This window comes from Kitasatospora sp. NPDC001225 (assembly GCF_053597855.1).
In genome coordinates, this window is record NZ_JBSFJC010000011.1 from 54,520 (window position 1) to 99,381 (window position 44,862).

22 protein-coding genes and 1 tRNA gene are annotated in these 44,862 nt (G+C 74.2%); 9 read left to right on the forward strand and 14 right to left on the reverse strand.

Annotation, left to right across the window (positions count from 1 at the left end; genetic code table 11):
• Nucleotides 1-151 precede the first annotated feature (151 nt).
• Entirely contained in the window at nucleotides 152-2,050 is a 1,899-nt protein-coding gene (locus ACWDCZ_RS06100; RefSeq protein WP_117491689.1) for an ABC transporter ATP-binding protein, read from the forward strand.
• 85 nt (nucleotides 2,051-2,135) lie between these two features.
• On the opposite strand, the gene lepA is transcribed toward ACWDCZ_RS06100, so the two are convergent.
• On the reverse strand, nucleotides 2,136-4,004 hold the full coding sequence (lepA, locus tag ACWDCZ_RS06105; protein ID WP_063780165.1) for a translation elongation factor 4: 1,869 nt from the start codon (nucleotides 4,002-4,004) through the stop codon (nucleotides 2,136-2,138).
• A gap of 319 nt (nucleotides 4,005-4,323) precedes the next feature.
• Here lepA and rpsT point away from each other — a divergent pair, with 319 nt between their 5' ends.
• A complete protein-coding gene (gene rpsT, locus ACWDCZ_RS06110; protein ID WP_030309778.1) occupies nucleotides 4,324-4,593 on the forward strand; it encodes a 30S ribosomal protein S20 in 270 nt (89 codons plus the stop codon).
• Nucleotides 4,594-4,856: 263 nt separating this feature from the next.
• Nucleotides 4,857-5,708 carry a hypothetical protein gene (locus ACWDCZ_RS06115; protein ID WP_181970581.1) on the forward strand — a complete coding sequence of 284 codons (852 nt, stop codon included), beginning with the start codon at nucleotides 4,857-4,859 and terminating at the stop codon, nucleotides 5,706-5,708.
• Nucleotides 5,709-5,733: 25 nt separating this feature from the next.
• Here the strand turns inward: ACWDCZ_RS06115 and holA are convergent, their stop codons facing one another.
• Nucleotides 5,734-6,732, reverse strand: coding sequence for a DNA polymerase III subunit delta (holA, locus tag ACWDCZ_RS06120; RefSeq protein WP_375877524.1), 999 nt, complete (start codon nucleotides 6,730-6,732; stop codon nucleotides 5,734-5,736).
• A 74-nt stretch (nucleotides 6,733-6,806) separates the two neighbouring features.
• Between holA and ACWDCZ_RS06125 the strand changes: the two genes are divergently transcribed.
• Entirely contained in the window at nucleotides 6,807-7,100 is a 294-nt protein-coding gene (locus ACWDCZ_RS06125) for a hypothetical protein (protein ID WP_049657893.1), read from the forward strand.
• A 42-nt stretch (nucleotides 7,101-7,142) separates the two neighbouring features.
• Here ACWDCZ_RS06125 and ACWDCZ_RS06130 read toward each other — a convergent pair whose 3' ends face one another.
• From ACWDCZ_RS06130 to ACWDCZ_RS06145, 4 genes are all read right to left on the reverse strand, one after another.
• Nucleotides 7,143-8,288, reverse strand: coding sequence for an acyl-CoA dehydrogenase family protein (locus tag ACWDCZ_RS06130; protein WP_449815328.1), 1,146 nt, complete (start codon nucleotides 8,286-8,288; stop codon nucleotides 7,143-7,145).
• A gap of 49 nt (nucleotides 8,289-8,337) precedes the next feature.
• Nucleotides 8,338-15,255: a hybrid non-ribosomal peptide synthetase/type I polyketide synthase gene (locus ACWDCZ_RS06135; RefSeq protein ID WP_449815329.1), complete on the reverse strand. Its 6,918-nt coding sequence runs from the start codon at nucleotides 15,253-15,255 to the stop codon at nucleotides 8,338-8,340.
• Nucleotides 15,256-15,330: 75 nt separating this feature from the next.
• Nucleotides 15,331-24,912 (reverse strand): type I polyketide synthase, encoded by a 9,582-nt coding sequence (locus ACWDCZ_RS06140; RefSeq protein ID WP_449815330.1) that lies wholly within the window; start codon nucleotides 24,910-24,912, stop codon nucleotides 15,331-15,333.
• 554 nt (nucleotides 24,913-25,466) lie between these two features.
• Complete coding sequence (locus tag ACWDCZ_RS06145) at nucleotides 25,467-26,456, reverse strand: alpha/beta fold hydrolase (RefSeq protein ID WP_449815331.1); 990 nt, start codon at nucleotides 26,454-26,456, stop codon at nucleotides 25,467-25,469.
• Nucleotides 26,457-26,635: 179 nt separating this feature from the next.
• Here ACWDCZ_RS06145 and ACWDCZ_RS06150 point away from each other — a divergent pair, with 179 nt between their 5' ends.
• Entirely contained in the window at nucleotides 26,636-27,205 is a 570-nt protein-coding gene (locus ACWDCZ_RS06150) for a helix-turn-helix domain-containing protein (RefSeq protein ID WP_449815341.1), read from the forward strand.
• 215 nt (nucleotides 27,206-27,420) lie between these two features.
• Here the strand turns inward: ACWDCZ_RS06150 and ACWDCZ_RS06155 are convergent, their stop codons facing one another.
• Nucleotides 27,421-28,746 (reverse strand): tetratricopeptide repeat protein, encoded by a 1,326-nt coding sequence (locus ACWDCZ_RS06155; RefSeq protein WP_449815332.1) that lies wholly within the window; start codon nucleotides 28,744-28,746, stop codon nucleotides 27,421-27,423.
• A 191-nt stretch (nucleotides 28,747-28,937) separates the two neighbouring features.
• Here ACWDCZ_RS06155 and ACWDCZ_RS06160 point away from each other — a divergent pair, with 191 nt between their 5' ends.
• The 4 genes from ACWDCZ_RS06160 to cyaB all read left to right on the forward strand — a co-directional run bounded on the left by ACWDCZ_RS06160 (nucleotide 28,938) and on the right by cyaB (nucleotide 33,321).
• On the forward strand, nucleotides 28,938-29,429 hold the full coding sequence (locus ACWDCZ_RS06160; RefSeq protein ID WP_449815333.1) for an ATP-binding protein: 492 nt from the start codon (nucleotides 28,938-28,940) through the stop codon (nucleotides 29,427-29,429).
• A 97-nt stretch (nucleotides 29,430-29,526) separates the two neighbouring features.
• Complete coding sequence (locus ACWDCZ_RS06165) at nucleotides 29,527-31,689, forward strand: B12-binding domain-containing radical SAM protein (protein WP_449815334.1); 2,163 nt, start codon at nucleotides 29,527-29,529, stop codon at nucleotides 31,687-31,689.
• Nucleotides 31,690-31,699: 10 nt separating this feature from the next.
• Entirely contained in the window at nucleotides 31,700-32,770 is a 1,071-nt protein-coding gene (locus ACWDCZ_RS06170) for an aldo/keto reductase (protein WP_449815335.1), read from the forward strand.
• Nucleotides 32,767-33,321, forward strand: a complete 555-nt coding sequence (cyaB, locus tag ACWDCZ_RS06175; protein WP_380777504.1) for a class IV adenylate cyclase — start codon at nucleotides 32,767-32,769, stop codon at nucleotides 33,319-33,321. Before ACWDCZ_RS06170 ends, cyaB begins: the two co-directional genes overlap by 4 nt.
• A 347-nt stretch (nucleotides 33,322-33,668) precedes the next feature.
• On the opposite strand, the gene ACWDCZ_RS06180 is transcribed toward cyaB, so the two are convergent.
• From ACWDCZ_RS06180 to ACWDCZ_RS06210, 7 genes are all read right to left on the reverse strand, one after another.
• On the reverse strand, nucleotides 33,669-36,347 hold the full coding sequence (locus tag ACWDCZ_RS06180; RefSeq protein WP_449815336.1) for a ComEC/Rec2 family competence protein: 2,679 nt from the start codon (nucleotides 36,345-36,347) through the stop codon (nucleotides 33,669-33,671).
• 84 nt (nucleotides 36,348-36,431) lie between these two features.
• Nucleotides 36,432-37,394, reverse strand: coding sequence for a helix-hairpin-helix domain-containing protein (locus ACWDCZ_RS06185; protein WP_449815337.1), 963 nt, complete (start codon nucleotides 37,392-37,394; stop codon nucleotides 36,432-36,434).
• Nucleotides 37,395-37,581: 187 nt separating this feature from the next.
• Nucleotides 37,582-38,427: a DegV family protein gene (locus ACWDCZ_RS06190; protein ID WP_449814359.1), complete on the reverse strand. Its 846-nt coding sequence runs from the start codon at nucleotides 38,425-38,427 to the stop codon at nucleotides 37,582-37,584.
• 83 nt (nucleotides 38,428-38,510) lie between these two features.
• Nucleotides 38,511-39,332, reverse strand: coding sequence for a hypothetical protein (locus ACWDCZ_RS06195; protein WP_074000714.1), 822 nt, complete (start codon nucleotides 39,330-39,332; stop codon nucleotides 38,511-38,513).
• Between the two features lie 393 nt (nucleotides 39,333-39,725).
• Entirely contained in the window at nucleotides 39,726-42,620 is a 2,895-nt protein-coding gene (gene leuS / locus ACWDCZ_RS06200; RefSeq protein ID WP_416876115.1) for a leucine--tRNA ligase, read from the reverse strand.
• Nucleotides 42,621-42,961: 341 nt separating this feature from the next.
• Entirely contained in the window at nucleotides 42,962-44,257 is a 1,296-nt protein-coding gene (locus ACWDCZ_RS06205) for a hypothetical protein (protein ID WP_449815338.1), read from the reverse strand.
• Nucleotides 44,258-44,355: 98 nt separating this feature from the next.
• Nucleotides 44,356-44,428, reverse strand: a tRNA-Ala gene (locus ACWDCZ_RS06210).
• Nucleotides 44,429-44,862: the final 434 nt, after the last annotated feature.

Below are 44,862 nucleotides of genomic sequence, written 5' to 3' on the forward strand. Positions count from 1 at the left end.
CCTGACCAAGGGGCCGGCCCCGAGAGGCGCCGCTCCCGAGGACGCCCCGGTGGACGGCGCCCCGGCGAACGGCGCCCCGAAGGACGCCGAACTGCCCAGCGACTCCCAGGCCGCCGCCGCCCGCCGCGGCCCGGCCGGCCCCGGCCGCTTCATGGGCGGCCAGGGCACCGAGAAGTCCATGGACTTCAAGGGCTCCGGCAAGCGCGTCCTCGGCCTGCTGCGCCCCGAACGCAACACCCTGATCGGCGTCCTGGTCCTCGGCGTGCTCGGCATCGGCTGCGCCGTCATCGGCCCCAAGATCCTCGGCGACGCCACCGACCTGATCTTCGCCGGTGTCGTCGGCGCCCGCTTCCAGACCGGCATGTCCAAGGACCAGGTCATCGACGGGCTGCGCGCCCACGGCGAGGGCGGCGTCGCCGACCTGCTCTCCGCCGTCCACTTCACCCCCGGCCAGGGCATGGACTTCGGCGCCATCGGCACCGTCCTGCTCTGGGTGCTCGGCATCTACCTCGCCTCCGCCGTCTTCGGCATCTTCCAGGGCCGGCTCGCCACCCGGGCCATCCAGGCCGCGAGCTACCGGCTGCGCCAGGACGTCGAGGCCAAGCTCGCCCGGCTGCCGCTCAGCTACTTCGACAAGCAGCCGCGCGGCGAGGTGCTCAGCCGGGTCACCAACGACATCGACAACATCGGCCAGTCCATGCAGCAGACCATGGGACAGGTCGTCAACTCGCTGCTCACCGTGGTCGGCGTGCTCGCGATGATGTTCTGGATCTCCCCGCTGCTCGCCGTGATCGCCCTGGTCTCGGTGCCCGTCTCGGTCGTCGTCGCCACCAGGGTCGGCAAGCGGGCCCAGCCGCAGTTCGTCCAGCAGTGGAAGTCCACCGGCCAACTGAACGCCCACATCGAGGAGATGTACACCGGCCACACCCTGGTCAAGGTGTTCGGGCGCCAGCACGAGTCCGCGGAGACCTTCCGCGAGCACAACGAGGCGCTCTACCACGCCAGCTTCAAGGCCCAGTTCATCTCCGGCATCATCCAGCCCGCGATGATGCTGATCGGCAACCTCCAGTACGTGCTGGTCGCCGTCGTCGGCGGTCTGCGGGTCGCCAGCGGCGCGCTGTCCATCGGTGACGTCCAGGCGTTCATCCAGTACTCGCGGCAGTTCAGCCAGCCGCTCACCCAGGTCGCCAGCATGGCCAACCTGGTGCAGTCCGGCGTCGCCTCCGCCGAGCGCGTCTTCGAGCTGCTGGACGCCCCCGAGCAGAGCGCCGAACCGGCCATGCCGGAACGGCCCGACGTGGTGCGCGGCCGGGTCGCCTTCCAGGACGTGTCCTTCCGCTACGACCCCGAGAAGCCGCTCATCGACGACCTCTCGCTCAAGGTCGAGCCCGGCCAGACCGTCGCCATCGTCGGCCCCACCGGCGCCGGCAAGACCACCCTGGTCAACCTGCTGATGCGGTTCTACGAGGTCAGCTCCGGACGGATCACCCTCGACGGCGTGGACATCGCCGCGATGTCCCGCGAGGAACTGCGCTCCGGCATCGGCATGGTGCTCCAGGACACCTGGCTGTTCGGCGGCAGCATCGCCGACAACATCGCCTACGGCGCCGAGTCGGCCACCCGCGACCAGGTCGTCGAGGCCGCCAGGGCCGCCCACGTCGACCGCTTCGTGCGCACCCTGCCGGACGGCTACGACACCGTCATCGACGACGAGGGCACCAACGTCAGCGCCGGCGAGAAGCAGCTGATCACCATCGCCCGGGCGTTCCTCGCCCAGCCGTCCATCCTGGTCCTGGACGAGGCGACCAGCTCCGTCGACACCCGCACCGAGGTGCTGATCCAGCGGGCCATGGCCCGGCTGCGCACCGGCCGCACCAGCTTCGTGATCGCCCACCGGCTCTCCACCATCCGGGACGCCGACGTCATCCTGGTGATGGAGAACGGCTCGATCGTCGAACAGGGCTCGCACGACCACCTGATCGCCGCCGACGGCGCCTACGCCCGGCTCTACCAGGCGCAGTTCGCCGAGGCCGTGGCCGAGGTGGACTGACGCTCCCCCGAAGACCGTCGGAGAACGCGGGAAGGGCCCGGGCTGATGCCCGGGCCCTTCCCGCGTTTCCGAACGCCTGCCGCCGTTACTTCTTCTCCTTCGGCGCCTCGGCGTCGGTGGACAGCGCGGCGATGAAGGCCTCCTGCGGGACCTCCACGCGGCCGACCATCTTCATCCGCTTCTTGCCTTCCTTCTGCTTCTCCAGCAGCTTCCGCTTACGGGAGATGTCACCGCCGTAGCACTTGGCGAGGACGTCCTTGCGGATCGCGCGGACCGTCTCGCGGGCGATCACCCGGGAGCCGATGGCCGCCTGGATCGGCACCTCGAACTGCTGGCGGGGGATGAGCTTCTGGAGCTTGCCCGCCATCATCACGCCGTAGCCGTAGGCCTTGTCCTTGTGGACGATCGCGGAGAAGGCGTCCACCGCGTCGCCGTGCAGCAGGATGTCGACCTTCACCAGCTGGGCGGACTGCTCGCCGATGGGCTCGTAGTCCAGCGAGGCGTAGCCGCGGGTCTTGGACTTCAGCTGGTCGAAGAAGTCGAAGACGATCTCCGCGAGCGGCAGGGTGTAGCGCAGCTCGACCCGGTCCTCGGACAGGTAGTCCATGCCCTGGAGGTTGCCGCGGCGGGACTGGCAGAGCTCCATGATCGCGCCGACGAACTCGTTGGGCGCGAGGATGGTGCCGCGCACCACCGGCTCGAACACCTCGGCGATCTTGCCGGTGGGGAACTCGCTCGGGTTGGTGACGGTGTGCTCGGTGCCGTCCTCCATGACCACCCGGTAGACCACGTTCGGGGCGGTGGAGATCAGGTCGAGGTTGAACTCGCGCTCCAGGCGCTCCCGGATGATCTCCAGGTGCAGCAGGCCGAGGAAGCCGCAGCGGTAGCCGAAGCCGAGCGCGACCGAGGTCTCCGGCTCGTACACCAGCGCGGCGTCGTTGAGCCGCAGCTTGTCGAGGGCGTCGCGCAGCAGCGGGTAGTCCGAGCCGTCCAGCGGGTAGAGGCCGGAGAACACCATCGGGCGCGGGTCCTTGTAGCCGCCCAGCGCCTCGGTGGCGCCCTTGTGCATCGAGGTGATCGTGTCACCGACCTTGGACTGCCGGACGTCCTTCACACCGGTGATGATGTAGCCCACCTCGCCGACGCCGAGGCCGTCGGCGACCTTCGGCTCGGGCGAGATGACGCCGATCTCCAGCAGCTCGTGGGTCGCGCCGGTGGACATCATCGAGATCCGCTCGCGCTTGGTGAGCTGCCCGTCCACCACACGGACGTAGGTGACCACGCCGCGGTAGGAGTCGTACACCGAGTCGAAGATCATCGCGCGGGCCGGGGCGTCCTTGACGCCGACCGGGGCCGGGACGGTGTTGACGATGTGGTCCAGCAGGTCCTCGACGCCCAGGCCGGTCTTGGCGCTGACCTGGAGCACGTCGGAGGGGTCGCAGCCGATGATGTGGGCGATCTCGGCCGCGTACTTCTCCGGCTGGGCGGCCGGCAGGTCGATCTTGTTGAGGACCGGGACGATCGTGAGGTCGTTCTCCAGCGCCAGGTACAGGTTGGCGAGGGTCTGCGCCTCGATGCCCTGGGCCGCGTCGACCACCAGGATGGTGCCCTCGCACGCGGCGAGGGAGCGGGACACCTCGTACGTGAAGTCCACGTGGCCGGGGGTGTCGATCATGTTGAGGATGTGCGTCGTCCCGGCGTTCGGACCGGTCTTCGGCGCCCACGGAAGGCGGACCGCCTGCGACTTGATGGTGATGCCGCGCTCACGCTCGATGTCCATGCGGTCGAGGTACTGGGCACGCATCTGCCGGGGGTCGACGACGCCGGTGATCTGCAGCATCCGGTCTGCGAGCGTCGACTTGCCGTGGTCGATGTGGGCGATGATGCAGAAGTTGCGGATCAGCGCCGGGTCGGTACGGCTGGGCTCTGGCACATTGCTGGGGGTCGCGGGCACCTTGGTCCGATTCTCCGTTGGTCCGGGGCCGGGGGTGTCCGGGTCATCGCTGACCGGTTTCCCGGGGACCGGACGGGCTCGTCCGATCGAAATAGTCCCTGCCATCTTCCCACGACCGCGGGGCGGGCCGCCGTTCGGGCACCCGGGGCCGCCCTCGCGAGCGGTCGGGGCGGCCCTCGCGGGCGCCCGGGTTTGGGGCGGGCAGCGGGCCCCTGGTAGCGTGGGCTGCTGCACCCAGCCTCGGCATGCCCTCTCAGCTGGTCCGACGGCCACCGGGTGCGAACCCGTTCAAATCCTTAGACAAGACTGAGGCTCCTTCGTGGCGAACATCAAGTCCCAGATCAAGCGCAACAAGACCAACGAGAAGGCGCGCCTGCGCAACAAGGCCGTCAAGTCCTCGCTGAAGACCGCTCTGCGCAAGGCCCGTGAGGCCGCTGCCGCCGGCGAGACCGAGAAGGCCACCGAGCTGGCCCGCGCCGCCTCCAAGGCGCTGGACAAGGCCGTGAGCAAGGGCGTCATCCACGCCAACCAGGCCGCCAACAAGAAGTCGGCCATCACCAAGCGCGTCAACACCGCCGTCCAGGCCTGACGCCCCGGGGTCTTCGACCCCCACCGCTTCGGAGCGACCCGGCCCTCTACCCGGCCCCCCGAGGCGCGCAAGACTCGCACCGCACGCGGCCTGCGTTCGCCACGCGGGTGCGGTGCACAGAAGCAGTGCGACAGGCGTCGCAGCCGGCCTCTCCCCGAGGCCGCTGCGGCGCCTGTCGCGTTCCGCGGCCCGGCGGCTATCGTCGGTCGGGTCCGACCGGGGTGCGGGGAGCACCTCGGCGCCAGGTCCAGGGGGGAACTTCCATGACGACGCCACCGCCGCCGCAGCCACCGAACGGACCGGGATACGGCTTCCCGCAGCCACCGAACGGACCGGGGTACGGCTTCCCGCAGCAGCAGCCGGGCGGGGGCGCGCAGCCCGTACCGGGCGCTCCCGGCCCCGCGGGCGCCGGCGGCTTCGGACCGCCGCCGGGGCTGCCCACCGCGCCCGGCCTGCCCGCCGCCCCCGCCCCCGGGCGGAGCGGGAACCTGCGGCGCAACGCCGTCTGGGCGTTCGTCGGCGCGGTGACCGTCTCGATCGGCTGGGCCGCCGCCGTGACGGCCGTCCCCGGCCTGGTCAGCAGCGACTCCTCGCCGCGCGACCTGCGCGGCTACCACCTCTCCGACGACTTCTGCGCCACCGGGAAGCCCACGAAGCTCCTGCAGACCTACTCCGTCTCGGACACCTCCAAGCCGACCCACCACACCGACCGGCACCCGGCGCTGGACAGCATGAACTGCTCGATGTCGCTCAAGCGCACCGGCGGCACCAGCGACAGCGAGTCCGCCACCCTCTACATGCGCGTCGACCTGCACAAGGCGGTCAACCCGGCGCCCGAGCTGGAGGCCAACAAGGAGCTCTACCGGGCCCGCGGCTACCAGGTCACCGACATCGCGGGGCTCGGCGAGGAGGCGTACTTCCTGTACAAGGACGACGGCTCGGACCAGTACCACAGCGTCTACGCCGAACTGGACATCCGCGACGGCGGGATGACGTACTACGTCACCTACTCGGCCGGCTACACCGAGGGCAAGGGCAAGCCGCCGACCAAGGAGGAGCTGCGCACCGCCCTCCAGTCCGACGGGCAGGACACCGTGCGGGCCATGAAGAAGTAGCGCCGGGGCCCGCGGCGCCGGGCCGTCAGTAGGCGGGCCGGGAGCCGGCCCGGGAGGCCCGGGCGACGGCGACCACCGCGCGCTCCAGGGCGTACGCCGGGTCGTCCGAGCCGCCCTTGACGGCGGCGTCGGCCTGGGCGATCGCGGTCAGCGCGGTGGCCACCCCGTCGCCCGTCCAGCCGCGCATCTGCTGGCGGACCCGGTCGACCTTCCACGGCGGCATGCCCAGCTCGCGGGCCAGGTCGCCCGGGCGCATGTTCCGCCCGGCGCTCGCCAGCCGGCCGATGCTGCGCACGCCGGAGGCCAGCGCGTAGGTGATGCCGGTCGGCGGCTGGCCGACGGCCAGCGCCCAGCGCAGCCGCTCCAGCGCCTCCGCGGCCCGGCCGGTGACCGCCAGGTCGGCGACCTCGAAGCCGGTCGCCTCGGCCCGGCCGCTGTAGTAGCGGGCCACCACCGTCTCGTCGATCGTGCCCTCGACGTCGGAGGTCAGCTGGTTGCAGGCGGCCGCCAGCTCGCGCAGGTCGCTGCCGAGCGCGTCCAGCAGCGCCTGGCAGGCCTCCGGGGTCGCGGAGCGGCCCAGGGTGCGGAACTCGCCCTTGACGAAGGCCAGCCGCTCGCTCGCCTTGGCCAGCTTGGGGCAGGCCACCTCGCGCCCGCCGGCCTTGCGCCCGGCGTCCAGCAGGCCCTTGCCCTTGGCGCCGCCGGCGTGCACCAGCACCATGATCACTTCTTCGGCCGGGGCCTCGATGTACGCCTTGACCTCCTTCACGGAGTCGGCGGAGAGGTCCTGCGCGGCCCGGACCACGATCACCTTGCGCTCGGCGAACAGCGACGGCGTGGTCAGCTCGGCCAGGCTGCCGGGCTGCAGGCCGCCGGGCGGCAGGTCCCGTACGTCGGTGTCCGGGTCCGCCGCCTTCGCCGCCGCCACCACCTGGGCGACCGCGCGGTCCAGCAGCAGCTCCTCCTGGCCGACCGCGAGGGTCAGCGGGGCGAGCAGGTCGTCGGGTGCACTCTTCCTGGCCATCGCCTACCAGCATCCCACGGGCCGCGGACACTCCCGCCCGACGGAGCGGGCGGCCCGACCTGGACAATGTCCGGGTGAGCGAGAACCACACCACCGACCTCCCGGCCGTCGACGACCCGTACGCCCGGCAGCTGCTCGTCCTGCCCGACCGCGACACCGCCGAGGAGGCCGCCGAGGAGCTCGGCGCCGCCCAGCCCGACCTCGGCGAGCTCGAAGTCGTCCGCGACGCGCTCGCGGGCGAGGACGACGCCGAGGACGCCCAGTGGCTGGTCGTGGCCGAGGCCCCGGAGAGCGGCTGGACCCCGGCGCTGCTGCACGCCCTCGACCGCCTCGCGGCCGGCTACGAGGGCTGGCGCGAGGAGGCGTGACGGCCTGAGGGCCTGAGGGCCTGACGGCTTGAGGGCCCCTGATCAGAGGTGCGGGGACTCGGGCGCGCCCCCGAGCCGCAGCTCGCCGACACCGTCCAGGACCTTCTCCGCCGAGGCGACGTGGCGGCCCGCCGTGACGACGTCGCGCAGGCAGCGGTCGAGCGGGGTGCGCTCGGTGTAGACCGCGGCCGATCCCGCGGCGTCGTACAGGAGTTGGACCGCCTCCCGGCAGGCCCGGTGGGCGAACCGGCGGGCCAGCGCCGCCGTGCCGCGCTCCGGCGCCAGGCCCGCCGCCTGGGCCGCCCAGGCCTGCTCCAGCGTGCGGTACACGTAGGCGTCCGCCGCGCCGATCAGCGACTCGGCGTGCGCGAGGTCGGCCCGGACCCCCGGGTAGGGCAGCGCGGTGCGCCGGGCGGAGAGCAGCTCCCGGGCGCCGGCCAGCGCGGCCCGGCCGATCCCCAGCGGCACGCCCGCCATCTTGAGGGCGAGGTTGTCGGCGCGCAGGTGGAGCGGCTCCGCCCGGGTGCCGGACGGCGCCAGGGCGAAGGTGTGCCGCTCCGGGACGAACAGGTCGGCGACCTCGATGTCGTGCGAACCGGTGCCGCGCAGCCCGGTGGTGTGCCAGGTGTCCAGCACCCGGACCTGCGCGGCGTCCAGGACGGCGACCCTCGGGGTGCCCTCCGGGGTCAGGAACCCGGCCAGCACCCGGTCGGCGTGGGTGATCCCGCTGGCGTGGGTCCAGCGGCCGGTCAGCAGGTGGCCGCCGCCGTGCCGGACCGACCGCCCGGCCGGCGGCAGCACCGTCGCGGCGATCAGGTCCGGGTCCGGGAACAGCTCGGCGAAGACGTCCTCGGGCAGCGAGACCACGGCCAGCGAGGCGTTCAGCGCGACGGACGCGCACCAGGCGACCGAGGCGTCGCCCTCGGCCAGCAGGTCGATCGCCCGGGTGGTCTCCGGCACGGTCAGCTCGACCCCGCCCAGCCGCGGCGGCAGGGCGGCCCGCAGCAGCCCGGTGGCCTTCAGGCCCGCCAGGACGTCACCGGGGATCCGGCCCAGCCGTTCGGTCTCCGGCGCGGTGGCCGGCAGGCCGGCGGCGTAGCTCCGTACCCGGTCCAGGACCGAGGCGGCGGTGCGGGCCGTCCCGGTGCGGGGCGTACCAGTGCGGGGCGGCAGTTCGAGGGTGGTCATCCGGTCCTCCTGGTTCGGCGGGTGCGGTGGGGTTCTCCGGGGCGGCGGGTCACAGGTCGTTCAACGCCTTGTCGAGCTCGGCCGCCAGGGTCGGGAGGTACGGGGCGCGCATGACGCTGTAGTGGTCGCCGGGCACGTCGACGCTCTCCGCCCGGTCGCCGAGCAGCTCCAGCCACCGCCGGGTGGTGGCCGTGCTGGCCCCGTCCATCGCCCGCAGCAGCCGGACCCGGCCCCGGTACGGGACGGGCCGGTGCTCGGCCAGCGCCCGGCTGAGGCGCAGGAACCGGCCCGCGAGCCGCTCCAGGGTGGCGCCGTCGATCTCCTCCGGCAGGACGCCGGCCCGCCGGGCCCGGGTCAGCAGCTCCTCGACCGGGGAGCCGCCGTCGACCGGCTCGAACTCCTCCGGCCCGGGGTTCCAGTCGTGGCCGGCCAGCCCGGCCAGGTCGCGGGCGAACCGGGCCAGCAGCGCCGGCTCGGCGGCGGGCTCGGTGCGGCCGGGCGGTTCGAGCAGGTCCACGGCCGCGACCAGTTCGACCGCCGCGCCCCGGTCGGTGAGCAGCCGGGCGGTCTCCAGGGCGATCACCCCGCCCATCGACCAGCCGCCGAGCCGGTACGGGCCGTCCGGGAACCGCGCGGTGATCGCGTCGGCGTAGTGCGCGGCCAGCTCGGCCACGGTCCGCGGGGCGGGCTGCGCCCCGGAGTCCGCCCCGGGGTCCGCTTCGGGGTACTGGAGGGCGTGGACCGGCTGGTCCTCGTCCAGCAGGGCGGCGAGCCCGGCGTAGCAGAGCACGTCGCCGCCGACCGGGTGGACCAGGAACAGCGGCGGCCGGGTCCCGGTGCCCCGGACGGTGACCAGGGCCGCCCGGCCCTCGTCCTCGGCCCGCTCGCGCAGCACCCCGGCGAGCGCCTCGACGGTCGGCCGGGCGAGCAGCGTGGCCACCGGCAACGAGCGGCCGGTGCACTGCCGGATCCGGGCCATCATCCGCACCGCGAGCATGGAGTCGCCGCCGAGGTCGAAGAAGTTCGCCGTGACGTCGAAACCGGAAGGGTCCGGGGCGGCGTCGGCGGGGTCCGGGGCGGCGTCGGCGGGGTCCGGGGCGGCGTCGGCGGTCGCCGCGGGAGTGCCGAAGAACTCGGCCCAGATCCCGGCGAGCAGCCGCTCGGCCGCGTCGCGCGGGGCGACCGCCCCGCCGGGGCGCGGGGCCGCGAGCCCGGGCGTGGGAAGCCGACGGCGGTCCACCTTGCCGTTGTCGGTCAGCGGCAGCTCCGGCAGCAGGACGATCCGGGCGGGCACCAGGTACCCCGGCAGTTCCCGGCCGAGCGCCGCGCGCAGCTCCTCCTCGGAGGCGTCCGCCACCGCGTAGCCGACGAGCCGTCGCGGGCCGCCGCGCTCGCCCTCGGCCACCACGGCCGCCGCCCGGACGTCCGGCCGGCGCAGCAGCGCCGCCTCGACCTCGCCGAGCTCGATCCGGTGGCCCTGGATCTTCACCTGGAAGTCCGCACGCCCGAGGAACTCGATGTCGCCGTCCGGCAGGTAGCGGCCGAGGTCGCCGGTGCGGTAGAGCCGCTCCCCCGTCACCGGGTGGCGCGGGAAGGCCGCGCGGGTCTTCTCCTCGTCGCCGAGGTAGCCGCGGGCCAGGCCGGTGCCCGCGATGTACAGGTCGCCGGGGACCCAGGCCGGGCGCGGCCGCAGCGCCTCGTCCAGCACATGGAAGCGCTGGTTCCGCATCGGCCGGCCGTACGGGATGCTCGTCCGCTCCGGGTCCACGTCGGTGATCGGGTGCAGGATCGACCAGATCGAGGCCTCGGTCGCACCGCCCAGGCCGACGACCCGCGCGTCCGGCAGGACCGCGGCGACGGCGCCGGGGAGGGTGACGGGGATCCAGTCGCCGCTCATCATCACCAGCCGCAGCGGGAACGGGCCGCCGAGCGCCCGCACGTGCTCGACGAACATCTCCATCAGCGCGGGGACGCTGTTCCAGACCGTCACCCGGTGCCGGGTCACCAGGTCCAGCCAGGCGGCCGGCTCGCGCTGCGCCGGGGCGTCGGGCAGGACCACGGCGCCGCCGACCGCGAGCAGGCCGAACACGTCGTAGACCGAGAGGTCGAAGTTGAACGCCGACAGCGCCAGCACCCGGTCGTCCCCGGTCACGCCGAACCGGTCGTTGACGTCCCGGATCGTGTTGACCGCGCCGGTGTGCTCGATCATCACGCCCTTCGGCACCCCGGTGGAGCCCGAGGTGAAGATGACGTACGCGAGGTCCTCGGGCCGGGCCGGGGAGGGCGGCAGCGGGCCGTCCGCGCCGGTGTCCTCCGGCTCGGTGTCGACGTGCAGCGCGCGGGTGCCGTCCGGCAGGTCGAGCCCGGCCGCGACCGCCGAGCGGGTCAGCACCAGGCCGATCCCGGCGGCCTCCACGATCATCCGCAGGCGCGGGCCGGGCACAGCGGCGTCGACCGGCACGTAGGCGGCCCCGGTCTTGAGGACGGCCAGCGCCGCGACGACCTGCTCCCAGCCCTTGTCCAGCACGATGCCGACCAGCGCGCCCGGGCCGGCGCCGTCCTCGATCAGCCGACGGGCGATCCGGTCGGACCGGCGGTCCACCTCGCGGTAGCTGAGGGTCCGGGCGGCCGTGATGACAGCGGGCGCGTCCGGCCGGGCCGCGGCCTGCCGCAGGAACGCGTCGTGCAACAGCTCGGCGGGGGCGGGGCCGTCGGTGGCGTTGACGGCCCGGCGGACCGCCAGGTCGGACTCCGGCGCGAGCACGGCCGGCGGGCGGCGCCACGCGCCCTCCTCGCACAGGCCGCGCACCAGGTCCCGGTAGGCCTCCCACATCCCGTCGACGACGCCCTCGGGGAACACCTCCTCCACCACGTCCCAGTTCAGGACCAGCTCCCCCGCCTCCTCCAGGGCCTGGTGGTCGAGCCACACCTGCGGGGTGCGCACCGAGCTGGAGGCCAGCTCGCCGGCGGTGCCGAGCGCGGTCAGCGCGGTGAGCGCCCCGCGCTGCTCCGGGCCGCCGTCGGCGGTGTTGTCGGTGTTGTCGCCGTCGGCGGTGTTGTCGGCGCCGTCGCTCCGGGCGGAGAAGCCGATCGTGCTGGTGAAGACCACCGGCATGCCCGCCAGGCCCGTCCCGCCGCGGGTGCGGTTGAGTTCGCGCAGCACCTCGACGCCGCTGACGTGGCCGTGTTCGAGGTCGGCCAGCAGCTGGTCCTGGAGGCGCGCGGCGCCCGCGGCGAAGGCCTCGCCGGGGGCGGCGTCGACCTCCAGCAGGGTGGTGGCGCTGAGGTTGCCGACCACCCGGCCGGCGTCCTCGTGCAGGGGCCGCCGGTGGAACGCCAGCAGGTTGAGCGTGAAGCGCGGCGAGGCGCTCCAGGCGCCCAGCACCTGCGCGTACGCGGCGCACAGCGCGGCCGAGGGCGAGAGGCCCGCCGCCGCGGCGTGCTCCTTGAAGCGCCGCCACGCCCCGGCCCCGACCCGGGCCGTGCGGTGGACGAACTCCGGCCGCCGGGGCGCCGGGCCCGGGCGCAGCGGCAGGGCGGGCGCGGGCGGCAGCGAGTCGACGCGGGCCCGCCAGTAGGCGAGCGACCGCTCGCGTCCCTCGGCGTCCGCCCCGGCGGCGGCGAGCACGTAGTCGCGGTAGGTGACGGCCGGGGCGGGGGTCGCGGGCGCCCCGTGGCGGTAGGCCTGCGCCCACTCCCGGAACAGCAGCCCGGAGCTGCGGCCGTCGATGATCAGCGCGTCGAAGTTGAGGTGCAGCCGGGTGGTGCGGGCGTCGAGCAGGGTGGCCCGGACGTCGAACAGCGGCCAGGCCTCGGTGTCGAAGACCTGGTCCCGCATCTCCCGGTGGATCGCGGCCAGCCGGCGCTCCCGTTCGACCGGGTCGCAGGCCCGCAGGTCGACGGTGGCGATCCGGTACTCGGGGACCTCGGCGAGCACCCGCTGGTGCCCGTCCCGGGAGACGACCGCGCGGAGCATGTCGTGCCGGTCGACGAGCTGCCGGAAGGAGGCGGCCAGCCGGTCCGGGTCGGTGTCGGTCAGGTCCACCTCGACCAGGAAGGAGGTGGAGACGTTGCCGAGCTCGAAGGCATCGGTCCGGCCGACCAGGTAGGCCTGCTGGAGGTCGGTGAGCGGGAACGGCTCGTGGCGGGCCGCCGGGTCGGCGACCAGCGCCGTCCCGGGTCGTCGGGCTTCAGCGCCGCTACCGCTGCCGTCGGTGTCGCCGCGTGCGGCCCGGACGGCGTCGGCGATCGCGGTGACGCCGCGGCCGTCCAGCAGGTCGCGCAGCGGCAGGTCCACGCCGAGCCGCCGGGCGAGGGTCTGCCGGATGTCCATCGCGATCAGCGAGTCGACGGCCAGGCGCCGCAGCGGCAGCTCCCGGTCGTCGCCGGTGACGGCCGCGCCGCGCGCCCGGCCGACGATGCCGGCCACCAGCTCGACGACGTCCTCGGCGGGTCCCTGCGTCGCGGGCGGCTCCGTCACGGGCGCGGTGGGCGGCAGGGCGTCCAGCACCGCCTCCAGGCGCACGCCGTCGGCGAGCGCCACCGGCGTACCGTCGGGGCCGACCAGCCGTACCTGCGCGACCAGCGACCCCTCCGGTGCCGGTGCCCCGGTGCGGCGCGGGGCACCGGTCCAGAGCCAGTAGCGCTCGCGCTGGAACGGGTACCCGGGCAGGCGCACCGGCGGCCCGGCGGGCTCGCCGTGCACGCGCGCCCAGTCGATCCGCGCGCCCCGGGTGTAGAGCGCGCCGAGGCTGTCGAGGAGGGTGCGCCGGGCGTCCTCCCCCGGGCGCAGCGACGGCAGGACCGCGGTGTGCCCGGCCGCCCGGACCTCGTCGAGCAGCGGCGAGGCGGGCCCGAGCTCGACGAAGGTGCGGTGGCCGTCCCGCAGCAGCGCGGCGAGGCCGGCGGCGAACCGCTCCGACCCGGCGGCGTCCGGCCCGGCCGTCTCCGGCGCGGCCGCGTTCCGGACCGTACGGGCCGCCACCAGCGCGTCCTCCGGGCTCATCGTGCCCGTGACGCACGCGGCCACCAGCTCGCCGGTGCCGTGGCCGAGGACGGCGGCGGGCCGCACGCCCCACGAGCGCCACAGCTCGGCGAGCGCGTAGCCGACGGCGAACGGCGAGAGCCGGCCGCCGGGCGCCTCGGCGCACTGGTCCAGGGCGCGGCGGAAGACCGGCTCGGCCTCGGCCAGGACGGCGACCGCCTCGGCGTCCGGCCCGGCCAGGGGGCCGGTGGCGCCGGTGAGGAGGAACACCGGGCCCCGGCCGCCCTCCGGGGTCCGGGTGCCGACCCGGACCCCGGGCGGCGGCTCCTCCTCCCGGCGGGTCCGCAGGAGGAGGTCCCGCAGCTCGGCGGCCGAGGAGGCGACGGCCGTCAGCCGGTGCGGGAAGTGCGCCCGGCCGAGGCCGGTGGCCCGGCAGACCGCCGCCAAGCCGGACCCGCCGGCCGCGCCCGGCCCGCCGTCCGCGAGCAACTCGGTGTAGCGGTCGGCGAGTTCGGCGAGCGCGGCCGGCGACTTGGCGGACAGGGTCAGCAGCCGCGGCCCGCCCGGACCGGCCTCCCCGTCCCCGACCTCCCCGGCCTCCAAGGCGGCCGGGGCCTCCTCGATGATCACGTGGGCGTTGGTGCCGCTGATGCCCTGCGAGGACACCCCGGCCCGCCTGGGCCCGGCCGTCCCCGGCCAGGCGGCCCGCTCGGCGACCAGCTCGACCGCGCCCGCCGACCAGTCGACGTGCGGGGTGGGCTCGTCCGCGTACAGGGTGGCGGGGAGCGTGTCGTGACGCATCGACAGCACCGTCTTGATCACCCCGGCGACGCCCGCCGCCGCCTGGGAGTGCCCGATGTTGGGCTTCAACGAGCCCAGCCGCAGCGGCCGGTCCCGGTCCTGCCCGTAGGCGGCCAGCAGGGCGCGCGCCTCGATCGGGTCGCCGAGCTCCGTGCCGGTGCTGCTCGCCTCCACCACCTGGACGTCGCCGGGCGACAGCCGCGCGTCCGCCAGCGCCTGCCGGATGACCCGCTGCTGCGCGGACCCGCTCGGCGCGGTGAAGCCGTTGCTGGCACCGTCCTGGTTCACCGCGCTGCCGCGCACCACGGCCAGCACCGGGTGGCCGTGCCGCCGCGCGTCCGACAGCCGTTCCAGCAGCAGCACGCCCACGCCCTCGGAGAGCCCGCTGCCGCCGGCCCCGGCCGAGAACGGGCGGCACCTGCCGTCCGGCGCCACGCCCTGCATCCTGGTGAACTCGGTGAACAGCTGCGGGGTGGACATGACCGTCGCCCCGCCCGCCAGCGCCATCGCGCACTCGCCGCCGCGCAGCGACCGGACGGCCAGGTGCAGCGCGACCAGCGAGGACGAACAGGCCGTCTCCACGGTGATCGCCGGACCGCGCAGGCCGAGCGTGTACGAGATCCGGCCGGACGCCGCGCCGCCCACCGCCCCGGTGGTCAGGAAGCCCTCGGCCTCCTCGGGCACCTCGCCGCGCCCCAGCCCGTAGTCGAGGTTCGACAGGCCCGCGAACACCCCGGTCTCGGTGTCGCGCACCGACTCCGGGTCGATCCCGGCGTCCTCGAAGGCCCGCCAGGCGGTCTCCAGCAGCAGCCGCTGCTGCGGGTCCATGGCCAGCGCCTCACGCGGGCTGATCCCGAAGAAGCCGGCGTCGAACTCGGCCGCGTCGTACAGGAATCCGCCGGAACCGGTCAGGCTCCGGCCGCCGCCCTCGGGGTCGTACAGCCCCTCCTCCCAGCCCCGGTCACGGGGGAACGCGCCGACGCTCTCCCCGCCCTCGGCCAGCAGCCGCCACAGCGCGTCGGGCGAGTCGACCCCGCCCGGGTACCGGCACGCCATGCCGACGATCGCGATCGGCTCCCGCTCCCCCTCCTCCAGCTCGCGCAGGCGCCCGCGCGCCTCGTGCAGGTCGAGGGTGAGGCGCTTGAGGTATCCGAGCAGCTTCTCGTCCGATGCTGATGCCATGACGGATCGGTCCTCCGTGGGGATCTGGTGGGCTCGTGGTCGTAGGGGGTGGGGGGGTGGGGCGGCGGACCGGGGTCAGATGAGCTCGCGGTCGATGAAGTCGAGGAGCTCCTCGGCGGTCGCGGCCTCGACGAGGGCCGCCACGTCCTCGTCGAGGGCCGTCGCGTCCTCGCCGCACTCCCCGGCGGCCGGCTCGGGCTCGATTCCCTGAGCCGGCCCGGTCTCGTGGACGGGCGGGGCGATCCCGGCGTCCAGGACGGCGACCAGCTCGGGCAGCGTCGGCGCCTCGAACAGCAGGGTGAGCGGGAGCTTCAGCCCCGTCGCCGTGCCGAGGCGGTTGCGGAACTCGACCGAGGTGAGCGAGTCGAAGCCGAGCTCGCCGAACGGCCGGTCGTCCGGGATCGCCTCGGGCCGGGAGCCGAGGACGGCGGCCATGTGGGTCCGGACCAGGTCGGCCAGGGCGTCGGCGCGTTCACCGGCGGTCAGGCCGCCCAGCTCCTCGCGCAGCGGGCGGTGCCGCCGTGGCGTCGGGCCGTTCCCGCCCCGCCCCGCCCCGGCGGACGCCACGACCTCGCGCAGCACCGGCGGGAGGTCCGGTCCGAGGTCGCGCAGGACCTCGCGGTCGAGCCGGGCGGGCACCAGGACGGCGTGCGGTGACGGCAGCGCCGCGTCCAGCAGGGCCAGGCCGTGCCCTGGGTCGATCTCCACCAGCCCGGCCCGGGCGAAGCGGGCGCGGTCGGCGTCGCCGAGGGCGCCCAGCATGCCGTCCGGGTCGCCCCACAGGCCCCAGGCCAGCGCGAGGGCGGGCAGGCCCTGGGCGCGGCGGTGCCGGGCGAGCCCGTCGAGGAAGGCGTTGGCGGCGGTGTAGCCGCCCTGGCCGGCGCCGCCGAGCGTCCCCATCACCGAGGAGACCAGGACGAAGGCGGTGAGCGGGTGACCGGCGGTCAGCTCGTGCAGGTGCCAGGCGCCGTCGGCCTTGACCCGCATCACCCGGTCGATCCGCGCGGGGGTGAGCGAGGCGACGGGCGCGTCGTCCACCACGCCGGCGGCGTGGATCACGGCGGTCAGCGGGTGCCGGGCGGGGACCGCCGCGATCATCGCGGCGACGGCGGCCCGGTCGGCGACGTCCACGGCCGCGAACGCCACTTCGGCGCCGAGCGCGGTCAGTTCGGCCGCCAGCTCGGCGGCTCCCGGCGCATCGCCTCCCCGGCGGCCGGCCAGCAGCAGCCGCCGGGCGCCGTGCCCGGTGACCAGGTGCCGAGCCACGGCCCGGCCGATGGCGCCCGTCCCACCGGTGATCAGGACGGTTCCGTCCGGGTCGAGGACCGGCGGGACGGTGAGCACGACCTTGCCGACGTGGGTGCCCTGGCGCAGCAGCCCGAAGGCCTCGGGCGCCCGCCGGACGTCCAGGTCGGTGACGGCGGGCCAGCCGAACGCGCCCCGGGCGAACAGCTCGACCGTCCGCTCCAGCAGGCGGGCGAGGTGCTCGGGCGGCAGCTGGAGCAGGTTGAACGCCCGGTAGCGCACGCCGGGGTGCGCGGCGGCCACCTCGGCGGGGTCGCGCTGTTCGGTCCGGCCGAGCTCGACCAGGAGCCCGCCGGGACGCAGCAGCCGCAGCGACTCGTCGACGAGCTCGCCGGTCAGCGAGTTCAGGACGAGCGCCATCCGCCGGTCGCCCGCGTCGGGGCCCGCACCCGGGCCGGCACTCGGGCCGGCACCGAAGCGGGCGCCGAAGCCGGGCTCGCGGGAGGAGGCGAGGTGGTCGTCGTCGAGGCCGAGGGCGCGCAGCGCGGGCCACTTGGCGGGGCTCGCGGTCGCGAAGACCTCCGCGCCCAGGTGCCGGGCCAGCTGGACGGCGGCCAGGCCGACGCCGCCCGCCCCGGCGTGGACCAGCACCCGGTCCCCCGCGCCCACGCCGCCCAGTTCGACCAGGGCGTGCAGGGCGGTCAGGTGGGCGACCGGCACGGCGGCGGCCCGGGTGAAGGACCAGTCGTCCGGGATCCTGACCAGGGTGCGGTGGTCGGCCTGGGCCACCGTGCCGAACGCCGCCGGGAACAGGCCCGTCACCCGGTCGCCGACGGCCAGGCCGGTGACCCCGGGCCCGGTCGCGGTGACCACGCCCGCGCCCTCCAGGCCGAGCGGGCCCGGATCGCCGGGGTGCATGTCGAGCGCGCCCAGGACGTCGTGGAAGTTCAGCCCGGCGGCGCGGACCGCGACCCGGACCCGGCCGGGGCCGGGCTCGGCGGCGGCCTCGGGGCAGGGTCGCAGCTCCAGGCCGGTGAGGGTGCCGCGCTCGGGGATGTCCAGGTGCCAGGCCGCCGCGTCCTCGGGGGGCCGCAGCGCGGGATCGCCCACGGCGGACACCAGCCGGGGCACCAGGACGGCGCCGTCGCGGACGGCCAGCTGGTTCTCCTCCGGGGTCAGTACGGCGGCCGGGACCTCGGGGGCGCCTTCGGTCGCGGGAGTGCTTTCGGTCGCGGGAGTGCCTTCGGGCACGGTGGTGCCGGGGGCCAGGTCGACCAGGGTGAACCGGCCCGGGTGCTCGACCTGGGCGGTGCGCACCAGGCCCCAGACCGCCGCCTGGGCGAGGTCCCGGACGGTCTCGCCGGGCCGTACGGCGACCGCGCCCCGGGTGACCAGCACCAGGCGGGACCCGGCGAGCCGGTCCTCGGCGAGCCACCGGGCGAGCAGGTCCCGGGTGCGGTGGACGGCGGTCCTGGCCGCCGTCGCCGGGTCGGTGGCGTCCTGCTGTCCGTGCGGTCCGGTCGGTCCGGTCGGTCCGGTCGGGCAGTCCACCACGGTGGGCGTGTCCGGGTCGGCCGCCGCGAGCAGTGCGTCCGGGTCGAGGGCGTCCCACGGGACGACCGGCAACGGGCCGGCCGGCAACGGGCCGGCCGGCAACGACACCGGCTCCGGCACCGACTCCCGCAGCGGTTCCCAGCCGAGGGCGAACAGCGAGTCGCGCGCGGCGGCGGCCGGGTCGGCGGGGCGTCCCGCCGCGACCGGGCGCAGCTCCACCGCCTCGACCAGCCCCACCGGCTCCCCCGAGGCGTCGAGCAGGGCCAGCGGGAGGCCGCCGTCCGAGGCGGGCCCGGCCTGCACCCGCAGGAACGTCCGGCCGCCGGCCGGAGCGGCCGTCAGGGACACTCCGCGCCAGCGCACCGGCTGTACGGGCCGCCCCTCGTGGCCCGGGGCGGCGGCGATCAGACCGTGCAGGGAGGCGTCGAGCAGGGCGGGGTGCAGCCGGTAGGACCCGGCGTCGGCCTCCGCCGGCTCGGGCAGGACGGCCTCGGCGTACTGCTCGCCGCCGGCGCCCCGCCAGGCGGCCCGCAGGCCCTGGAAGGCCGGCCCGGGCTGGTGACCGCGCAGGGCGAGGTCCTCGTACATCCGGGTCGCCGGCACCGGCGTCGCGCCGGTCGGCGGCCAATCGGTGGCGGCCCGGTTCCGGAGCGGGGCCGGGGCAGGGATGTGGTCGGCGCTCAGGGTGCCGGTGGCGTGCTCGATCCACTCGCCGCCGCCGGTCGCCCGGCCCGAGATCCGGCAGGTCCGCAGCCCGTCGCCGTCCGCGCCGGACACCCGTACGCGCAGGTCGACGGCGCCGTCCGCGGGCAGTTCCATCGGGGTGGCGACGGTCAGTTCCTCGATCCGCGCCGTCCCGGCCTTCGCTCCCGCGTGCAGGGCCAGCTCCAGGAAGGCCGTGCCCGGCACGACGACCGTCCCGGCGAGGACGTGGTCGGCCAGCCAGGGGTGGCTGCGGGCCGACAGCCGTCCGGTGAACACCGTCTCGCCGTCGCCGAGTTCGACGGCCGCGCCGAGCAGGGGGTGCTCGGCCGGCGCCTGGCCGAGGTCGGCCGTGCCGGTCGGCCCGGCCGCTCCGGTGAGCCAGTAGCGGCGGCCCTGGAAGGGGTAGGTGGGCAGGTCGACGTGGCCGGCCGCCGCACCGGTGAGGCGCTCCCAGGCGACGGGCAGACCGCGGACGTGGGCCTCGGCGGCGGAGGTGAGGAAGCGGCGCAGGCCGCCGTCGTCGCGGCGCAGCGAGCCGGTGACGATCCCGTCGACACCGGCCTCCTCCAGGATCTGGCCGATGCTGCCGCCCAGCACCGGGTGCGGGCCGACCTCGACGAAGGTGGTGTGGCCGGAGGCGACGAGCGCCTCGACGGCCTCCTGGAAGCGCACGGTGTGCCGCAGGTTCCGGTACCAGTAGGCCGCGTCCAGCCCGGCGCCGTCCTGCCAGTCGGCGGTGACCGAGGACATCAGCGCGATCCCGCCGCCGCGCGGCGTCAGCGGCGCCAGCCCGGCCAGGAGCTCCGCCCGGATCGGTTCGACCGCCGGGCAGTGCGAGGCGAAGGCCGCCGGGATCACCCGGGCGTTGACGCCCTCGGCCCGGTACCCGTCGACCAGGGCGGCGATCGCGTCCGGGGCGCCGGCCACGGCGGTGACGGCCGGTCCGTTGACCGCGGCGATGCTCAGCGCGCCGAGGCGCTCCCGCACCCGCGCGGCGGGCAGCGGGACGACGGCCATCGCCCCCCGGCCCATCAGGTCGACGGCCAGGCGGCTGCGCAGCGCGATGGCGCGGGCGCCGTCCTCCAGGGAGAGCGCCCCGGCCACCACGGCGGCGGCGAGCTCGCCCTGGGAGTGGCCGACCACGGCGTCCGGGACGACCCCGGCCTCCCGCCACAGCTCGGCCAGCGACACCATCACCGCCCACAGCGCGGGCTGCACGACGTCGATCCGGTCGAGCGGGGACGCGCCGGTCGGCGCGCCGGTCCGGGCGTCGGACGCGGCGTCCGTCCGGGCCTCGGCCGGGGCGTCCGTCCGGGTTTCGGCCCGGCCATCGGCCAGGACGTCGGCCAACGACCAGTCGACGTACGGCGCGAGCGCCCGCTCGCACTCGGCCAGGCGGGCCGCGAACACCGGGCTCTCGGCGGCGAGTCGCGCCGCCATCCCGCGCCACTGGCCGCCCTGGCCGGGGAAGACCAGGACGGTCCGGCCGGGCTCGCCGACCCGGCCGGTGACCAGGCCGGGGGCCTCCTCGGCGCGGGCCAGCGCCGCCAGCGCCCGCTCGGCCTCCGGCCGGTCGGCGGCGACCACCACGGCACGCTCGTCCCAGGAGGTCCGGGCGGTCAGGGCCGGCGCGGCGGCGACCGGGTCGAGCGGCCCGTCGGCCAGCCCGCGGGCCCGCTCCCGCAGCGCCTCCGGGGTGCGGGCCGACAGCACGACCGGCACCACGGGCGGTGCCGCCGGTTCTCCCGCCGCCCCGGGCCCGGTCGGCTGCCCGGCCTGCTGCCCGGCCGGCGGCTCGGTCAGGATCACGTGCGCGTTGGTGCCGCTGATCCCGAACGAGGAGACGCCGCCGCGCCGGGGCTCCCCGGTCTCCGGCCAGGGCCGGGCCCGGTCGAGCAGGGCCACCGAGCCGGCCGTCCAGTCCACGTGCGGGGACGGCTCGTCGGCGTGCAGCGTGGCGGGCAGCGCGCCCCGCCGGAGCGCCTGGACCATCTTGATCACGCCGCCGACGCCCGCCGCGGCCTGGGCGTGCCCGATGTTGGACTTGAGGGACCCGAGCCACAGCGGCCGCTCCCGGCCCTGCCCGTACGCGGCCAGCAGGGCGTTGGCCTCGATCGGGTCGCCCAGGGCGGTGCCGGTCCCGTGCGCCTCCACGGCGTCGACCTGCCGCGGCGCGAGCCCGGCGTCGGCGAGCGCGTCCTCGATCACGCGCTGCTGGGCGACGCCGCTGGGCGCGGACAGCCCGTTGGAGGCGCCGTCGGAGTTGACGGCGCTGCCGGCCACGACCGCCAGGACCGGGTGGCCGTGGCGGCGGGCGTCCGAGAGCCGCTCGACCACGACCATGCCCGCGCCCTCGCCCCAGCCGGTGCCGTCCGCCCCGGCGGAGAACGCCTTGCAGCGGCCGTCGGCGGCCAGCACCCGCTGGCGGGACAGCTCCACGAACATGCCGGGCGTCGCCATGACGGTGACCCCGCCGGCCAGGGCGAGCGAGCACTCCCCGGCCCGGACCGACCGCACCGCCTGGTGCAGCGCGACCAGCGACGCCGAGCACGCGGTGTCCACCGTCAGCGCGGGCCCGTTCAGCCCGAGGACGTACGCGACCCGCCCGGAGACCACGCTCACGCTGGTGCCCGTCAGCAGGTGCCCCGCGACGCCGGGCCCGGCCGCCTCCATGCTCGGCCCGTAGCCGGAGTGCATCGCCCCGGCGAACACGCCGGTCCGGCTGCCCTTCAGCGCGGTGGGGTCGATCCCGGCCCGCTCCAGCGCCTCCCAGGCGACCTCCAGCAGGAGCCGCTGCTGCGGGTCCATGGCGAGGGCCTCGCGCGGGCTGATCCCGAAGAACTCCGCGTCGAAGTCCGGGACGTCCCGGACGAAGCCGCCCCGGCGGACGTAGGAGGTGCCGGCCCGGTCCGGGTCCGGGTGGTGGAGCGCCGCCAGGTCCCAGCCCCGGTCGTCGGGGAAGTCGCCGATGGCGTCGGTGCCGGCCTCGACCAGGTCCCACAGGTCCTCGGGCGAGCGCACCCCGCCGGGGAAGCGGCAGGCCATGCCGACGATGACCACGGGGTCGTCGGCCTCGTCGTCGTTTCCGGCCTTGCCTTCGTTGCCGTCGTTGTCGGGCTCCGGCTCGGCCTCGTTGTCCTTGTCTGCCTCGTCGTTCGCCTTCAGCGCGCCGATCGCGGCGGCCAGGGCGGCCGGGCTCGGGTGGTCGTACAGGACGGTGCTCTCCAGGTTCAGCCCCGTCGCGGCCGCCAACCGGTCGCGCAGTTCGAGCGTCATGGCCGAGTCCAGGCCCATCTCGCGGAACGTCCGCCCGGGCCGGACGTCGGCGGCCGAGCCCGTGCCCAGCACGACGGCGGTCAGGCTCCGGACCAGCTCCAGGACCGACCGCCCGTCCAGGCCCGGAACCGGCGCCGGGGCCGGGGCCGGGGCCGGGGCCAGCGTCTGCGTCCCCTCGTCCGCCCGCTCGCTCCCGGTGGCCCCCGGCATCCCGGACGGCCAGTAGGAGCGGCGCTGGAACGGGTACGTCGGCAGGTCGGCGAGCGGCGCCGAGGCGGGCAGCAGCGCGGACCAGTCGACCGGGACGCCCCGGACGAAGGCCTCGGCCGCCGCCGTGAGGAACCGCCGGCGGCCGCCGTGGCCGCGCCGGAGCGTGCTCAGCGCGGCGCCGTCCCCGCCGTACAGGTCGATCGCCTGCCGGACGCCCATCGCCAGCACCGGGTGCGGGCTGATCTCCAGGAAGGTCGAGTGGCCCGCGTCCAGCAGGCGCTCGACGACCGGCCCGAACCGCACCGGCTCGCGCAGGTTGCGGAACCAGTACCCGGGGCCCAGTTCGGCGGTGTCGACCGGTCCGGCGGTGACGGTCGAGTGGAACGGCACGCCGGTGGAGCGCGGGGCGATCCCGGCGAAGGCGGTGAGCAGGCCGTCCCGAAGCTCCTCGACGGCCGCGCTGTGCGAGGCGTAGTCGATCGGGATCCGCCGGGTGCGCACCCGCTGCCCGTAGTGGGCGGCCAGCGCGTCGAGCGCGGCCGCCGGCCCCGCCACCACCGTGTGCGCCGGGCCGTTGACCGCCGCGACCGACAGCCCGGGGCCGCCGACCGCCGCGCGGTCGACTCCCGCGAGCTCGGCCGCCGCGAGGTCCCGCTCCACCCGCTCGGCCGGGAGGTCCACCGACAACAGGCCGCCACCGCCCGCGATCCGGTTCAGTACCCGGCTGCGCAGGGCCACGATCCGCGCACCGTCCCGGAGCGACAGCGCGCCCACGGCGGTGGCGGCGGCGATCTCGCCCTGCGAGTGCCCCACCACGGCGGCCGGCTCCACCCCGGCCGAGCGCCACAGCGCGGCCAGCGACACCATCACGGCCCACAGTGCGGGCTGGACCACCTCGTCGCCCTCCAGCGGCGGCGCACCGGAGGCCCCGCGCAGGACATCGGCCAACGACCAGTCCACGTACGGGCGGAGGGCCTCGGCGCACTCGTCGATCCGCTCGGCGAAGAACGGGGAGGTCTCGATCAGCTCCGCCGCCATGCCCGTCCACTGCGAGCCCTGGCCGGGGAAGACGAAGACCGGCCGCACCGGCGGCCCCTCGTGCCGGCCCTCCACCACGACCGCCGACGGCCGCCCGGCCGCCCGGTCCGCGAGTTCGGCGAGGAAGCCGTCCCGGTCGTCCGCGACGACCACGCAGCGGTGCTCGAACGCGGTGCGGGTGACGGCCAGCGACCGGCCCACCGAGGCCGCCCCGAGCGCCGGACGCGCCGCCAGATGGGCGCGCAGCCGTTCGGCCTGGTCGCGCAGCGCGGGCTCGTCCCGCCCGGACAGGACCCAGGGCAGCGCCCCGGCCTCCTCCTTCTCCTCGGGGGCCGTGTCGGCTGCGTCCACGCCCGGCCAATCCGACAGGATCACATGGCAGTTGGTGCCGCCGATCCCGAACGAGCTGACTCCGGCGACCAGTTGACCGTGCGGCGAGGGCCAGGCCCCGGCCTCGGTGTTCACCCGCAGCCGCAGCTCGTCGAGCGGGACCCGCTCGCCGGGCCCGACGTGGTTCAGGCTGGGCACGAGCTCGCGCTCGGCCAGGCACAGGACGGTCTTGATGAACCCGGCGATCCCCGCCGCGCCCTCCAGATGGCCGATGTTCGTCTTCACCGATCCGACCAGCAGCGGATCGCCCTCGCCGCGCACCGAGCCCAGCGCCGCACCGAGCGCCGCGGCCTCGACCGGGTCGCCGGCCCGCGTCCCCGAACCGTGCAGCTCGACGTACTGGACCTCGCCCGGCTCGACGCCCGCGTCGACGCAGGCCTCCAGGAGCACCCGCTCCTGCGACGCCCGGCCCGGGGTCGGCAGCGTCTGCGTCGCGCCGTCGTTGTTCAGGGCGCTGCCGCGGATGACGGCGTGAATGCGGTCGCCGTCCCGGACGGCGGCCTCCAGCAGCTTGAGCACCACCACCCCGCCGCCCTCACCGCGGACGTAGCCGTTGGCGCGGGCGTCGAAGGTGAAGCAGCGCCCGTCCGGCGACAGCGTTCCGGCCCGCTCCAGCGCCCGGGTGCTCTCCGGCGCGAGGACCAGGCTCACCCCGCCGGCCAGCGCCAGCTCGGACTCGCCGCTGCGCAGGCTCGCGCACGCCAGGTGCACGGCGGCCAGCGAGGACGACTGGCCGGTGTCCACCACCAGGCTCGGACCGTGCAGGCCCAGCGTGTACGAGATCCGGTTGGCGGTCACCCCGCGCTGCAGCCCGGTCAGGGTGTGCCCGGTCACCGCGTCGGGGCCCAGCCCGTGCAGCAGCGTCGCGTAGTCGTCCGCGATCACCCCCAGGAACACGCCCGTCCGGCTGCCCTCCAGGGCGCCCGGCAGGGTCCTGGCGTCCTCCAGCGCCTCCCACGCCAGTTCGAGGGCCAGTCGCTGCTGCGGGTCCATCGCCACGGCCTCACGCCGTGAGATGCCGAAGAACTCGGGGTCGAATCCGTCCACCCCGTCCAGGAACCCCCCGCGCGCCGGGCCCCGGCCGCCCCGCCGCCCGACCACCGCGTCACCACCGCCGCGCAGCAGCCGCCAGAACGCCTCCGGCCCGTCCGCCTGCGGGAACCGGCAGCCGACCCCGACCACCGCGACCGCACGCGCCGGGAGCTCACGCCCGCCACGACAACCAGCACTGTCCATCATCGATGCCCCCCGCAGTGAGAATCAGACGGCCGACCACCGGAAGGCCCCGACGGACCACCGGGTCGTCGCCCTGGGTCCGCCCTTGAACCGGCGAGTTCGGTCGCGGGAGATCCCGGCCGCCACCTCGACGCCGATGCCCGCCCCACGAGGATGCGCCCGCCCGCACACCACCGGAACCCGTCCCGGGGGTTCATGATCGTGCGTTGCTGAACCCCGAAGGGGACCGCACATACCCGACATACCGGGCACCTCGCGGCGGGCCGCCCGGAGGGCCGCCCGAAGCGTCCGAGCCACGACCATCCATGGGCGGACACCCGCAGACCGCCACTCCGGCGCGCTCCGGGTCGGACCCGGAGCGTGCCGCAACAGCGCCGGGGTCGGCGGCCCGACGACCGCGCAGGACCGGGTCACGACCTCGGAGGAGGCCACAACGGCCAAGTACTGCACAGGGGTTGAGGAACATCCAGGCCGGATCGCGACTGGTGCGCGGCCGACAGGCCGGCGCCAAGGTGACCGGCCCGCTCGCGCCGGGGGCAGCTGGCTCGCCCGCCGATTCAGTCCTGGAGGGAGGCGAGCCAGGCGGTCAGCAGGCGGTTGACCTCCTCGGGGCGCTCCTGCTGGATCCAGTGCCCGCAGCCGTCCAGGATGTGGGCGGAGGCCAGGCCGGGGAGGGTGGTCGGGTAGGCCTCGATCGCGTCGGCCATCCAGGTCGTGGAAGCGTCCAGGGCACCGCCGATGAACAGGGACGGCTGCCTGATCGGGGCTCCGGCGTACTGGGCGAGGTCCTCCCAGTCGCGGTCCATGGCGCGGTAGCGGTTGAGGGCCCCGGTCATACCGGTGCGCTCGAACTCCCCGGCGTACACGTCGAGATCGTCCTCGGTCAGCCAGGCGGGCAGCCTGCCGCCGGGGAAGCGGTCGCGCAGCCGGCCGCCGGCGCGGGCCACGAAGTGCGGGTCGGGCTCGCCCCGGGCGGGCATGGTGTCGGCGGACATGGCCGCGTAGAAGCCCGCGAGCCAGCCCCGGAGGTCGGGCTCCATCTCCGCCTCGGCCCGGCCGGGCTCCTGGAAGTACGAGACGTAGAACTCCTGGTCGCCGCCCATCTGAGCGAAGACGTCGGCGGGGCGGGGGCCGCCGGGCGGCGCGTAGGGGACGCTCAGCAGTGCGACGGCGCGGAAGACCTCGGGGTGGAGCAGGGCGGAGGCCGCCGCGATGTTGGAGCCCCAGTCATGCCCGACGACCACCGCCCTCTCCTCGCCCAGGGCGCGCACCAGGGCGACGTTGTCCTCCACCAGGTCGAGCATCCGGTAGGCGTCCGTCGCGGCCGGCTTGGAGGAGCGGCCGTAGCCGCGTACGTCGAGCGCCACGGCCCGGTACCCCGCCGCCGCGAGGGCCGGGAGTTGGCGGCGCCAGGAGTACCAGGACTCGGGAAAGCCGTGGACGAGCAGGACCAGTGGTCCGGTGCCCTGCTCGACCAGGTGCAGGCGCCCGGCGGGTGCCTCGATGGTGCGGTGGCGCAGGTCGGTGGACGGCGCGGGCTGGTGCATCGCTTCTCCTCGGTTCACGGGCTGCCGCGGGTACCCGCCGATCATGCGGCGCGGCGGCCGCGCGACGCGAACACCCTTGCCATCGTGGCAAACTGGCAGGACAGGGCGGTGAAGGCGGCGCGGCCGCAGGGAGCGGGGCGACGGTGACGGACGACGGCACAGCCGACACGCTGGCGGCCATGGGCCCCCGGTTGCGGACCGCGCGCGAGCGGCACGGCACCACACTCACCGGCGTCAGCCGCGCGACCGGCATCTCGCTGAGCACGCTGTCGCGGATCGAGACCGGCCGGCGCAAGCCGACCCTGGAGGTGCTGCTGCAACTCGCGAAGGCGTACGGCGTCTCCCTGGACGAGCTGGCCGGCACCGCACCCGCGGCGACCGGACCGCGCGCCCCGGCGCCGCCTCGCTCCGGCGGCGACAAGGCGGTGCTACCGCTGACCCGCTACGTCGGGGGCCTGCACGCTCACAAGCACGTCCTCCCCGCCGTCGACGCACCCCCGGCGCGGCCGCGGCAGGTCTCCCACGACGGGTACGAATGGCTGTGCGTCCTGTACGGACGGCTGTGGCTGGCACTCGGCGAGCAGGACCTCGTCCTGAGCGCCGGGGACGTGGCCGAGTTCGACACCCGCACCGCCCACGGAGTCGCGAACGCCGGCCCCGGCGGACCGGTCGAATACCTGATCATGTTCGGACCGCAGGGAGAGCGCCTACGACCGCGCACCCCAACCCCCGACCGCGGCGCCCGGTAATCCGGAGCACAGCGCCCGGGCTCCGCAGTAGTCACACAGGGAGCTGAAAGGAGCACCGGCCGAGCAGCTTGATGTGGCTCCGCACGAACGGTGAGAGCCGAACCACGCCCTCGTCACGGACGTCGAAAGCACGTCCTCCCAGGGCCGCCCGAGCCGGCCCAGGTCGATCCGGCCGGCAACGGAGTCCTTGCGGCGACCCTGTTGACCGCAGGCCTTCAGACCGAACGCCCTGCGAGGAACAAGGCGGCCCGCTCGTCCAGTTCCGTAGCGCCGTGGACGGTCCGAATGCGCGCAAGGCGGGCGCGCATGTCCGTCACGGCGTCGTCCACCTTCACCGATCGGAGGCCTTCGGCCAGCACGAGGAACTCACACCACGTCGACAGGGCGGCTCCGTAGTTCTCCTGGCGGACCTGCACCGCCCCCAGGTCGGCCAGAACGATCGCATGGCTACGGCGCCGGTCGAGACCGTGAACGTCCAGGGCGACTTGGAGATGCTCCTGGGCCGCTTCGTAGTCGCCGAGTTGGGCGAGGATCATCCCCGAATGGTGAGCCCAGCGACCGATGCTGAAGTGGCTCGCCCAGGAGTCGCCGGGCGTCGGCGAGGATCGCTCGATGTGCCGCTGGGACGTGCCGAGGAAGCGGGTGGCCGTGGTCCGATCACCGTCCTGGGCCGCGGCGTCGGCGAGGGTGGTCTCGTAGTAGGCGAGGGCTTTCGGGTCGTCCAGGCGTTTCGCCTGGTCAACGCACTCCTCCGCGATCCGCACAGCGGCGGCCCGGTAGCCGAGATCGATGGCCTGCACGGCGAGGCCGCGGAGCGCGGTGGCCGCGAGTTCCGCGTCGCCGGCCTCGGCGGCCAGCCGGTACGAATGCGCGTAGTACTTCTGGGCGACGCCATGGTTGCCCTCGTCCTGAGCCATCCATCCGATGAGGTGGGTCAACTGGGCGGCCCCGGCGAAGAGTCCGCGCCCGACGGACTCGGACCAGGCGCCGTCCAGCCATGGACTGACGTTCTCCACGAGGTACTGGACGGCAAGGTGCCGCGCATGACCGCCGCCGAGTTCCGCCGCCGCGTCACCGAGCGACTTGACCATCTGCCGGACAGCAAGGACTTCACCCTGGCCGACCCGGACCGTCGCACCGGAGTTGGCCGTCACCCTGCGGGTGATGCTGTCCAGATCGGGCAGGCCAAGGGCCGCGAGCGCATAGCCGCTGGAGGAGGCCATGAATTCCCGGCGAAGCACTTCGCTCCTTCCCAGCGCGAGGACTGAGCTCACGGTATCGCCCACACCACCCTCGGGCACGTCAACCTGCGTCGCAGGCGCATCATCAGATGAGCTGAACCCAAGCACCTCACAGAGAAACGGCCACCAGTACTTCGGTGCCCGCCCCTGCTTCTCCCATCGGTAAACCTGTCCGCGTCCCGGCCCCTTCTCTCCTCTGCCCTCGACCTTTCCCAGTTCGATGGCGAGACGCTCCTGCGACCAGCCCCTTGCGCTACGTGCCCTTTTGATCATCTCGCCAGTGGAGACATCTTCCGACACGGCGCCCCTTCCCTGGACTACAAGTCGGCCTACAACTGGCTCACAAGCGGCATACAGGCTGGCACCTATTCGCGGACGGTGACGTGGCATTGACTGTACGTCAGTCGTCCAGGGCCGAAAGCCCTGGCTGGGTGGCTCTTCCCAGGTTCAAACACGGCCATGCCATCGATCCCCGCCCGAGGTGTTGCGTCATGAGCGTGCGTTTCCGCCGATTCGCCCTGCCCCGTGTCAACGAGTCGGTTCCCAAGAGCAGGGACCTGGTCGGCCACACGATCCGGGCCTGGATCTCCATGAGCGAAGAGGCGCACGACAACTTGAACCTGATCGCCTCCGAGTTGGTTACGAACGCCGTCGAGCACACCACCGCGGACACCATCGTGCTCACCCTCCAGCTGAACACCCGGACCCGGATGGTGACCATCGGGGTCCAGGACAGCAGTGCGGCCCTGCCGTCCGGCCGTCACGCGGCGCCCGACGACCAGTCCGGACGCGGGCTGTGGCTCATCGCCGCACTGGCGAACCGGCACGGAGCCCAGCTCACCTCAACCGGCAAGTGGGTCTGGGCCGAGGTCGCCCTCCAGCCCCTGGCCCGCGAACAGGCCCGCCTCAACGTGCTGCGGCAGATCATCTCGGTCAACAAGGTCCGCCCGCTCATCCGGGCGCGGATCCTCTCGGCCGCCTAACCCCCCTCCTTCTCAACCCGCACGGAACATCCCCGTGCCGGGTCGATCCGTCACGCCTCCGTGACCCTCATCCCGCCGACTCCGGAGAGAGGCACCAGTGACCACCCGCGTCGAACGCACGACACGCCCTCAGATCGATCGCCTGCGCGAAGCCCTGCAGCTCGCCGCGCCCGAGGCCCCGACCGTCTCGGCGACCGAGACCGACCGGCTTCTCGTGAACCCCGTCGAGCTCCGCGACCACCTCACCCAACACCTCGGCGACCACGCCAGCCGGGTCCTCGTGGCCGGGACTCTCGACAGGCGGCTCGTGCTGATCGAACAGCCGGACGCCCGCTGGGTCGTGGCCGACCTCTCGGGCCATAACCACGACACCCGCTACTGGCCGACCTGGATCACCGGGCACATCGAGATGGACACGCCGGACTCCTGGCTGTCCCTGGCCAACCTCGACGACGCCGCGGTCCATCGCTTCACCAAGCCGACCGTCCTGCTCGCCGCGCTCTACCACCCCGAGCACTTCCCGCTGCCCCGCTTCCCTCTCGGTGTCAGCGATGTGGCCAGGGCCGCCCGGTCCACGCTCACCGGGGAGGTCTCCCTCCTCGACATGCAGCTCGGCACCACGCTGAGCGGCCTCATCATGGCGGTGGCCGAGAACCGGCCGGACATCCTGGGGATCAGCGCGACCTTCGGCCAGCACGACCTCATGACCGAGCTGCTGGACGCCGCCTACTCCCTCGAATCCCAGCCGATGGTGATCGCCGGGGGCAGCCTCACCGCCCGCAACGAAGCCCTCCTCCTGGAGCGCTACCCCAAGCTCCTGGTCGCCCGGGGAGCCGGCGAGCCCACGATCAAAGACCTCCTCGCCCACTGGCACGGTGACATCCCGCTGAACAAGGTCCACGGCATCGGTTACAACGGAGCCGCACGCGGCGAGGGCACTCCGATCATCAGCCGCCGCCGCACCGCCAAACCGGTCAGCAACTCGCAGGACGACATCTTCCCCGAGCTGGACCTCCTGCCAGCCACTTTCGAGCACAAGGGCGTTGCCCAGGCCGAGGGCTCTCGCGGCTGCACCAATTACTGCTCGTTCTGCCCGCGCGGCCACAAGGGGACCTGGTTCGGAAGCCACCCGGAAGCCTTCCCGTGGCTCCTAGAGGAGATGGGGCACATCTTCGACAGGTACCCGCACGTCTCCCGGACGCTCTACCTGGTGGACGAGGAGTTCATCGGCCGCGACGATGGCGCGGTGCCCCGCGCCCTGAACATGGGCTCCACCCTCCACGACGCGGGCTTCACATGGGAGACCAGCTGCCGCGTCGACCAGGTCGTCCGCCTCGACCAGGACACCGCCTGGCACCGCGAGCGCGCCGACATGTGGCGCCGGCTCGTGCAACACGGCCTTCGACGCTGCCTGTTCGGCGTCGAGTCCGGAGTCGACTCGATCCTGGAGCGGTTCAACAAGGAGACCACCGGCGAGCAGAATGCCGTCGCCATCCGCACTCTGTCGGCGCTCGGTGTCCCCACCAGGTTCACGTACATCAGCTTCGACCAGCTCATGACGTTCGAGGAGCTGAAAGCCACCTACGCCTACCAGGGTCGGACCGACCTCCTCCTACGACCGATGCCCAACCTGCCGATCCGGGAGATCGTCGAAGGCGTCCAGGACCCGGAGTGGGTGGCCTGGGCATCCTCCGGCAGGCCCCTGCACAGCGGCATCTCCTACATGCTCGTCAGCATGGAGTGCCTGGTCGGGGCCGCCTACACCAAGCGGGCCCAGGCTGCCGGGCTCACCGGCGAGGTTCGGCCGTCCATGGGCCGGGTCGACTCCCGGTTCGCCGACTGGCGGATCGGCGTCGCCAGCCAGTGGGCCCAGCTCTGGGTCGACAGGAACTTCGCTTTGGACTACACCTTCAAGTCGCTGGAGAAGATGCTCGACGGCGACCCCCGCAGCATCGTCCGAGCCGCCCGGATCGTCCTCAAGTACGCCGCCTACCAGGTCTTCGGCCGCATGATCGACGCGATCGAGCAGACCCCGCCGGTGCCCGGCGAGAAAGGTGCGGAAGCGGCCCTCGGCGCCCGTGTGCGCACCGAACTGGAAGACGAGTTCAAGGCCCTCTCGAAGAAGATGGCCGGCGGCGTCGAGCACGTCCTGCGCAACATCCCCAAGGACTTCGCCGCCATCCTCGACAAGGAGTACCTGCGCTGGGAGCAGACCTCCGAGTGGCGCTCCATCAACGCCTCGGACCCCTGCGGAACCTGAGGAGACGACCATGAAGAAGCGCTACGTGCCCGGCCTCGGCCATGTCTCGGCGATCGGCGCCGGATGCTGGACCATCGGCGGCCTCGCTACCAACGACGGCGTCCCGGTCGGCTGGACCGGAGTGGACGAGGACGAGGCGTACAGTGCCCTCGTCCGCGCCCACGACCTCGGCATCACCCTCTACGACACCGCCGACGCCTATGGCCTCGGCCAGTCCGAGCGCCTGGTCGGCAGGCTCCTGACTACTGCCAACCGCGACCGGCTCACCGTCTCCAGCAAGGTGGGCTATGTCCGCGGAAATGCCGCTCACCCGTACGAGCGAGACCAGATCCTCCGGCAGTTCGACGCCACCCTGGACAACCTCGGCACCGACTACCTCGACCTGTACTCCCTCCACAGCTCCGACTTCGGCCCCGACCATCGCTACCTCGGCGAGGCCTCCAAGACCCTCCGGGAACTGCGCGATCAGGGCCTGATCAAGGCCATCGGCATGCGAGCCCCGCACGAGTTCTGCCTGGCATGGGCCGAGGACGTCAGCCACCCGCGCTGTGCGGAGGCATCCGCGTTCATGCTGAGGTTCGCCGTCGTCCAGCCCGACGTGCTGACCGTCCGCTACAACATGCTCAGTCCCCTGTACGAGCCCATGGACGCCGACATCTTCGACCTCGCCAACGAGTGCGGCGTCGGCGTTCTCATCAAGCAGGCACTCGGACAGGGGCTGTTGGTCGGCGCCCACCGCACGGATCTCCCGCGCACCTTCCCACTGGGCGACCACCGCCGAGGCGACCCGAAGTTCAGCCCGGCAGCCGTGGGGGCTGTGCGGCACGGTCTGAGGCAACTCGGAGCGGACTTCGGCTACACCCGGGCCGACCTGACCCGCATGGCTCTCCAATACGCCCTCCAGCGATCCGAAAACGCCTCCTTGCTCGTCGGTTTCCGCACCGCCCAGCAGATCAGCGTCAACGTCGCCGCAGTCGGCGATCCGCTCACAGCCCCCGAGATCGACCAGATCCAATCCGTCATGGCCCCCGTCCGCGAGACCATCGCCTCGCTGACCGACACTCAGGAGAAAAGTCCGTGAAGTACACCGAAGTCGAACAGAAGTTCAAGCTCCTCAGCGACCCCCAGGAGCTGAAGGACCAGCTCACCGCCCGGGGCGGCAAAGCCGGCCGGCCGACCCGCCAGGTCGACCACTACTACAACGCCCCCCACAAGGACTTCCTCTCCGGAGACGTGATCTCCGAGTGGCTCCGGATCCGCATCGAGGACGGCATCTCCTCCCTGAACTTCAAGCGGTGGTACCCGCTGGAGCGGAAGATCAAGACCCACTGCGACGAGTTCGAGAGCACCGTCTCCGACGCCACCGCTGTCCAGCACATCCTGGACTCCCTCGACTTCACCAAGCTCACCACGGTCGACAAGACTCGCGAAGAGTGGTTCATCGACAGCATCGCCGTCGCCTTTGACAGTGTGGGCGACCTCGGAGACTTCATCGAGTTCGAGTACAAGGGTGAGGCCGAAACCGTTGAGGAGGCCACCGAGAAGATCGAATCCTTCATCGCCGGCCTCGACATCAAGCTCGGCGACCGCATCCACGCCGGCTACCCCCATCTCACCCTCGGGCTGGCCTGACGAACGGGCGCACGACCGTACCGATATACCTGCACCGGACCCTTTGGCGCCGTGCGGATGTTGCGGTGTTCTGCTCTTTACCTCCGATTGGTGAGGCTTTTTTCGCGGCGTGCTCCAGGCCTGCCTGGAGCACGCCGCAACCGCATTTCCAGGCCTTTGCACGCTCCTGCGAAACCTCTCTGCGGGCCACGTTGCCTCCGTGCTTGCGGCATTTCTCCGGCGCGCTCCGGGCTGGGCCCGGAGTGCGCCGGAACGTTTCTGCTGGCTTTGCGCCGCTCCTCCTCCCACCACCCCCTTCTACTTTCCATGCCCCCACGTTGATTGGTGGAAGGAGGAGAGCGCGGGGGTCAGGTGGGCGGGGCCCGCGGGGCGCCCGGGGTCCGCTCCGGGTGGGCGTGGGGTGCGGGGCCGTGCCCGTCGGCCCCACCGGTTCCGCCGGCGCCGCCGGGCCTGGCGTTGCCGCTGGAGTGGCGGGCCGCGTGGGCGGGTTGGGGGTGGACGGCCGCACCGAGGGTGGCCGGGGAGTCCCCCGTCACCGCGATGTCCCCCTCCCGGTCGGTGCGCAGAACGGTGGCGCCGAGTGCGCGCAGGTGGTCGACCGTCTTCGGGGACGGGTGACCGTACGGGTTGCCCTCGCCGCAGGAGACGAGGGCCAGCCGGGGCCGCAGCGCACCGGCCAAGTCCCAGTCCTGGTGGGCCGATCCGTGGTGCGCCACCTTCACGACGTCGACCTTCCCCAGCCGGCCCAGCAGGGCCGACTGGGCCTGCGGTTCGAGATCTCCGAGCAGTGCCATCCGTAGTCCTCCTGTCAGTGACACCATCAGTGCGACGCTTGCGTTGTTCGGTCCGGGCGCCTCGGCAGCCGCACCGGGGACGGGCCACACCACGTCCCAGGCCAGCTCCGCTCCGACGGAGCGCCGTTCACCACGACCCGCTCTCAGCAACGGGAGGCCGGCCCCTGCGGCCCAGCTCGTCACCCGGGCCGCCTCGCCCGGCGGATCGTCCAGCGTGGTGCCCTCGACGGCGCCGACCCGGCGGCCCCGCAACACCCCCGGCACGCCCTCGACGTGGTCAGCATGGAAATGCGTCAGCAGGAGTAAGGGGACGGTCGTGACGCCGAGGTCGCGCAGGCATCTGTCGGCGGCGTTCGGGTCCGGCCCGGCGTCGATCACCACCGCGCTGTCCGGCTCCCCCGTCGCCAGGGCCAGCATGTCCCCCTGCCCGATGTCGCACATCACCAGTCGCCACCCCGGCGGCGGCCAGCCGGTGGCGATCCGGATGAGCTGCGGCGGGTGGAGCAGCACGGCCAGCAGGACCATCATCAGCACTGCCGTCACCAGCGCCCGCGCCCAGCGCCGCCGGGCGGGCACCGGCACTGGACTGCCCGCCTCCCGCCGTCGGGGCAGCAGGAGCGGCGCCGCCCAGCAGGCCGCCAGGACGGCCAGCGCGACCGTCACCGTACCGAACCACCCGCCGGGCCAGGTCAGTTGGCCACCCGGCACCTCGGCGCCGCGCCGTGCGACCAGGGCCAGCCAGCCGGCCGGCAGCCCGGCCGGTTCCGCGAGCAGGCGGGCCAGGGCCGGAAGGAGCGGCTGAAGGGCGAGCACCCCGAAGCCGAGCAGCGTCGCCGGGGCCACTGCCAGCTCGGCCAGCAGGTTGCAGGGGATGCCGACCAGGCTGATGTGCCCGGACAGCACCACCGTCACCGGCGCGCACAGCGCCTGGGCGGCCGCCGTCGCCGCGAACGCGCCTGCCAGGTGGTGCGGCCAGCGGCGGGCCCGCAGGGCTTCGGCCCAGTGCGGCCCGAGGACGAGCAGCCCGGCGGTGGCGAGCACGGAGAGCAGGAAGCCGAACGAGCGCGCCAGGAACGGGTCCAGCAGGACCAGCACCAGGACGGCCCCGGCGAGCGCGGGCACGGCCTTGCGGGGACGGCCGGTGGCCAGGGCCAGCATGCCGATCAGTCCCGTCCCGGCCGCCCGAAGCACGCTGGGCTCGGGCCGGCAGACGGTGACGAAGGCCAGCGTCAGCGCCGTGCCGAGCAGCGCGCCGGTGCGCAGCGACAGCCCCAGCACCGCGGCCAGCCCGCGCCGTTCCGGGGTGCCGGCCTGCCCGGGCGCTCCCAGCAGCGCACCGAGGACGATCGCCAGGTTGGCCCCGCTGACCGCCACCAGGTGAACCAGGTCGGTGGCCCGGAAGGCGTCGTCGAGGTCGTCGGGCAGTCGCGAGGTGTCGCCGACGACCAGCCCCGGGAGCAGCCCGCGCGCGTCCGCGGGCAGTCCGTCGGTGGCCGTGCGGAGGCCCTCACGGAGCCGCCCGGCGATCCGCTGCGGCAGGCTCGGCGGCGCCAGCTGCCGGGGCGCCCCATGGACGACCAGCAGCGCGGCGGACTCGGTGTCGTGCCCCTCCCCCGCCGGCCGTACCTCGGCCTCCACGGCCAGCCGCTGGGACGGGAGCAGCCGCTGCCAGGGCTCGCCCTCCGCCCCTCGGGCCATGACGGTCACCGGCGTACGCGTGCGGGTGCTCCGCCCGTCCGGGAGCGGGGTGACACGGTCGGCCACCGCGTCCACGGTGAGGAGCGTCTGCCCGCCGACGGTGCCGCCCCGGGAGGTGTGGACCTTCGGGTCCCCCGCGACGGTCAGCTCCACCTCCACCACCGGGGCGGGCTCGCCCGGCGCTCGCGGACCGGCAGCCGCGGACGCACGGGCGAGCTCCGGCAGCGGCCCCCGGTGGAGGGCGGCGGTGTGCAGCGGGGTGGCGACCGCGGCCGCCGCCCCGGTGAGCAGGACGGCGGCCAGCGTCGCCGAGGCCCCGCGCCGGCGCAGGACCCCCGGCCGGGTGAGCAGCAGGACGGCCGCGAGCGCGGCGATGCCCGCCGCGGTGAGGACGAGGGCCGCGTACCCCGGCTCCAGACGCAGGAGTGCCGCCGTGACCGCCCAGGCCGAGACGGCGGGCAGCAGCAGCCGGAAGTCGGCGCCCGGGGAACGGGACGCAACGGCCGGACCGACCGGCGTGGTGGCGACGGACATGGCGGCACCTCCCTTCGAAGGCCGGGCATGCGGGCGGGGAAAGTGGACAGGGGGAACGGGCAGGGACCGCGGCAGGACAGGGCGTCAGAGGGTGAGCAGCGGACGGAGCTCCGCGTACGTACGGGCGCCGATGCCGCTGACCTGCCGGAGTTGGTCGAGGGAGCGGAAGGAGCCGTGCGAGGTGCGGTAGGCGAGGATGCGCTGGGCGAGGGTGGGGCCGACACCGGGAAGGCTGTCGAGCTGTTCGAGCGTCGCGCGGTTGAGGCTGACGGGCGGCCGGGGCACGACGGCGCCCGGAGGGCCGCTCCCGCTTCCGACCACCGGGCCGGGGGCGGGCGCCTGCTCGCCGACCAGGATCTGCTCACCGTCCGTCAGGATGCGGGCCAGGTTGAGGTTCCTGGTGTCCGTCTCCGGCAGCGGACCGCCCGCCGCCCGCAGGGCGTCGGCTACCCGGGAGCCGCCGGGCAGGGTGTGCAGGCCCGGGAGGTGGACCCGGCCGCCGATGTCCACCACGACAGCCGGCCCGGTGCCGGACACGGCCTCGGCACCGGCGCCGGGCCCGGCCCTGGAAGGAGCGGAGTCGTCGGGGACGGACGGCTCCGCCCCCGACGGTGCCGCGACCGCCGCGAGCGCGGGTACGGCGACCGCCTCCGGCCGGGCCAGCCAGAAGTGCTGCACGGCGTAACCGACCGCGAACAGCAGCAGGATGGCCAATCCGGCCACCGCGCGCCGATCGAGTGCCAGCACCGAGGCGAACGAGGGCATCGAGGAGGATGTGGAGAACCGCGAACGCGCCCCGACCTCCGGCTGACCCATGTCGGCGTCGCCCGGATCCGACGCAACACCCGCATCCGGCGGGACCGGCGTCGCATCCGACAGCACCGGCACCGGCATCGCAACCGGCGACGGCGGCGGGGCCGGCCCCGAAGGGCCCCCTCCCGCACCGCCCTCCGGCTCGTCATCCATCGGCAGCAGCGCGGCCATCCGCAGCCGCACCGTCTCGTTGATCGCATGGCGCTTCGCCGCGCCCAGGCCCATGGTCGTCATGCCGAGGACGGTAGGAGTCCTCCGGCGAACGTGCGGAAATTAGCGAAACCCTGTGGATAACCCGGGGGTTGTGGATAAAAAGCGTCACTCACAAGAGTGGGTAGGACCGCCTGAGGTTGACCGAGCGGCCAGCGAACCACCCACCGGACCGCCCGCCCAACGAGCCACCCACCGGACCGCCACCCCCTCAGCGCGGCGCGACCACCACCGCCAGCAGCCCCGGCCCGACGTGCGCCCCGATCACCGCCCCCACCTCGCCCACGTACAGCTCCCGCAGCCCCGGCACCCGGACCCGCAGCCGCTCCGCGAGCGGTTCGGCCCGCTCCTCGGCCGCCAGGTGGTGCACGGTGATGTCGACGTCCTGCTCCCCCGACCGCTCGACCGCGATCTCCTCCAGCCGCGCGATCGCCCGCGACGCCGTCCGCACCTTCTCCAGCGGCTCGATCCGCCCGCCGTCCAGGTGCAGCAGCGGCTTGACCGCCAGGGCCGAACCGAGCAGCGCCCGCGCCGCCCCGATCCGTCCGCCCCGGCGCAGGTGTTCCAGGGTGTCGACGTAGAAGAACCCGCTGGTCCCGGCCGCCCGCCGGCCGGCCGCCTCGGCCGCCTCGGCCAGGCCCTGCCCGGCCGCGATCGCCTCGGCCGCCGCCAGCACCCCGTACCCGAGCGCCATCCCGACCAGTCGGCTGTCCACCACCCGCACCGGTACGGGCGCCTCGGCGGCGGCCAGCCGGGCGGCCTCGACGGTGCCGGACAGTTCGCCGGAGATGTGCACCGAGACGATGCCCTTCGCCCCGGCCTCGGCGGCCGCCCGGTAGGCGGCGGCGAAGGTCTCCGGGTTCGGCCGGGAGGTGGTCACCCGCTGTTTGCCGCGCAGCGCCTCGGCGACGTCCTTCGGGGAGATCTCGACGCCCTCGCTCAGCACCGAGTCGCCGACCGCGACGCTCAGCGGGACCACCGTGATCCCGTACCGGTCGAGGGCGTCCTGCGGCAGATAGGCCGTGGAATCGGTGACAAGTGCGAGGTCGGAGGGCATGAGCCGGAGGTTACCCCCCGTCGCTCCGGGAGGACAGCGCCCGGTCCGGGCCCCCTCGGGAGGCCCCGTGACGCGCGACCGGCTCAGCCCGCCGAGGGCCCCGTCGAGGGCTTGCGCAGCCGCTGCGCCAGCTTGGCCAGCGGATCGGCGAGCCCGAGCAGCTCCTCCGCGCTCGGCCGCCCCTTCCCGTCGGTCAGCCCGGCCCGAGCCGCACCCCCGGACCGCGCCGCACCCCCGGTCGCCCCCGCGGAACCGCCGGACCCCGCAGCAGCACCACCGACCCCCGCGGAACCACCGGACCCCGGGGCTCCACCCGCCCCCGCAGAACCGGCAGCCCCCGAAGCACCCCCCGCGACGTCCCAGTGCCGCAGCGCCCCCGCCTCGCTCTCGCACTCCTGGCTCAGCCGGCTCAGCTCGTCGTCCGCGAACCGGTGCATCCGGTCCTGCGCCGCCCAGCGCATGGTCTCCGCCGAGTGCGTGATCCGCTCCGCCCGCTCGCGCAGCTCCGGCAGCTTGGCGGCGATCCGCGCGGTGTCCGGCTCGCGCTCCAGCATCCGCAGCTCGCCGTCGAGTTCGGCGGCGTGCGTGTCGAGCCGGTCGAGCAGGGCGAGCGACTCGCCGAGCTGGGAGTCCTGCGCGAGGCCGCCCTCCAGTACCTGCCGGGTGCCGTCGAGCGAGGTCCGCAGGCCCAGCCGGACGGTGGCGATCTGCGCGGGCGGGCCGACCCTGGTGTACGTCTTCGCCTTGAGGGTGGCGGTCTCCACGGCGCGCCGGGCGTTGGCCTCGTGCTTCTCGATCTTCGCGCCGACGGCCTTGGCGGCCTTGACCGTGCCGATCACGGCCAGGACCATCGCCGCGACCCCGAAGAGCAGGACCAGCCCGATCATCACGCCGAACACGTCCATCGCGCGCCACCTTCCGCCGTCGTTCCGGCCCCCACCGGGCCCAACGCGGGCCGCATTGCCGAGGGTTCCACGGTAGCCGCCGGAACCCGCCCGGGGGCAGCCGAGAGGGCCCTGGCGGACGGAGATCAGGGTCAGATCCGGGATCTCCCCGAGGGCCCCCGACCACCCTGGAAGCCCCCCGCAAGCGCCCCGCAAGACGCCCAGCCGGCACCGAACCCGAAAACGCCGACTCCCGAAAGCACCGGATCCCGAGAACGCCGACCCCCCCCCCCGAAAGCACCGGACCCCGAAAGACCCCGAAAACGCCGGACGGGCGCCCCGAAGGACGCCCGCCCGACCGCTCACGCGACCGCTCCCGCGATCACCCCGCGGTCACTTCCGCACCAAGAACACTCAGCCGGTGACGATGTTCACCAGCTTCGGCGCCCGCGCGATCACCTTCCGCACCTCGGCCCCGCCGATCGCCGCGATGACCGCCGGCTCCGCCAGCGCCAGCGCCTCCAGCTCGGCGTCCGAGATGCCCGGCGCGACCTCCAGCCGCGCCTTGACCTTGCCCTTGATCTGGACCACGCAGGTCACCGTCTCGTCCACCACGTACGCCGGGTCGGCGACTGGGTAGTCGGTGTGCGCCAGCGACTCGCCGTGGCCCAGTCGGCGCCACAGCTCCTCGGCGACGTGCGGGGCCAGCGGCGCGACCATCAGCACCAGCTGCTCGGCCACCGCCCGCGGCGTGGAGCCGCGCTTGACCAGGTAGTTGTTCAGCTCGATGGCCTTGGCGACGGCCGTGTTGAAGCGCAGCCCGGCCATGTCCCCGCGGATGCCGTCGATGGCCTTGTGCAGGGCGCGCAGCGTCGCCTCGTCCGGCTCCTCCTCGGTGACGACCAGTTCGCCGGTGGTCTCCGAGACGACGTTGCGCCACAGGCGCTGCAGGAAGCGGTACGAGCCGACGACGGCGCGGGTGTCCCACGGGCGGGAGACGTCCAGCGGGCCCATCGACATCTCGTACAGGCGCAGCGTGTCGGCGCCGTACTCGTCGGCGATGTCGTCCGGGGCGACGGCGTTCTTCAGGGACTTGCCCATCTTCCCGGCCTCGCGCTTGACCGGCTCGCCGTCCCAGAAGTACTGGCCGTCGCGCTCCTCGACCTCGGCGGCGGGCACCGGGAAGCCGCGCTCGTCGCGGTAGACGTCGGCGGTGATCATGCCCTGGTTGAACAGCTTGTGGAACGGCTCGACGGACGAGACGTGGCCCAGGTCGTGCAGCACCTTGTGCCAGAAGCGCGCGTACAGCAGGTGCAGCACGGCGTGCTCGGCGCCGCCGACGTACAGGTCGGCGCCGCCGGCGGGCTTGGTCTCCGTCGGGCCCAGCCAGTACTTCTCGTTGGCCGGGTCGACGACGGCCTCGGAGTTGGACGGGTCGACGTAGCGCAGCTCGTACCAGCAGGAGCCGGCCCAGTTGGGCATGGTGTTGGTCTCGCGGCGGTACTTCCTGACGCCGTCGCCCAGGTCCAGTTCGACGTTGACCCAGGCCTCGTTGCGCGACAGCGGGGTCTCCGGAGAGGAGGCGGCGTCGTACGCGTCGTAGGTGCGCGGCGAGTAGTCGTCGACCTCGGGGACCTCGACCGGCAGCATCGACTCGGGCAGCGCGTGCATCACGCCGTCCTCGTCGTAGACGATCGGGAAGGGCTCGCCCCAGTACCGCTGGCGGCTGAACAGCCAGTCGCGCAGGCGGTAGTTGACGGTACCCTCGCCGATGCCGCGCTCGGCCAGCCAGGCGGTGACGGCGGCCTTGGCCTCGACGACGCTCAGCCCGTCCAGGGACAGCGACACGTCGCCCTCGGTGCGGGCGGAGTTGACGATGACGGAGTCGTAGGTGTCGAACGCGTCGTCCCACTCGGCCGGGTCCTGGCCCCGCCCGTCGGTGGGCTCGACGACGCAGCGCATCGGCAGCGCGAAGGCGCGGGCGAAGGCGAAGTCGCGGTGGTCGTGGGCGGGGACGGCCATGATGGCGCCGGTGCCGTAGCCCATCAGCACGTAGTCGGCGATGAACACCGGGACGGACTCGCCGCTGACCGGGTTGACGGCGTGGGCGCCGGTGAAGACACCGGTCTTGACCTTGGCCTCGACCTGCCGCTCGACGTCCGACTTGGCGGCGGCCGTGGCGCGGTAGGCGGCGACGGCCTCGGCGGGGGTCGCGGCACCGCCGGTCCACTCGGCGGGCACGCCCTCGGGCCAGGCGGCGGGGACGATCGAGTCGACCAGGGCGTGCTCGGGGGCCAGCACCATGTAGGTGGCGCCGAACAGGGTGTCGGGCCGGGTGGTGAAGACGGTGATCTTCTGGTCGCCGGGGGCCGCGAAGTCGACCCGGGCGCCCTCGGAGCGCCCGATCCAGTTGCGCTGCTGCAGCTTGATGGCCTCGGGCCAGTCCAGCAGGTCCAGGTCCTCGATCAGCCGGTCCGAGTACGCGGTGATGCGCATCATCCACTGGCGCAGGTTGGACTTGAACACCGGGAAGTTGCCGCGCTCGGAGCGGCCGTCCGCGGTGACCTCCTCGTTGGCCAGGACGGTGCCCAGGCCCGGGCACCAGTTGACCGGCACCTCCTTGGCGTAGGCCAGGCGGTACTCGCCCAGCACCTCGTCGCGCTCGGCGACGGTCAGCCCGGCCCAGGCGCGCCCGTCCGGCAGCTCACGCGCGCCGGACTCGAAGTCGGCGACCAGCTCGGCGATCGGGCGGGCCTTGCGGGCGTCCGCGTCGTACCAGGAGTTGAAGATCTGCAGGAAGATCCACTGGGTCCAGCGGTAGTAGTCCGGGTCGATCGTGGAGATCGAGCGGCGCGGGTCGTGGCCCAGGCCCAGCCGGCGCAGCTGCTGGCGCATGTTGGCGATGTTGGCCTCGGTGGAGACCCGCGGGTGGGTGCCGGTCTGCACCGCGTACTGCTCGGCGGGCAGGCCGAAGGCGTCGTAGCCCAGCGTGTGCAGCACGTTGTGGCCGGTCATCCGCTGGTAGCGGGCGAAGACGTCGGTGGCGATGTAGCCCAGCGGGTGGCCGACGTGCAGGCCCGCGCCCGAGGGGTACGGGAACATGTCCATGATGAAGCTGTGCGGCTTCGCGGCGACGTCGCCGGCCGCCGGGTCGGCCAGCGCACCGGTGGGGTTGGGGGCGTGGAAGGTGCCCTCCTTCTCCCAGATGTCCTGCCAGCGGGACTCGATCTCGGCCGCCAGCGCAGCGCTGTACCGGAACGGCTCGGTCGCGGTCTCGGCCGCGCCGGACGCAGGGGTCGTCTCGCTCATGGTCCTTCAAGCTCCATCGGTGTCGGTTGGCGAACCGCGCGGGCGGCCGGCCCGTGGACCCGGCCCGGGACGGGATCGGGGGGCGGAAAACAAAAAATCCCCTCGCAGGAGGGGACGCCACGCCGACTCCGGCACCGCCCGAAGGCTCAGCCGGTCCTGGTCAGCGCGGCCGGCTAAGGAGCAGGCGCACGGTTCGCATGGGCTCAGGGTACCGCAAGCGGGTCGACGGGCTGCGGGGTATACCGCCGGGACGGCGGCACGGAGCCACCCAGGGCCGCACGAGGCCCGCGCGGAGCCGTCGCGGGACCGCCGGAGCCGTACGGCACCGACCCGGCCCCGCCCTACCGCGCCGCCACCCGCCCCGCCGCGTCGAACTCCCGCAGCGCCTTCGCCACCCGCTCGGACTGCATCCCCGCCGCGAGCGAGCGCGCCAGCGAGGCGGTGCGGGCCGCCTCCCGCTGGTCGCCGAGCCGGCGGTGGGCCTCGGCGAGGCGCACCATCAGCAGCGTCTTGGTGCGGGCCCGTCCCGGTCCGAGACCGGCCACCGCCTCGGCGAGCAGCACCTTGGCCAGCCGGTGCTGGCCGAGCGCCAACCGCCCCTCCCCCACCATCCCGGAGAGGGCGGCCCGGACCTCCTCGGTGCCGGGCAGGCCGTCCAGTTCGGCGAAGGCCCGGGCGGCGGCGGCCTCGGCCCGTTCGGCCTCGCCCCGGCGGCCGTACGCGCCGGCGAGCCGGCCGTACTGGCGGGCCCGGGCGACAGGGCTGAGCGCGGCGCCGTGGGTGTCCAGGGCGGTCACCAGCGCGGAGACGGCGTCCAGCCCGCGCCCGCCGGTGCCCTGGGTGGCGAGCACGACCAGCGCGCCGAGCACCGCGACGCCGAGCCGGGGGTCGCCGCTGACGTGGGCGGCGCGCAGCGCGGCGACGAAGGCGCGCTGGGCGGCGGCGTCGTGGCCGAGGTCGTACGCGGCCCAGCCGGCCAGCCGGGCGAGTCTGCTGGCCGTGCCGTAGAGCTCGCGGCCGAGCCGTTCGTCGTACGCGCCGAGTTCCAGCAGCTTGGCCAGCATGGCGAGTTCGGCCCGGACGGGGCCGAGGACGAGGCCGCCGCCGCAGGCCCGTTCGAGTTTCTGCTTGCTGCGGTAGGACAGGCCGAGTTCGCCGGCCAGTCCGGGTTCGACGCGCAGCGCGCCCTCGCCGCCGCCGACGGGCGGCGGCGAGGAGTCCAGGCGGGCGGCGGCCTGGTCGAGGTCGGCGCCGCGGAACAGGTCGGTGAGGCGCACCGGGCCGGCGTCGGTGGCGGCCTCGCGCAGCGCGGTCTGGGCGGTGTCGGCGGTCCACGGGTCGGTGAGCAGCCGGGGCGAGAGGATCTTGGCGCCGCGGTGGCCGCCCATCCGGCCCCAGAGCTGTTCGTAGGTGACGGCGATGCCGAGGGTGCGGCTGAGCACCTCGCAGACCGCCTGGTCGTGCGGGCTGCGCGGGACCATGCCGCGGTCGCGCCACTTGTACGGGGCGGTGGAGCTGATGGCGAGGCCCGGCGGCAGGGCGAGGCTCACCTCGCGGGCGAGCCGTTCCGGACTCCATCCGAGCTGGTGGAGTATCCGGGCCAGTTCCTCGTTCCGCCTTCGCTCCAGATCGGCCATGGCACGACGGTAGCGGGATTCCGGCCGCCGGGACCGGCGGCGCGGGCAGAACGGCGAAGAGCCGCCCCCCGTTTCCGGGAGGCGGCTCTCGACTGCTGTGGAGCTATGGGGAATTGAACCCCAGACCTCTTGCATGCCATGCAAGCGCTCTACCAACTGAGCTATAGCCCCTTGACCTGCGTTGTCACCGTGGTTCCCGGTTGTTTCCGGCCGTTTCCCTCGGCGACATCGACTACTTTACACGCTCCGGGGCGTGCTCCTGAAATCCGTTTCCCGAGGTCCGCACCACGCGCCCCGGGAGCCCGTCTCCCGCACTCCGGGCGTACGGCGCCCGCCCCCGGCGCCCGCCCTGACGCACGCTCCCAGCGCGCACTCCCGACGCACGCGCCCCGCCAACGCCCCGCCACCGCACCACCCGCCGACCGCGCGCCCCCCAGGAGAACCGCGAAGCCGCACCACCCGCCGACCGCGCGCCCCCCAGGAGAACCGCGAGGCCGGGCCCGAAACGCCGGAAGGCCGCCACCCCTTGGGTGACGGCCTTCCGAACTACTGTGGAGCTATGGGGAATTGAACCCCAGACCTCTTGCATGCCATGCAAGCGCTCT

Bases quoted from the DNA above. Each gene is read 5' to 3' on its own strand.
- ACWDCZ_RS06145 (WP_449815331.1), bottom strand. From the start codon at position 26,456: ATGCACCAGCCCGCGCCGTCCACCGACCTGCGCCACCGCACCATCGAG.
- ACWDCZ_RS06190 (WP_449814359.1), bottom strand. From the start codon at position 38,427: ATGCCCTCCGACCTCGCACTTGTCACCGATTCCACGGCCTATCTGCCG.
- ACWDCZ_RS06115 (WP_181970581.1), top strand. From the start codon at position 4,857: ATGACGACGCCACCGCCGCCGCAGCCACCGAACGGACCGGGATACGGC.
- ACWDCZ_RS06180 (WP_449815336.1), bottom strand. From the start codon at position 36,347: ATGTCCGTCGCCACCACGCCGGTCGGTCCGGCCGTTGCGTCCCGTTCC.
- leuS (WP_416876115.1), bottom strand. From the start codon at position 42,620: ATGAGCGAGACGACCCCTGCGTCCGGCGCGGCCGAGACCGCGACCGAG.
- ACWDCZ_RS06100 (WP_117491689.1), top strand. From the start codon at position 152: ATGGGCGGCCAGGGCACCGAGAAGTCCATGGACTTCAAGGGCTCCGGC.
- holA (WP_375877524.1), bottom strand. From the start codon at position 6,732: ATGGCCAGGAAGAGTGCACCCGACGACCTGCTCGCCCCGCTGACCCTC.
- ACWDCZ_RS06135 (WP_449815329.1), bottom strand. From the start codon at position 15,255: ATGGCATCAGCATCGGACGAGAAGCTGCTCGGATACCTCAAGCGCCTC.
- ACWDCZ_RS06170 (WP_449815335.1), top strand. From the start codon at position 31,700: ATGAAGAAGCGCTACGTGCCCGGCCTCGGCCATGTCTCGGCGATCGGC.
- ACWDCZ_RS06140 (WP_449815330.1), bottom strand. From the start codon at position 24,912: ATGATGGACAGTGCTGGTTGTCGTGGCGGGCGTGAGCTCCCGGCGCGT.
- ACWDCZ_RS06205 (WP_449815338.1), bottom strand. From the start codon at position 44,257: ATGGCCGATCTGGAGCGAAGGCGGAACGAGGAACTGGCCCGGATACTC.
- ACWDCZ_RS06160 (WP_449815333.1), top strand. From the start codon at position 28,938: ATGAGCGTGCGTTTCCGCCGATTCGCCCTGCCCCGTGTCAACGAGTCG.
- ACWDCZ_RS06195 (WP_074000714.1), bottom strand. From the start codon at position 39,332: ATGGACGTGTTCGGCGTGATGATCGGGCTGGTCCTGCTCTTCGGGGTC.
- ACWDCZ_RS06185 (WP_449815337.1), bottom strand. From the start codon at position 37,394: ATGACGACCATGGGCCTGGGCGCGGCGAAGCGCCATGCGATCAACGAG.
- ACWDCZ_RS06150 (WP_449815341.1), top strand. From the start codon at position 26,636: ATGGGCCCCCGGTTGCGGACCGCGCGCGAGCGGCACGGCACCACACTC.
- ACWDCZ_RS06130 (WP_449815328.1), bottom strand. From the start codon at position 8,288: ATGACCACCCTCGAACTGCCGCCCCGCACTGGTACGCCCCGCACCGGG.